Source organism: Amphritea sp. HPY (assembly GCF_050870985.1).
Classification (GTDB): domain Bacteria; phylum Pseudomonadota; class Gammaproteobacteria; order Pseudomonadales; family Balneatricaceae; genus Amphritea.
On sequence record NZ_CP194015.1, the window covers coordinates 1 to 57,671 of the forward strand.

Genomic DNA, 57,671 nt, shown 5'->3' on the forward strand with positions numbered 1-57,671 from the left:
CACTGAAGTCTTATTTATTGTTACTGGTTGTTTTTATAAGTCTTTGATATTAATGGGTAAGTAATTATTTTTTTGATGTAGATCAAAGCTGGCATAGCCATTGCTCTTACCAACTGTAGGGAATTAATCCCTGTATCTAACAGTTTGGTGACATACGCGATGAGAGCAATAAATAAAAATAGACTCATCGAAGCCAGTCAACAGCGCGGATCGCATACCCGCCTGGCTTCCTGGGAAACAAAGACAAAAGGTCTGCTGGCAGCCCTGACAATGCCGTTACTGCTGGCCGGTTGTGAAGCCCCTCTGAATCTTGAAGGTGTGGAGAATGAACTGACTAAACCGGTTCGTCGCACCGACCAGCTTATGGCGGTAACTGTCACAGGCGACAAGGTTGTTATCGCCGGATCCGATGGCCTGATTCTGAGCAGTGATCGTGCGCAGCTGAACTGGCAGCGGCAGGAGCTGGAACAACGACCGAACTTTGTCGCGATTGATACCTGCCCTGATAACTCGATGATCGCCTTGAGCATGGAACATCAGGTCTGGATCAGCAGCGATCAGGGTGTTAGCTGGCGCATGAGCGAGCTGCCGACCTATGAAAGCCTGATCTCATTGACCTGCGGCCCCGATAACAGTTATTGGGCGTCCGGCAGTTTCAGTACATTTATGAGCAGTCATGATCAGGGGGCCAGCTGGCAGGAGTTGAGTCTCAACGAAGATGCCACTATCACTTCGGTACAGTTCCTGGATGACAAGCGTGTGATCGCCACCGGAGAGTTTGGCCTGGTTGCCCGTTCCGAGGACGCGGGGCAGAACTGGGCAGTGCAGGAGCCTATCCCTAACGAGTTTTTCCCCCAGGGTAGCTATTTTAAAAATTCAGATACCGGATGGGTCGCAGGGCTCGGCGGTACTATTTTACACACCAGTGATGGTGGCCTGAGCTGGAACCCGCAACAAACCCCTACCGAATCACCTCTCTATGGTTTTTACGCCAACGATACCAGGCTGTTTGCTTTTGGTGATCACGGCACAGTGCTGGAACTGAAGGGCCAGCAATGGACCCGGCTTGATTCGCCAAAGATCCCGGTATATCTACGCGACGGCAAGCAGATCAGCGCGGATACCTTGCTGGTGGCTGGTGGCTGGGGCTCGCTGTTTACCGTCGATATAAAACAATAATAATTTGCTGTGGAAGAACCGGATATGTCTGATAAAGCATCTGCACAATCCCATAAAATTACCCATATGATGCACAACCTGGATGAACGTATATTTCATCATCCAAAAGTTGTGTTGGGGCTGATCCTGGCGATCACACTGTTTTTTGCCAGTCAGATCCCTGGGGTAAAAATGTACTCCGATTTTGCTGACCTGTTACCGCAGGAACACACCTATATTGAACTGCATAACGAGATAAAAGAGTCGTTTGGTGGCGCCAATGTCGTAATCGTCGGAGTGGAAGTCGAACAGGGAGATATCTTCAGTAATGAAGCATTAGCCCGCATTCACCGGGTGACTCAGGCAGTAGACAGCCTGCCGGGAATCAACCATAACCTGGTAGCCAGTGTAACCCACCGAAACTCCCGTAAGGTGTGGATGACGCCGGAGGGTAATGTTAATTCCGAGTCCTATTATGATCCTCAGGGTGGCGAGATCAGTGAACTGGATCTGGAACTGCTACGTCAGGATATTGTGGCCAATCCGCGGGTTTATGGCCCACTGGTCAGCCCGGATATGAAAATGGCGCTGGTTAAGGCACAGCTAAACGAAGGTCAGCTGGATTATGTAAAAACCTTCGAGGCGATTCAGGCGCTACGTGCCGATGAGGCGGCCGCAGGCTATAAGATCCATGTCACCGGTCAGCCAATGCTGGTGGGTTGGGCCTATCAGTATCTGGGCCAGATCATCGAGATCTTTATGTTCACCGCATTGATCATGTTAGCCCTGCTTATGTTTTACTTCCGCAAGGCTTACGGTGTTTTGATTCCGCTGGCGGCGGTGATTGTGTCCACCATCTGGGGTATCGGTATTATCTCCCTGTTCGGCTATAACCTGGACCCGCTGGGTCTGGTTATACCGTTCCTGATTTCGGCCCGCGCAATGTCTCACGGTATTCAGATCGTGGAGCGTTACTATCTTGAGCTGAACGAACATGCGGATCATAAAAAAGCCGCCCAGCTGACGTTTGAAAACCTGTTTCGTCCGGGTAGTTTAGGGGTGGTATCCGATGCTATCGGTTTGCTGCTGATCGCGATCGGCTCTATTCCGCTGAATACCAAACTGGCTCACTACGCTTCTCTCTGGGCGCTGTCGATCATTATCACCGTACTGCTTGCCGTTCCAATGCTGCTGTCGGTTCTGCCTAAGCCGAAAAACTATGCAGTTAAGCATAACCTGTTCCGTAATGTCGGCTATATCTGTGCCGACCTGGTAAGTACTGAAAAGGCAGCCCGAAATGCGCTGATGATCGGTGCTTTGTTGCTGGTTGGTGGCTGGTTCTTCTCATCTAAGGTGGTGATTGGTGAGTCGGAACCGGGCTCGCCTATCCTCTATCAGGATCATGACTACAACGTATCTTCCGGGGCTATTAACGACAGTTTTCCCGGCTCTGAAGAACTCTATATCGTTGCTCAGACCGATGAAAAAGGTGGCATTAAACGTCCCGAGGTATTAAAGGCGCTGGCCGACCTGGAACGTCACATGCTGGCTGACCCGGAGGTGGGCGGCGCTAAAGGTGTGCCTGACCTGGTGAAACAGGTAAACCGCCTGCTACACAATGATGATCCGCGCTGGATGCAGATCCCCGGTGATGCGCAGTATGTCGGCGGCCTGATGTTTACCTACATGATGTCCAGCCCCATCCCCGGTGCTTTGAATGAGTTTGTCGATACCGATGAGCGGATCGCTAACCTGGTGTTCTTCTATAAGGACCATCAGGGCGAGACTATTCGCCGGGCGATACATACCGCGAAACAGTGGATCGAAGCAAATGACGGCAAGGTTGAAGGGCTGAAGATCCGCCTTGCGGGCGGCACCATCGGTGTTACAGCTGCAATGAACGAAGCTGCCTATGAGACCAATCTCTGGGTGTTGCCGCTGGTATTTATATTGATCTTCGCCATGGTGATGTTTTTCTACACCTCTCTGCAGGCTGGCATGATGATGTTTATGGCGATGATGTTCGCGACCACGCTGACATATGCCTACATGGGTATCACGCAGATGGGTATCAACATCAACACGGTGCCTATTATTGCGGTGGGGGTTGGTGTCGGTATCGATTACTCGATCTATATGATGGACCGTATACGTGCGGAGATGGTGTTGCAGAAAGACCTTGCTGCCGCAGTGAGAACCTCTATCCGCACGACAGGTCTGGCGATCAGCTTTACCGCGATTACCCTGATTGCAGGCATTGTTATGTGGGTCATTCTTTCGGATCTGCGTTTCCAGTCTGATGCCGCGTTACTGCTCAGTGTGATGGTTGTTCTTAACGGTGCAGCTGCCATGTTGCTGGTGCCATCCTGGGTGCTGGTATTCAAACCCAAATTTATATGTGAAGCCTATGAAGATGAAGATGGCGTGATCCACGGCTGATTCATCTGTATTCGCATGCTTATTTCTCATGTTTGTTACTTATCTTGTAAAACCAAAAACCTGAAGGGGTTATAACTGATGTCGAAAACAATAATAACGACAATGAATAAACTTGCTGCCGGGGTGGCCGTGGGTGTTACTTCTATGGCGCTGGGTTATTCTGCGACGGCAACTGCGGCAGAAACAGAGTGGTCTGGCTTTGTTGAAAACGCTACCTATTACCGTGATGAGGTGGGGATCTCAAAGTTCCGTAACACTGCGCAGGGTGAGTTTTCTAAGTCCGTTGAGTCCGATAGCTGGAGTAACGTCAGTATCAACGGCACCTTGCGTGCTACTTATGATGGCGTGTATGACCTGAATGATGACGAGTTCGGAAAGAATGCAACAGAAGCATATCTGGGCGAAAACTGGCATCCCCGGGGAGGCTCCACAACAACGATTCCCGGGCCGAATACAACACTGCTTTCTGCCGGTGTCCCTTTTCCTTGTGATAATGATCCGACGCTGTGTAATAACCTCGATGGTTATATGGATCAGGACGAGAGTGAGGCGAAATTCCCGGAATTCAATGATGAGCTGGATTTTATCCGCGAGCTTTATATTTCTGCAGATAAACAGCTGAGTAACGGTGATCTGCTGAATATTACCTTAGGTAAGCAGCAGGTTGTCTGGGGTAAGACTGACCTGTTTCGGGTGCTGGATGTAATCAATCCTGTGGATTACTCCCGCCATAATATCTATGACGAGCTGGAAGATATCCGTATTCCACAGTGGATGCTGACCGCTGAATGGCGTATGGGACCGAATGAGGTATTTGACGATTCCAACCTGTCCATGATGTGGAACTTTGACAAATTCAGGCCGAGCAACCTGGGTACCTGTGGTCAGTCGTATCGGATTCTGGATGCGGGGTGTTTCTTTAGTTCGTATATCAATGTTGCCGATTTAGGTATTCCTCTTTATAGCGCGAACGTGCCAATTATTCATGATGTTGAAGAGTATAAATGGTCACTGAAAAATACTCAGCTGGGCGCGAAATGGGAAGGTGTCTACGGCGATACCACATTCTCTCTGAATGCCCTGCATTACCGTCAACAACTGCCATCACTGCATTTCCGACCACATGCTTTAGATCCGACTTTACCTGCGGTTGATGGTGTCTTTGATATCAAGTTCCCACGAGTCAATCTGGTGGGCGGTTCGATAGATTATTACTCCATGGCGATGGATGCGGTATGGCGTTTGGAAATGGCTTATACCCAGGGTGAAGAGCTGCCAAGGGATACCGATGGCCATAAAGAGACCGATATGCTGCGTTACGTGGTCGGCTTCGATAAGAACATTGTTATACCTGCGCTGGGTACCGGCAGCGCCTTCCTGTTGTCGACGCAGCTGTTCGGCGAACATATTCAGGATCACGAAGCGGATATGCCAAATGCGCAGGACAACTGGATAGCGACCATGTTGTTTAAAGGCTGGTATATCAATAACCGTCTGAGCCCACAGGTCATCATTGCTCATGATTTCGGTGCGGACGCAACCGTTGTAGCGCCGAGCATTGATTATCTGATTGATGATTCCTGGAAAGTAAATCTTGCACTGAATGTTAAACGGGGCGGTGATGAGCAGTTTGGCTGGTCTGTTGCCGGAACAGAAACTTATGAGCCGTTAGCACGCTTCACTAATGGTCCGATCGGTGTTGCGAACGCCGAAGATGAGATTCAGCTGACTGTTCGATACAGCTTCTGATCAATATAAATATAATAAGGTAATAAGCTATGTTTAAAAAATCATTGATCTCACTGGCAGCAACTATTGTGGTCTCGTCTGCTGCTATGGCGGCAACCGAGCAAGATGTTGAAAATTCGTTTTATCCTTATAAGAGCGGTGTGCCGTCTTATTCAGGGCTGAGTGTTGGTACGACCATTAATCAGGCCAACGTTGAGCAGTTCAAAGAGGTGCTGGATCCGGCAATGTATCTGTTTATCAAAAACGGTGATACTGAGATACATGTCGGCGAAACTACGTCATTCGATCTGCATTCCAGCTACGTAGCCGCGACTAAGGCTAATCTGACCAGCGTAAAACTGGGTGATAAACCAGGCGAATTAACCGGTTCTCCAGCGGGTCGTCCATTCCCTGAAGAGCCATCATTGGATGATCCCCGGGCCGGTGAGAAACTGGCGTGGAATTATAAATACGGTTATAACTGGGGTGATTCGGCGTCTATCATGCCGTTCTACTGGAAGTTCCGGGATATGAACACTGCAAAGCTGGAACGTACTTTGAAATTTAACTTCCACTTTCTGAACTTTACCCATCGTACCCAGCAGGAGCCGACACCTGCGATAACACCAAATCCATCCAATCTGTTCCGTGGTATTTACGTACAGGTACTGGAACCATTTGATGTGAAGAACACTCAGTTGTTGATTCAGCGCTTTGAGGATGATCTGAAGCGCGATAACGCATACCTGTATCTCGGCTTCCAGCGCCGTGTACGCCGCCTGTCGACCGGTCAGGTTACGGATTCCTTCCTTGGCTCTGACGTCATGATCGAAGATTTTGAGGGTTACAACGGCCGTATTTCAGACATGAAGTGGACCTTTAAAGGTACCCGTAACATGTTGATGCCGATGTATAACCATAATGATATGCAGCTTGATACTGAAACCCATGTTGATGAAGAGGGGTATCAGGTCGTAGCATTCGGTGGTAAAGGTAATTGCTTCCCTAACGTGACCTATCAGTTGCGTAAGGTGTATGAGGTTGAGTCGGAGTCAGTTGATCAGAACCATCCGATCAGCAAGCGTCAGCACTTCATCGATGCTCAGACTTTTACTATTCCGCGTAACATTACCTACGATCGTAAAGGTGATATGTGGAAGAGCTGGTCTATCGGTCAGGCGCATCCTGATCACCACCTGCCACAGAATAAAGGTACCGGCGTTGCGATCGATGATGCATTCACTATGATCGATACCCAGGCTCAGCATTGTACAACAGGCCAGTTCAAGGGGATCGTCGATCCTACGCTGACACCGCCAAGCAAGATGACTGTGCAGAACCTGCGGGCATCTGGAAAGTAAATCTTTAGTGACAGATCTTCATCGAGGGCTGCAGTAATGTAGTTCGTTAACCCGGGCCTGGCCCGGGTTTTTTTATTGTTCCATGGATTCGAAAATCGGGACCCATGACAGTCGTAAGCGGTGGTATGATGGCGCTTCTTCTTTAGGCTTTAGCTGCTTACCAACATTAACTGCAGGCACATTGTGAAACCCGATCTGTTAAATGGGGAGATTCGTCCCACTCTGGTCAAGATGACCATCCCTATGATGCTCGGCATTGTCAGCCTGATGCTGTTCAATGTTGCCGACAGTTACTTTGTCAGCCAGCTGGGCACTGAGCAGTTGGCTGCGCTGGGTTTTACGTTTCCTGTGTCGTTCACTGTTATCAGCCTGTCAATCGGCCTGAGTATCGGCACGTCTGCGACGATCGCCCGCTTAATTGGCTTAGGTGACCACGATGAAGCTCGCCAGCTGACAACCGATAACCTGCTGCTGACGACTCTTTTGATGGTCGTTATCAGTGTTATTGCGATATTAATGATTGAACCGCTGTTTCGTCTGTTGGGGGCAGGGGATAACCTGCTGCCATATATTGATAGCTATATGTCGGTGTGGTTTTCCGGGGCGATTTTTTACGTACTGATCATGGTTTCTAACAGCTCTCTGCGGGCCAGCGGAGATACCAAGACTCCGGCGCTTATTATGGCTTTTTCATCGCTTATCAATCTGGCTCTGGATCCGCTGCTGATTTTTGGCTGGGGGCCCTTTCCTGCGCTTGGGATACAGGGTGCTGCGATTGCCAGTGTTATCGCCTGGAGTTTTACTGCATTTCTTGCGTTGCTGAATTTGTATGCAAGAAAAGGCTTACTAGTGCTGCGGATCGAGTCGGTTGGTGTTGCGGTGCAGCACTGGCTGATGGTGATGAAAATCGGCTTTCCTGCTGCGTTATCAAATATGATGACGCCGATAGCGGCGGCTATTATGACTGCGGTGGTGGCCACCCACGGCCCGGAAGCGGTTGCTGCTTTTGGTGTCGGAAACAGGCTGGAATCGCTGTCCTTGCTTGTTAATCTAGCTTTGTCTATGACCCTGCCGCCGTTTCTGAGTCAGAATTTCGGCCGGGGAAATATCGCCAGAGTACGTACAGCTTATATAGGCGCTGTGAAGTTTGCACTGTTGTGGCAGGTCGTTATCTATTTGTTATTACTAGTGTTTGCTGGTGGGATTGGCGCGCTGTTCAGTGACAAAGTACAGGTTGTTGAGCTTATAGGGATGTGGATTTTAATCGTGCCCCTGGGCTTCGGTTTTCAGGCGGTGACCTTCCTTAGTGCTTCCAGTTTTAATGCCTTGCATCAGCCGATGCGGGCGATGCGAATCAGTATCTTCCGCCTGTTTATTCTCTATGTACCTTTAGGGTTTACCGGTAATTATCTGGCAGGACTACAGGGTATGTTTATCGGTTTTGTGTTGGCAAATATGTGCACTGCAGCAATGGCGTTCTGGTGGATGCGTCGTCATCTAAACCGTCTCGAGTGTGCTGCATGATCTCAAAATAAGGGCTTTAATCCGCTTTTGATTAGTTGTATGTTGTCTTTAAGCTGTAACAGGGAAACGTTAGTCTGGTTCACTTATCTACAGGCTAAAACCAAAGTCATATTACAGGATGTTGTTGTACGTAATATGATCAGTTGGGTTACGCAATTCTAAAGAGCTCATATATTAAGAATTTATAAGAAGCTTAAATAAAAATAATTAACAACAACATATAACTCAAGAAGCAAAGGGGACGTGAGCATGACACAGAGAATTGCTCTGGTAACAGGTGGTACAGGCGGTATCGGTACTGCAATTTGTCGCGCATTGGCTGATGCCGGTTTAAAGGTAGTAGCAGGTTACAACTCCGGTGGTAACCATGATAAAGCTAAAGCATGGCAGGAAGAGCAGCGTAAGGATGGCTATGAAATATTGGTAGCCTATGGTGATGTAACTGACGAAGAGTCCTGCCTGGAGTGTATCAATACCGTGCAGGAAGTGGCCGGTGGTACGGTCGATATTCTGGTAAACAATGCGGGTATCACCCGTGACGGTACTTTCCGTAAGATGAGCTGGGAGCAGTGGAATCAGGTTCTTTCCGCTAACCTTGACTCGATGTTCCATATGACTCGCTTAGTTATTAATCCAATGCTGGAAAATAACTGGGGCAGGGTTATCAACATATCTTCAGTAAACGCTCAGAAAGGTCAGTTTGGTCAGTGTAACTACTCTGCTGCTAAAGCGGGTATTCACGGCTTTACTAAGGCATTGGCACAGGAAGTTGCAGCCAAGGGTGTAACGGTAAACACTGTTTCTCCGGGCTATGTACTGACGCCGATGGTTGCTAAGATACCTGAAGAGGTTCTGGCTAAGATCGTTAAGCAGATCCCTGTTGGCCGCCTGGGTGCGCCGGAAGAGATCGGTAAAGCGGTAACTTATCTGGCCAGTGAAGACTGCGGCTATGTAACAGGTTCTGACTTCTCCATTAACGGCGGTCAGCACATGTCATAAGTATTTATGACTGAATTAAAAAACCCCGCTGCTGCGGGGTTTTTTATTGTCTTGAAAAGACCAGGGTGAAGCTGAAAGTTGTAACTGTTTCTAGTAACTACTTGGATTACAGCTGATCGTTTTCAAATGGCAGGCTGCTACTGAAACGCAGATTCAATTCTTCCAGAAGCTGGGTAAACGGAATACAGTTCCATTCCATTTTAAGCTGCTTAAGATCACATAAGGTTGGATCGCTGTCCCGTTGCTGCAGTGCTTGCTGCAGGCGGTGCATCTGATACTCCATTCGCAGCGCCTGATCCTGCTCAGGCGAAGGCTGCCCCTGCATGATCTCAAGCCGGATACATAATTGACGCATCGATTGCTCGGATTGACTCAAGAGGCTGTCTATCGGCTCCTGACCAGAAATTACCATCAGTGTAGCGTTGAAGCGTTGCTCGATCAGTTCGGCAAAAGGTTCAGCCGGCTGATCACCCTGATCCCAGGCTGAGATGATGCTATCGACCTTATCCTGTTCCAGCCCATCAGCAAGAATCATACGTTCGAGATGTTCGCAGAGACTTACCCTGCGCTGCAAGGCAAGGTACAGATCACTCTTGATCAGGTTGTTCAGCTCAGCTAACTGCTGTTGCTGCAGTTCATCAACCTGTTGTTGATGTTTATTGTGCTGTTCAGATTGTTTTTGCTTGTTGCGGTTTTCAAATACCGCCTTGCAGTACTGGCGGAACTCTGGCCATAGTTTGCGTTCTGCGCTATGGAAAGTAGAGCCTATGGTTTTCCATTCCTGTTGCAGCTGTTTGATCTGCTGGGATGCATCGGGCAGTGTTTCGTTCTCGGCAATCTCCCGGGCCTGATCAACCAGCGCTTGTTTTAAGCCTGCATTCCGCTCACGATAGCTTTTTATCTGGCTATCAAGCTGTTTTAGCAAAGCATTAAATCGACTTTGAACTTCTTTGCCCGGCGTTCTGTCAACCGGTGCATACTGTTTCCATTCTTGTTTTGCTGTTCTGCAGATGAGTTCAACTTGCTGCCAGTCCGGAGCATCCCAATCGGTCATACTGATAAACTGTTGCAGCTGCTCTGCCAGCTGGTGGCGTTGCTCCAGGTTCTTCTGGCGCTGCAGTTTCTGGTCAGCAAAGTGTTGCTCGCAAGGCAGGTAGGCGTGGTCGGATGCCGATTTGAAACGTTGCCACAGCGTGCGCGAGTGGAATGGGTCGCTGGCATCCAGCTCTTTCCAGGATAGCTGTAGCTGATTAATTTTTTTCGCCAGTTCAGCGACCGGTAAGACACAACCGATCAGGCTTTCCATCTCGACGCAGACTTGCTCTTTCTTGGGGGTTACAGCGTAGCCTTGCCAGTCTTTGAGTTCAGTGAGCCTGGCATGCAAGGTCTTATGCTGCTGGCGCAGCTGTTTCGGAGTACTGCCGTTAAGGTTACCCAGGATCGTGGCGATCTTTTGCTCAAGCCTGATCGCCGCTTTAGTTTCCCCAAGGTCAACCTTTTGTGCCAGCGTGTTCAGTAGTTCTGATAGCTCCAGGTTGTGGTGCTGGGTTATCTGAGTTAACTGTTGTAGCTGCTGCTTAATTTTCAGTTTGTGCTGTTGCAGCTGCTGCATTAGGGCTGGATAAGCCAGATGTTTCGGCCAGTTAATCTGGTCGCAGGTCTGTGTTATCTGCTCGATCTGTTGGGATAACTGTTTGGCACTCGGTTCGCTACTGGCTTCGCTTGTGATTTCTGTAATCAGTCCATTGAAGTGAGCCCATTGTGCGAGATAACTATTGCCTGCTTTATGGTAAGTCGAGGCGGTCTTTTGTTCTGCTTTATAGTGCTTTAACAGCGCATCAGGCAGGTTGTCAGTGACCGCTTCATGCTGCTGTAACAGCTGTTGCCATGCGACATGCTGCTGCTCCAGGTCTTGTAGGGAAAAGTCGGCAGATAACAGGGTGCTTTCCAGGCTTTTATTCAACACGGCCATCTGTTCCAGTAGCTGCTGTTGCTGGAGCAAACGGTCCTGCTGTTGCTGGTGTAGTCTTTCTATTGCTGCGGTTGCGCGCTGTTGCTCTTCGATCAGCTGCTGACACTGTTGTGTCAGGGTTTTAAATTCAAGTTCCAGCGCTTCAGTTTCGCTGACTTCATTTTTTAACCATTCAGTATGCAGAGCATCAAGTTTGGCCGGGTATTGTGGGAAGTATTCGGTCGCACTGAGGTGACGCAGGCTTGCCAATAGCTCTGCTCGACGTTGCCTGAGCTTTGCTTCCTGCTGCTGTTCCTGCTGAATTTTCTGTTGTTTGTTGCGGATGATCCGGAATACTGTTTTGTCTTTGTTACGGATCGCTTTGGCGACCTGTTCAAGTAGTTCCGGAAGTTGCAGTTGTTCAGCGGCAGCCTGGCGAACGGGGCTGGTAGCAGCATTGATGCTGATAGTGCATAGACAGTGCTGATCAATGATTTTTGTCAGTGCTGCGAGTTGTATCTTGTGCAGAGAACTGTGCAGGACGATATGCGTCAGGATGTTATCATCATCCAGCTGCTGCAGGCTAATCAGGCGTTGTTCGGTCGAACTGTCAGGACAATCGAGAATAATCTTACAGATGCGGTCTGCCGCGCTACGGCGAATTTGCAGGTCATTATCTTCGTTGTGTACTTTATACAGCAGCTCCGGCTGGGCGATCTTCTCAACCGCAGCTTTACGAACAGATGGGTTCTGGTCGCGCAGGACCAGTTGGGAGAGTATCTGCTGATGATCCTCACTGTTACTGTTCATGCGGTGAATTGCACGAATCCGAACATCAGCATTGGTGTGTTGCCACTTAGGTTTGAAAAACTTTGCAAACATTAACAATCGATCCTGCAAGGGTCACTATTAACAACGGTACCTGTGACCAGGGACCGGTATTCTACCGGCGTTTTGTAGCGCAGGGAAAGTCTTGACAGCGATGAAATCGTAAATAATCTACTGCGCGGACCTACAGATCAATTAATCAAGCTTTAATTAGTGAATCAGGGCTTAAACCGGGCACTCCTTATCAGCTGATTATTTCAATTTATTATTTCAATCTGGCCGTCGACGTAATACCAGCGATCATTCTCTTTGCGAAAGTTGGAACGCTCGTGTAGCTCACCATTTTGATCTTCGGCTTCAAAGCGCGCACTGAATTCGACAATGCCGGTATTGTCGCTCGCTGTGCCCGCGACGCTATCGAGAATTCTTAAGCCGACCCAGGTGGTTGCCTGTACCTGTTCGGCAATAATTTCAGCATCTTCAGGATTTCTGTTTTCTTCGGCTGTGGTGTTGATAATATAGTCGACCGCGCCAAGGGCAAAAGCGGTATAGCGGGAGCGCATAAGCGCTTCTGCTGTTTTGGCTGGTTTATGGCCTTCAATGGCTGGTTCACAACAGAATGAAAATGGTTTATTTGAACCACAGGGGCAGGTCATCGTGGTATCGTTGTGATCATGTAACATGAAGGTCCCTCAGTTTGATGACAATTCTAGATCACCCATTATAGGGTGTTAAATAGTGAAGCATATTGATCAAAAGCAGTAGGCACAAATGATGGCGGCAACTAAGATAGCGGCAAATACGCAAGCAACTTTTTTCTGGCACGACTACGAAACCTCAGGGGCTGATCCTAAAAGGGACCGGCCATTACAGTTTGCCGGTATTCGTACCGATCAGGATCTGAATATCATTGAAGAGCCTGTGATGTTTTACTGCAAGCCGGCAGAGGACCTGTTACCCCATCCGGAGGCCTGCCTGATTACCGGCATTACTCCGCAACGAGCGATGCAGGATGGTCTCTGCGAAGCTGAGTTTATGGGGCTGGTTCATAAAGAACTGTCTCGTCCGGGAACCTGCGGTGTGGGTTATAACAGTATCCGTTTTGATGATGAGATCACCCGCTATAGCTTGTATCGCAATTTCTACGATCCCTACGCCCGTGAGTGGCAGAATGATTGCTCGCGCTGGGATATTATCGATATGCTGCGCCTGACGCGGGCTTTACGGCCGGAAGGGATTGAGTGGCCGATAAACGCTGAGGGTAAGCCAAGCCTGCGTCTTGAGGATCTGACCAAGGCCAACGGCATCGATCATGGTCATGCCCATGATGCATTGTCCGATGTTTATGCCACGATCGGTATGGCAAAGCTTGTTAAAGAACGTCAGCCGAAACTGTATCAGTATGCGCTGAATAATCGCTCAAAAAAGGCGATTCAGGGGCTGCTAGATGTGATATCGATGAAGCCGGTATTGCATATATCTTCGATGTATCCTGTGGAGTGGGGCAATGCGGCGATTGTCGCACCTGTGGCGCAGCATCCGGTTAACCGCAACGCGGTGCTGGCATTTGATCTTCGTTTTGATCCTACGCAGTTACTGGAGTTACCAGTAGAGGAAATTCGCAGGCTTATCTATACCCGGAACGAAGATCTGGCTGAGGGCGAACAGCGTATTCCGTTAAAACAGATCCATATTAATAAGTCACCGATTATTGCGCCGGCGGGTATGCTGACTGCTGTTGAAGCCCAGCGCTTACAGATATCCGGTGATGATTGTCGTACGCATCTGGCGATGTTGCGAGGCAGTGTTGAGTTGAAGCAGAAGCTGGCGCAGGTGTTCATGGAATCAGACTTTGAAGAAGACATGGATCCGGATCATATGCTCTATAGTGGCGGATTCTTTTCCGATGCCGATAAACAGAGTATGGAGCTGATTCGGGAGACCCCGGCGGAGCAGTTAGGTGCGCTTGAACTGGCGTTTCAGGATAACCGCCTGGAAGAGATGTTCTTACGTTACCGTGCCCGAAATTACCCGTTTAGTCTGAGCGATGACGAACGTAGTCGCTGGGAAGAATACCGTAAGCATAAATTACTGGCGCCAGACAACGGCGGTTACCTGACCATGAATGAGTTATTTAGTATCTTGAATGAACGGTATCAGCAACCGAATCTGAGTCAGCGTGACCGGGAGATCCTGGAAGAACTTGCTTTGTACGCTGAAGCGATCTATCCCATGGATGAAATGTATTGATGATGAACCAGTCCTTTTTTAGTCTATTTGTGCTGAGCTGCGGTGTTATCACTGCACTGCCTGCGCTGGCTGAGCGTAAAGAGGATCTGGTTAATCCGATAACCTACGTGGTGACTGAACCGGGCGGTTATATCGATAGCCCGGTTAATCCAAATACAGTGTATGACAACAAGCAACGGGGCTTTGTTGATTCAGAGCCTATGTTGGAAATTAAGCCTCACTTGATTCCGGAGCGACAACTGCCCCCGCCAACGGTAATTCCTCACAGCGGTTTAGAACCGGTTGAACGAATTATCAGCGCGCAACAGAAAAAAATAGTTCTCAGAGGGGAAGATAAGGTATTTCAACAGATTGCTGATGATGATTTAAAGATCAGGTGCTTAATGGATGATGCGCTGGATCAGTGTGAAGGGGTTGAGATTGAGATTCCTGAACCGAAACCCCGCTCGCGGCGGGTTATTGATCGTCAGATTCAGGCTCAACCCGCGAGCCCGAATCAGGTCTTAGACCTGAACCGGGTTGTCGAATAGCATCAGGCTTCGGGGACGAATTTGTTTTGTTGTTTTAATTGTGCGATCTCCAGTTCACTACGCTGAGCCAGCTCCTCGCTGGAAGCCATCTGGCGGTGTTTTTCACCGAACGAACGGACCGTAAGACGGCGTTGTGGCATTTGCTTGTAGCATTTCAGAAGATCACTCAGCGACAGGGAGGCCACAGCATCGCTCAGTTGCTTACGGCTATCAAAACTAAGTTCATCGCGATCGATCTCTTTCCAGAACCGATTACTCAGATCAGATAATTTATTCTCTTTACGATTGATACGTGACAGAACACTGCGCTTATACTGCTCCAGTTTCTCTTCGGTCATCTGGCTGAGAGTACTTTGCATCCCCCCGATGAACTCGTCAATATGCTGTTCCAGTGCGATTGGGTCAGTATTTGGTGACTGGACCACAAATGCCAGACCAGGGGCTTTGTTCAAAGGTAGTGCCGTCTCGAATACCACATACCCCAACTGCTGTTCGGTTCGCAGGCGGCTATAAAAAGGGGCAGCCATTATCTCACTGAGCAGCGCGAACTCGGCGCGGGTCTGCAGGCCACTGTTCTCGCCTTGAAAGTAGACGCTGATAGCCGAGTCGTTATGATCAACCGGCAGGGTCTGGGTCAGATTTTTTTCTTTATCCAGCAACACAACCGGGATAGGAGCGTTATAACTGATCATCGGTTGCTGATTCAGTTTAGATATGACGGTTTGTGCCAGGCCAGTTGCTTCATCGCTGGTCAGGTTACCATGGGCGAGCATCCTTGTTTGCACTTTGCCCAGCAGCTGCGGTACAAAATCGCTGAGCTGTTCAAGGCTGATATTTTCAATGGCCGCCAGTTTCTTTTCTGTACTCCAGCTTTGCATCAGCAGGGTGTATACCTCACCAATGGTCTGGTTGAACGGTTTATCTTTACGCTTGTTTTCCAAGTGCTGGGTATACCGCGCTTTGATACGATCGAAACTGCTCTGTTCAAAGCGCACGTCAGTCAAACGGTCGACCACCTGCGTCAACAGCCGTTGCTGTTTATCGTTGTAGCCGGAAATACGGATGCTGAAACCTCGCATATGAGGATAAATCCGGGTGTTTATGCCACCCAGTAGTGCATCATAAAGCGTTTCATTCAGCTGGTCTTTGACCAGTTCGGTGTATAGCCCGGTCATCACTTCATTTTCGGGGCTCAGGTTCGCCTGGTCAGACATCACCGAAACAAAGAAATCAGCCTTAGGCAGGCGGAAAGTATCGTCCTGTCTGTACCAGAGTGAATGGCCATCTTGCTGGATTATAAGATTGGGCGTATCACTAACCTCAGCAACATCTTTAACACTAAGATCTTCGGCGATAAAAGGGTTCAGCTTGCGAGTAGCAAGGCCCGGTTCAATTTGTGCTTGCTGCCACAGCTGTATGCGTTCATCGCTAATCGGACTCAAGCTGAATTCGGTATTGAACCACTGTTCCTGGTTGTTGGTTGCAACGTTTTGTCCCTGCAGGGTTATCAGTACGTTAGCCGGGGTCAGGCGATCAAGAAAACGGTTAATCAGTTCTGCAGAAAACTCTTCCAGCAGATAATCTGCGCTGATCACATCCTGTTCCGGATAGAGCTGCAGGTTCCGGGCCAGCTGACCAACATAATGTACCGGCTGGCTTTTCTCTTTAAAGTTGAAGCGTAACAGGTTGAGTTGTTGTTCTTCAGCATAGAGTTCCGGGTTGACGCCTTCGGCCTGTAACAGGCGAATAGCTGCAAACGTGGTGCGGATAACTTCATTGTAGTGCTCATAACCCTGGTCGGTCAGGGACATGGATATTCTGAAATTAGATTGAGTCTGTAGTTCTATACCCGGTGACGCGCTCAGGGAGTTAACCCAACCTTTCGCCTTAAGCAGCGAGAACAGGCTGCCTTTTCCTTCGTAGCCGAGCATAGTGGCTATATAAAAAGCGGGTTTCTGGTTGTACAGGTCCCGGGTGGCGGGAACTGGAAAGGTCAAACTCAGCTGTTGCAAGTCTTTCAGGGTTTTGATGTTAATCTGTGCGGGTAGCTGCTTATAAAGCGGTTGCGGGTCAACGAAGGCTGTCGCCTTGCGATTGGCGACAGCAGAAAAGCGCTCTTCGACCATCTGTTTCAGTTGCCCGGTCGATTCCTTACCCAGTACAACTAAAGACATCAGGTTGGCGGAATAGTACTGGTTATAAAAGCTGATCAGATCCTGGCGCAGTTCACCGCTGTTATTCGACAGGGTATCAACACTGCCGACTGCAAACTGACTGTAGCTATGCTGCGGATTCATCGCTTGTTTGCCAGCAGCATAGCCGCGACGACCATCATCGCGCAGTTTTGACTGGTATTCTGAGTGTACCGCATGGCGCTCACGTTCTACGTACTCTTCAGTAAACAGCGGTGAGATGAAAAACTGGGAGAAGCGATCCAGTGCGGGTTCTAACTGTTGAGCCTGAATATCAAAGAAGTAGTTAGTGTTTTCATAGGCGGTGTAAGCGTTGTGGTTGCCACCGTTGTTGCTGATAAAAGCCTGATAGGAGCCTGCATCCGGAAACTTTTCTGTGCCGAGAAATAACATATGCTCAAGGAAATGAGCCAGTCCCTGACGCTGGGCAGGGTTCGCATTGGAACCGACATTGACGTCAAGGGATGCCGCCGCTTTGTCAGTCTCAGGGTCGGAGATGACCAATACTTTCATCTGGTTGGGCAGGGTGAAACTGAGATACTCACGGCTATCGTTGGGACTTTTGTGAACGCCTGCATGGGCCACTTTAGTGACAAGGAATACCAGCATATAAAACATAAAGCTTGTCGTTCGGGATCGTATTTTAAAGCGCATTCACAGGCCTCTTTTACTGCTGGACTCTTATTGTTGATCAGTATTGTACTGGTACTGATTTATTCAGGCGTAAGCAGTCAATCCTAATATTGATTGACTGAATTGTCTAATTTTTAATCAGCTGTTTTTGCTTGAAAGCAGGTCGCCAGCGACTATTTATAGCATCATGGCGATCAGATTAGGACCACCTTTGATCAGCTTAGTTCTTCTCCTGTAAGCATTTTTCCAAGCTTAGCTGGCGACGGGGCTTTCGTGTTTGTCGCTCAGTAGTTACAATTTCATCAAACTCAAGGTCTGCTTGTCAGGCTTGTTATCTTATTGATTCTTAGCAGGAAGGATTCTATGAATCGCGAAAAAGTGATATTTGCCTTTTTTATTGTACTGGCGCTGACCCTGAACTTTGGTTTTTTCCTTGGTGATATTGATAATCCTGAGCATCATAATGTGTTCGAGCTGTTTGCAGCGACGATTGTCAGTATGATCTGTACCGTACTGAAGTTTGGTGACCGTACTCACATCGGCGCGTTGATGCTGGCAACCAGCCTGGTGGCCGACCTGCAGTTAGTTGTTGCAGCCGTTATCTGGGGCTATGCCGTACAGATATCTGGTACCGGTATGACTCCGGATATGATTAGCAGCGTAGTATCGCTGTCCGGCGGTGCTGTACTGGCAAACGTTGTTTCAGTTGTATTGCTGATGGTTGAAACTATCGTTGTTCGTCGCTGAGAGCGTTGTCTGAATGAACGATATTTTCTACCTGTTACTGCGGCGGCTGCGGCTGCCGCTGATTACCGTTATCGTGGTGTATTCTGTTGCGATAGTTGGATTTGTGCTGATTCCTGGTCAGGATGATCAAGGCAATGTCTGGCATATGGATTTCTTTCATGCCATCTATTTTGTCAGTTTTATGGGCTCAACTATCGGTTTCGGTGAGATACCCTACGCATTTACCTCAGCGCAGCGAGCCTGGACGCTGGTTGCGATCTACGGCACTGTGATCGCCTGGTTATACGGTATTGGCTCGATGTTAGCGCTGATACAGGAGCCTGTATTTGGCCGGATGCGCCGCCGCCGCGCTTTTGCCGGTGAGGTGAAAAACTTCAATGAACCTTTTTATCTGATCTGTGGCTACGGAATTACCGGCAGTGCCATCGTTGAAAAACTGTGCAAACGGGGTATGCGCAGTGTCGTAATTGATATTGAGCAGGAGCGGATCGACCGGCTGGAGATGGATGATCTGTCTATCCGCGTGCCTGGTCTTTGTGCTGATGCCGCGTTGCCTGAGGCGCTGGATGACGCCGGGTTACAGCATTCTACCTGCGTTGGTGTTCTGGCACTGACCAATAACGACAATGTTAATCTGTCGATCTCTATCGCCAGTAAATTGTTGGCGCCCGAGCGTCTTGTTATCAGTCGCACCGAAACCGAAGTCAACGCCCGTAACCTGGGATCTTTTGGTACCGATCATATTATTGATCCATTTCGCTCTTATGCTGAATATCTATCCCTTGCAGCGCATTCTCCCTATATGCATCTGGTCTATGACTGGTTGGTTAATCCTTATCACCGGCCACTATCCAGCGCTTATAAGAAAACCAGCGGCCGCTGGATAATCTGTGGCTTCGGGCGTTTTGGTAAGGCGCTTTACCAGGAGTTTCTGGAACAGGACGTTGAGTTAGTGCTGCTGGATGATGATGCCAGCCAACTACAAGGTTACAGCAATCATTTTGTTGGCCTTGGTACTGAAGCCTCAACTCTGGAGAAGGCTGGAGTTAAGGATGCGGTCGCGATCGTTGCCGGTACTGATAACGATGCTGATAATCTGTCGATAATTATGACTGCCCGAGAGTTAAACCCTAATCTGGTGACGGTAGTCCGACAGAATCTTAGCAGCAATAAACTGGTCTATAAGAACTCCAAAGCTGATTTCATCATGGAGCCGGGCCGGATCATTGCCAATCGGATTCTGGCGAAAATTAAAACGCCTCTGCTGCCGGTGTTTATAGAGCAGATGCAGCAGTTTGATGATGTCTGGGCGCATACTTTATTAAACCGTATGAGCAGCGTTGTGAAAGATCGGGAGCTGGATAGCTGGTCTTTTGCTATCGGTAAACAACAAGCGCCGGCGGTAACCACTATGCTGGAAGAAGGCCGTCAGATTAAGCTCAGTAAATTAATGAAGCATGCCCGGGAGCGGCAGCAGGAGTTGCCCTGTTTTCCTTTGATGTTACGCCGTAACGGTGAACTCAAACTTTTACCAGGTGAACTGACAGAGTTGCAACTGGGTGACGAGGTTCTTTTTTGTGGTTTGACAGAGGCGCATCAGCAGATGGATTGGAACGTTAATAATTATAATATCCTGTATTACTTGCTGACCGGCGAAGATCCCAGCTACAACCTGCTGGCAAAATTACTGAAAAAATTCTGATGGCTTATTTACTGCTTATTGTTACCACTTTGTTCTGGGCGGGCAACTTCGTCACTGCCCGTGGTATTCATAGTGACTTTCCGCCGCTGACGATGTCATTTATGCGTTGGGGGCTGGCGTTCTTGATCATACTGCCGTTGTTTTTACCCCGGCTGCGCCGTAACTGGCCCCTGATCCGTCAAAATCTTCCTGTACTATGCCTGCTTGCGGTGCTGGGTGTCGCATGTTTTAACTCGTTTATTTATCTTGGCCTGCAAACAACCATGGCGACCAATGCAACATTGCTGCAATCGGCAGTGCCGATTACGATTCTGGTAATCTGCTCCCTGTTTTTAAAAGAAAGCATTAGTATGAAGCAATGGCTGGGGGTCTTTATCTCTTTTTCCGGGGTGCTGATTCTGATCTCCCGGGGGCAGTTACAAGTATTACAGTCGCTGGCCTTTAATAAGGGGGATCTGTGGGTCTTTGCTGCAGTGGTAGCCTGGTCGACATACTCCGTGTTGTTGCGCTGGAAACCCAAAGAGCTCGATGGTTTCACCTTTCTTGGTTTTACCATCATGGTCGGGGGTATCGCAGTTTTCCCGTTTGCGCTATGGGAATTCAGTGATGGCCTGGTACCTATCTGGAGTGAACAAACTGTCGCCGCTATTGTCTACATGGCGATCTGCCCATCGATTCTTTCCTATACCTTTTGGAACAGAGGGGTGGCAGAGCTGGGAGCGGCAAAGGCAGGGTTATTTATTCATCTTATGCCGCTATTCGGTCTGATTCTGTCAGTAATCTTTCTCGGTGAAAAAGTACAAACTTTCCATTTTATCGGGATGGGGCTAATATTCACCGGCATTTATCTGGCGATCATTTCCCGTCAGGTAGAACAAATAAAATAACTTAGGAGCTTCTATGCGCACGTTGTTGATCTCAATTTTTACTCTGGTACTCGGCTTTGGGCTGGTGGTGCCGGATGCAGAGGCAAAACGGATGGGCGGCGGTTTTAGTTTGGGTAAATCCTACTCGACTCCAAAGCGGGTTCAGCCAGCACCAAGCAAACAGCAAGCCGCTACGAATAACACAACACAGCAGGGCGTTGCTCCAAAGAAAAGAGGCTTTGGTGGCCTGATGGGCGGACTGTTGGCCGGTGGCTTACTGGGGGCGTTGTTCTTCGGTGGAGCCTTTGAAGGCATCCAGTTTATGGATATTTTGTTGTTCGGATTACTGGCATTTGTTGCCATTAAGATATTCTCTGGTATGAAGCGAACTCAGAGTGCTCAGCAATATGCCGGGGCGCAGCAGCATTACCGGCAGCCTGAACCTGTACAATCAGCACCACAGGAAAAAAATAGCAGCCAAGATTTTCAACAATACTCTCCTGCACCAGAAGCAGGTTTTGGGGCGGCTGGTGCGACCCTGCAGTTGCCGCAATGGTTTAATGAAAAGGCATTCCTTGATGGTGCGCAACAGCATTTCGGCCACCTGCAAAAGGCCTGGGATGACGCGGACTGGAATGAGATTGAAAGCTATACCAGCCCTGAATTGTTAGCCTTGCTACGCGAAGAGCGTAGTAAACAGGCACAAAAGCAGAATACCGAAGTCGTGTCGGTGATGGCTGAGCTGGCAAACTTCATCGATAACGGTGATCATGTCGTTGCGACTATTAATTTTTACGGCTGGATGAAAGAAGATAGTAATGAAACCACCGAATTCAGTGAGCTTTGGCACCTGCATCGGGATATGACACAGCCGGATTCAGACTGGAAGATAGTGGGTATTCAGCAGCCTTAAATGATATATCGATGAAGCTTTTACCAGAACACACCTCCGGGTGTGTTTTTTTATGCTTATCCAGCCGAACTTATCTGTAGCCATTGCTTCTTATTAAGATATTATTTTTTGCTTTGAATCAGATAGTTAGAAAAGTTCGAAACGGGTGTTGACTGCATCGCTAGATGGGTATAATATCCCGTTCAGGTTGAAAATTAACCGTATATTTATGCTCGCATGTTCGATGATTCTGTATGATGTTTCGTCCTGTAATTCATAAGTTATAGTAAAAATTCCAGCCAAAAAATGTCTTGTAATGAGACACCAATAATTTTTTGAATATAGGATAGATATTATGTCTACTACTACTGGCACAGTAAAATGGTTTAACGACGAGAAAGGTTTCGGTTTCATCGAGCAAGAGTCTGGTCCAGACGTTTTCGCTCACTTCAGCGCTATCGTTGGTGACGGATTCAAGAGCCTGGCTGAAGGCCAGCGCGTTGAGTTCACTGTAACTCAAGGCCAGAAAGGTCCTCAAGCTGAAAACATCAAAGCGATCTAATTCGCTTTCATCTGAGTTGTCTTAGTACAGCCTGGATGAAGATGGCACCCTAAGATCTTGGATCCGGGTGTTCAGTTTAAAGAAAGCATGACTTAACGGTCATGCTTTTTTTTGTCCTGAGTTTGCCAAAAAGAGTTTTAAAAGCGCCCGTTGGCGCTTTTTTTTGCCTTGACGAACGCTTGTTAAGCGAGAGCTTGCTTCCCGGTACTACTCAGACCGTTTCTTTGCGGGTAAATACCCAGCTGTCGCCCTGCGATAGCATTTCATCATACTGGTAGCCTGCCAGATCGAACTGTTTAAGCTGTTCGGCATCTGTGATCTGGTTTTTGATAGCGTAACGGCACATCAGGCCGCGAGCTTTTTTGGCATAAAAGCTGATAATTTTATATTGGCCGTTCTTCCAGTCTTTGAATACCGGGGTGATGATTCGTCCCTGCAGATTTTTCGGTTTTACCGATTTGAAGTATTCATTGGAAGCCAGGTTAACAAGTACCGCTTCAGCCTTGTCGGCCAGGGTTTGGTTCAGGTCATCGGTCACTATGTCACCCCAGAAGGTGTAAAGGTCCTTACCCCGGCTATTTGCCAGTTTAGTACCCATCTCCAGTCGATAGGGTTGCATCAGATCGAGCGGTTTTAAAACCCCGTATAAGCCAGACAATATACGCAGGTGCTGTTGCGTGAACTGCAGTTCGGCCGCGCTGAAATCATTCGCATTTAAGCCACTGTAGACATCACCATTAAAGGCCAATACCGCCTGTTTGGCATTGCTTGTATCAAATGGCTGTTGCCAGCTTTCATAGCGTGCGACGTTTAGCGCGGAAAGCTTATCGCTAAGTTTCATCAGTTTGGCGATATCCTGTACCGCCAGCTGGCGTAGTTGTTGAATCAGCTCCTGAGAATGTTGCAGGTGTTCGGGTTGACTGTACTGATCGGTCGTTGGAGCGGTATCGTAGTCGAGATTTTTAGCCGGTGATATTACAAGTAGCATAGTTCTGGGATCCAGCATCAGTTGGAATAATGCCTGCCATGTTAAACAAAAAGGCCGACCCGAGGAAGGGGCGGCCTGATTAGTAAATGCTATCGGGTTTATTGCCTGGCTGAGGTTTCAGGAATGGAGTCGGATATTCAGTTCATCCACTATTTCGGCCCAGTCTGAATCTGAATCAAGACACTCTTTAATAAAACCGGCCTGGCTGGGTGTCCAGAAGGTGGCTTCATCGATCTTAATCGTCTGGCTGAACAGGGTGTGGGTGCGGATAAACTGGTCGATGGATGAATTATCGCTGGCCAGTCCGAGCTGCTCAAACAGGGTATTCATCGTATGCGCAGATCTGTCCATCATGACCTCCTCTAGAGAATGTTAGTTCCGGTTAGAAAAGTGTTGGTCACGATGGCGTCTTTGTCAAAGGTGGTGAGTTACTCGGCGTTATTCAGTTTCTGCTTATTATCCAGCTTGATATAGATTACCAGAGATCCCAGGGTACCGATCAAAACCAGAATAGCTATGATCAGTGGGTTGGAGCTTTCATTACCGACTGCGCGGGTGTACATAGCGGATAGCAGCAGACCACCGATAAAACACAGAGCGGCCATCAAAACACAGCTGACAATTGTTCCTGCTTTGCGATCAGGTGCGCGTTTTATCAAAATGAACAGGGTGATCAGCAGCGAGCCGAGTACCATAAAAGAGGGAAGTAGTTCAGGCATAGTGGTTCCTTATAAGTGATGGCTATTTGTACCACTCTTTATAGGTGGAAAAAACCCTGCTTTAGCTGTGTCTGAAAAATACCTCAGCGAATTCCCGAGTCAGAGTCTTGTTTTTGAACTTTGGAGGCTAATAAAGAATCCTTGAGCGAGGACAGTCGAGAAAACAGGGGCAAATTGAGGTTTTTCGCAGTAGATTGGTGTTAAGTCAGACGGGCTCCTAGTATCATAACCGGCAATTTTTATAGATTTCAGCAAGAAGATAATCAGATGACAAAGCAAACTGTACTGACCGGTATTACAACTACAGGTACTCCGCATATTGGCAACTACCTTGGCGCGATCAAGCCAGCAATTGAGGCGAGCGAGAACAGTAACCTGAGTAGCTACTTCTTTCTGGCTGATTTTCATGCCCTGATTAAGTGTCACGATCCGGAGCGGGTCGCCCGCTCTACCCGTGAGATTGCTGCTACCTGGCTGGCGTTGGGACTGGATACCGATAAAGCGACGTTTTACCGGCAGACGGATATCCCTGAGATTACCGAGCTGACCTGGATTCTGACCTGCATGACTTCTAAAGGTCTGATGAACCGTTCTCATGCTTATAAAGCTTCAGTAGATGCCAATCGTGAGTCCGGTAAGCAGGATGATGACGACGTCACTATGGGGTTGTTCAGTTATCCGATTCTGATGGCTGCGGATATTCTGATGTTTAACGCCGGTATCATCCCGGTTGGTAAAGATCAGATTCAGCACATTGAGATGGCCCGTGATATCGCCGGTCGTTTTAACCATACCTACGGTACTCTGTTTCATCTGCCAGAGGCGCAGGTGGATGAACAGACCCAGCTGATTCCCGGTCTGGATGGTCGTAAGATGTCTAAGAGTTACGATAACACTATCCCGTTGTTTGCCTCTTCCGACGAGTTGTACAAGCTGATCAAGCAGATCAAGACCGATACCAAAGAGCCGGGCGAGCCGAAGGATGCCGATAACAGTACTATCTTCCAGCTGTTTGCTAACTTTGCTTCCGCAGCAGAACAGTCCGCCATGCGTCGTCAGTTTGAGAACGGTATCGGCTGGGGTGATGCTAAGAAAGAGCTGTTTGAGTATTTGGATGATTATCTGGCAGCCCCTCGCGAAGAGTACAACAGGCTAATGACCGATATGGCCTATGTCGAACAGCAGCTGCATAAAGGTGCAGAGAAAGCGCGCAGTTATGCAACGCCTTTCCTCGATCAGATCCGTATTGCTACCGGTATCCGGCCTCTGACCTATCAGGGTGCAGCACCTGTTCAGCAGGAGCAGAAGAAAGAGAAAGAGCAGTCTGCAGAGCAGATTGCAAAGGCTGAAGAGGGGCGCCGACGTGCCATCCTGATGCAGTTGAAACCGATGCTGGATCGGGTTGAAGCTGCTGATGATAAAGCCGCTGAAGCTAAACTGCTGATTACTGAAAAAGAAGAGTTGGTAGCCACGTTGAAGAAGAAGGCGAAGCAGAAGGCTCAGAATGAGCTGGACCTGTTGCGCGACGAATTAGCGGAGCTGCTGGTTTAAGCTTGATATTAGTTACCTGAATTGAGATTGAAGAGGAAAGTTTTATGTACACCACCCTGATCAGTGCTGAGCAACTCTCCTCTCTTATCGATTCGGCAGCGGAAAATCTGTTGGTGCTGGATTGCCGCTTTAACCTGATGGATACCGCTCTGGGTGCTCGCTTATATGGAAATGGTCATATTCCAGGAGCCCGTTATATTGATCTGGATAATGATCTGTCCTCACCGATCACCCCGTTAACGGGTCGTCATCCTCTGCCTGATTTTACGGCATTAGCCAATACGTTGGCGCGATCTGGCGTCAACCCTGGTTCACAGGTTGTGGTCTACGACGATTGTGGTGGGGCGATGGCGGGTCGGGCCTGGTGGTTGCTACGGGTCATGGGGCATGAAGCTGTTGCAGTGCTCGATGGTGGTTTTCCTGCATGGAGCGGTGCTGGTCTGAGTGCTACGACGCTAGTGCCAGAACCGCAAGCTGGTAACTTCAGCGCTAAGCGTGATCAGGAAATGATAGTCACGCTTGAGCAATTAACAGAAGTTGCTTCTGAGAATACCTTGGTGGACGCCCGTACACCTGAGCGTTTCAGGGGGGAGCAAGAACCGATCGACCCAGTTGCCGGACATATCCCGGGAGCAATCAATCGGCCACTGCAACTGAACCTGAATGTCGACGGCTGTTTTAAGTCTGCGGCACAACTTAAGCAGGAGTGGTCTGAGCTACTTTCCAATACTTCTGCGGATCAGGTTATCCATTATTGTGGATCCGGTGTGACAGCCTGCCATAATTATCTGGCAATGGAAATTGCCGGCCTGTCCGGTTCCCGTATCTACGCAGGCTCATGGAGCGAATGGATTCGTAATTCACAGCGCCCGGTTGCTACCGGTAACTGAACAGTTATAGTACAGCTGGCTGCGTCCGGTCTTCCCCCATTTTTCCCCGATCTGATAAACCTCTTCTTTTATGGCCCCCTGAGATCGACGTTACACCGACTCGCGGCTATGCTTTAGTGTGAAATTACTGTTGTTGTGAACCGGCTTCAGAGCACAGTTGTCCTACTTTCATACGTCTGAGCAAATACCGCTTAACGGAGTAATACGATGAGAGCACTCAGTCTGCTCCTCGCGATACTCTTGCTTCAGGGATGTATAGCAACAAAGAGTCTACAGCGCGAAAATATTCAGCTGACAGAATTGGCCATTGATCAGTGTGAACAACTTCAGCCACAGCTTGATAACCTGATTTCTGTACAGGAGAAAACGACCAAGCTGATTAAGCGTGAATCAGATGCGCGTAAAGCGATGGTCAGTACCGCTCGTGCAGATCAATCCTGCCCAGAACTGCGTAAGTCCTTAAGCAATAAAACCGTAGTGGGTGCCGTCGAGTGGGCCTGGGTCGATTTCGGCAGTTATCAAAGAGCTGCAAAAGTACGCATGGATACCGGCGCATCAACTTCATCAATCAGTGCCCGAAATATCACTGAATTCGAACGTAATGGTAAGCAGTGGGTCAGGTTTAGCCTGGAGGATGACCGGGAGGTATCTTTGCTGGTTGAGCGTTTTGCTAACGTTCGGCAGGCGTCAGAGGATAATGATAAACGCTGGGTTGTTAAGCTGGGTATCCGGTTGGGCACAATATCTCAGGTTGCGGAGTTTACCCTCAAAGACCGTTCCCATCTTAGGTATGAAGTGCTGGTTGGTCGTAACTTGTTGCGCGATCTGATGGTGGTTGATGTTGCGCGTCGTTATGTCTTAGGCAAACAGCCTACCGGCCCGGATCCGCATAAAAGGTAGGTTCATATGCTGGAAAAGATACCTTTCTACCTGCTGATTTTACTGTTGACCGGTTTAGGTTTAGGCAGTGCTATATATCGTCATATTAATCTGGAAGTGCCCTGGTTACCGGGTGAAACCCGTGAAGTCTGGAGCGTTGAAGCTCGGCTGGAGTTTGTCGCACAGGGTAATGGCGTGGTTGCACAGTTGGCTATTCCCCGGTCGCAACCGGGCTTTACTTTACTGGAGCAGGGTACCGCTTCGCCAGGATACGGGTTGAGCTATCTTACTGAAGAGGATGTACCTGCAGTACGTTGGTCGACTCAGCAGGCTGCCGGGAAGCAGGTGTTATATTACCGGGCCCGCTTTTTGTTAGATAAGGGACAGGGGGGGCTGAGCTGGTCGGCACCGCCGCCGGTTGCTCCAGCGCCTATTTTACCGGAAGCCACCAGTCTGGCGGCTGAGCGAATCATCCGTCAGGCCAGACAGCAGTCGGCGAGTCAGATCACATTGGCTGCGCAACTGATCAATTCGTTGCTATCTGAAGACCAGCAGGTGCAACTGCTGGAGCAGGACCGTGGGCTGTCCGCTGCGGCTTTGTTATTGATGCGTTTAGCGGGAATATCGGCACGCCAGGTCACAGCGCTCAGGTTGCGTCATGGCCGCCGCAATCAGGAAACCCTACCCTATCTGATGGTCTATGAGGAAGATGAAGTTGCCTTCTTTAACCTGAATACAGGCAAAGAAGGACGACCTTCGCGGCTTTTGATTTGGGAGATGGGGGATCAGCCTCTGATTGACCTGGAGGGTGGCCGAAGTACCCGGGTCAGTTTCTCAATGCAGCGGGAAGTTGTACCGGTGCAAAGCGGTTTAGATCAGAAGTATCAGGATGTCAGCGCGGTTCAGGTTTCACTGCACAGTCTACCCTTGCAGGAGCAGCAGCTATTTCGGGGATTATTACTGATTCCGGTGGGAGTGATGGTCGTGATCTTAATGCGGGTATTGGTTGGGTTACGTACCTCGGGTACTTTTATGCCGGTATTGATCGCTCTGGCGCTGATGCAAACCGCTTTAGGGGCGGGGCTGGCCGGATTTGTCCTGGTAGTGGCTTCAGGTCTGGTGGTCAGGAGCTATCTTTCTCGTCTCAATCTACTGCTGGTCGCCCGGATCAGCGCGGTGATCATTGTTGTAATTTTGCTGACTGCGACCTTTTCGGTGATCGCTTACAACCTGCGTATCGTCGAGGGTCTGAATATTATTTTCTTCCCGATGATTATCATCGCCTGGACCATTGAACGTATGTCGCTGTTGTGGGAAGAGGAAGGCGGTACCGAAGTGATGAAACAGGGTGGGGGGTCGCTGTTGGTTGCCTTGTTAGCTTATATGGTGATGTCGAATCACTATGTGCAGCACCTGACATTTAATTTTCCGGGGCTGCAGTTAGTGTTGCTGGCGTTTATTCTGATCTTAGGCAGCTATACCGGATATCGTTTGATTGAGTTGATACGGTTTAGTCCATTATCTAAGCAAGGTCAGACCAGAGCTGGTGGTTCTGATGGTAAACAGGATTCAGAGCGATGAACTGGTTTATCTCGCCACGTCAGCTCTCCAGTCTGGGGGTGCTGGGAATGAACCAGCGCAATATCGAGTATATCTCCCGGCATAACGAGCGCCGCTTGTTTCCATTGGTTGATGATAAGTTACAGACTAAAGAGCTGGCCGAGGCGGCAGGGTTGCAGGTGCCGCGGCTACTTGGAGTAATCCGTTATCAGCATCAGGTGCGAGAGATAGCTGAAGTGCTGCACAGCCAGGAGGCGTTTTGTATTAAGCCATCCAAAGGCAGTGGCGGCAAAGGGATTCTGGTGATCCACGATCATGATGATAATCAGTATTTCAAGCCTAATAATCAGGCCCTGAGTCTGGTAGATATTAAGCGGCATACTTCGAATATTCTGGCCGGGCTCTACTCTTTGGGAGGGCAGCCTGACAAGGCGATTATTGAAGACCTGATCCATTTTGACGAGCAGTTTATTCGCTACAGTTATGAAGGGGTGCCCGATATCCGCATTATTGTATTTCGGGGATTCCCGGTGATGGCGATGATGCGACTGTCGACAGCAGCTTCGGATGGTAAGGCTAATTTGCATCAGGGGGCGGTGGGTGTCGGTATTGATATTGCTACAGGCGAGGCTTCACATGCAGTGCAGTTTGATCGCCCGGTAACAGAACATCCGGATACCGATATGCCGCTGGCAGATATCAGGATCCTGGACTGGCACCGTTTACTGTATATGGCGGCCCGCTGTTATGAGATGTCGGGATTGGGGTATCTGGGGGTGGATATTGTACTGGATGCCCGCCACGGCCCGATGTTGCTGGAGCTAAACGCCCGTCCGGGTCTGGCGATTCAGATAGCGAATAGCCAGGGTTTAAAGGGCCGGTTGCAGACTATAATCGCAATCGACGACCTTTCAATGACCGTTGCGGACAGGGTCTCATTTGTAGAAACCCGATTTGCATAGCAGAATGGCTTAGGAAGTTATTCACACCTTCCAGACCACGCTTTATGCAGAGGAATGCAAAATGCAGTATGAGACGGCCCGTTACTATCTTCTCAGTCGCCCCGAAGCCTGGGAGGATTTCCCCTTTTACCCCCATGTCGCGGTATTTAAAGTGCGAAACAAAATGTTCGCCACACTGACCCATGAGCGAGATACGCAAGATAATCATATTGCCCATATGAATCTGAAATGTGACCCTGATGAAGCGGTCATGCTGCGGGATATTTTTGAGTCGGTATTGCCGGGTTATCACATGAATAAACGCCACTGGAATACGGTTGTGCTGAATGGCGCTTTGCCGGTTGGTGAGATAGAGCGGATGATCGACCGTTCCTATGGTCTGGTAGTGAAAGGAATGCCTCGTAAGGAGCGCTTACCACTGGAACTGAAATACGGTTCAGAACAACTCTATCGCTAATCGTTTTATTCAATTCTCCTGTAAACCGGGGTTATGTAAATTACTGTAAAGTTTGTCGGCGTAACAATCAGTTACGATATACTGCTGACAATGATTTCTTCATATTCCAGGCCTGGATTCCATACATGAAAGCACTTTTTCAAAAACCACCGATCTTTTTTGTTGTCGTCGCACTGGCTATTCTTGTTGTTGTAATGATGGTCCGTAACAAAGCGCCGGTAGAACATCAGAGCACCGGACTGGAACCGAAGCAGGTGGATGTGATTGAAGTTGTATCGCAAAAAATACACCCGACTACTACTGCTTATGGCAGTGTCGAGCATGCTGTGGCATTGCAAAACCGGGCCGAGGTGAGTGGCAAAATCAGTTATATGCACCCGGGTCTTAAGCAGGGGGGCAGTATCTCTGCAGGCACACTGGTGTTGCGGATTGATCCGGAAGATGTGCAAGTCTCATTGAAGCAGAGCGAGGCAGATCTGAAGTCTAACCTGTCTTCACTGCAGCAGTTGGATGAAGAAGAAAAAACCAGTCGCCGTTCGCTGCGTCTGGCCCGGGATAACCTGAACGTTGGACGAAATGAGCTGCAAAGGATCGAAGATCTGTGGAATAAGCGTCTTGTTGCTCGTTCGGTGCTGGATGCCGAGAAGCAGAACCTGCTGCAGTTAGAGCAGAACGTATCTGATCTGCAGGGGCAGCTGAATACCTTCGTAAGTCGCAGAGCATCGGCTCAGGCACAGATTGAGCGGGCTTCACAACAGGTACGCAGTCAGCAAACCAGTCTCGGCCGTACCGAGCTCTATATGCCGTTTGATGCTCGAATCGGCACTGTGCCGGTGGAGAGGGGGGAGTATGTTTCTGTTGGCACTGCTCTGTTTGAAGCGCTGACGACCGATAGGGTTGAAATTACGGCCCAGCTACCGATACAACAGATGGCCAAGCTGGTCAGTGGTGCGCAACTGTCAACGGCGAAAATCGGTGAGGTAATGCAGCAACTGGGTCTGAAGGCCAGGGTCAGTCTGGTTGGCGGGCAGGAACAGGCTGCGTGGCAGGCTGAGGTGGTCCGTTTCTCTGAAGCGATCGATCCGGTACGCCGTACTTTGGGTATTGTAGTAGCGGTGGATAACCCGTATGAAAAAATTATACCGGGTAAGCGACCGCCGTTGATTAAGGGCATGTATACCGCGGTGGATCTGTATGCACCGGCTATTGATGCCTTGGTAATTCCACGTAAAGCGATCCATGAAGGGCGGGTCTATCTGGTGGGCGCAGATCAGAAGCTTGAAATCCGCGCGGTAGAGGTGTTGTTCACCCAGGGGGATTTTGCGCTTATCTCAGAGGGGCTATCAGAGGGCGACAAGGTGATCGTCAATGATCTGATTCCGGTAATACAAGGGATGCCATTGGCACCGGTAACGGATCAGGGCTATCAGGAAGAACTAAAATCGGCTTCCGCTGATGCTGATCTGGCGTTTAGCGGGAGTGCTGAATAATGATCCGCTTCTTTGCCGGCCACCCGACCGCCGGAAATATCCTGATGGTGGCGATTATACTGTTGGGCCTGGTGGCACTGCCGACCCTGAAAAAAGAGACCTTTCCCGAAGTGGACCTGAACCGGGTCAGTGTCACAGTAGCCTATCCGGGGGCCAGCCCGTCGGATGTGGAAGATGGCATCTGTAACCGACTGGAAGATGCCACCGATGGCATCAGTTTTATGGACGAGCAGCAGTGCGAAGCCCGGGATAATCGGGGTACGCTGACGCTGGATATGCAGGAATCGGGAGATATAAAGCAGTTTGTCGATGATGTTACCGCGGCCGTAGATGCCATTACAGACTTTCCCGCTGATGCCGAAGACCCTGTTATTAAGGAGCTGGGCCGAACCGAGCCGGTGGTCAGCGTGGCGATCTCCTCCGATGCAACAATGGTGGAGCTGAAGGCGCTGGCAGAATATTACCGCAACAAGCTTCTGGCCCTGCCGGGTGTTCCCATAGCGACAGTGACTGGCTTTTCAGAGCATGAACTGAGCGTCAGTGTAAAACCTTATGCGTTGCGGCAATATCAACTCAGTATCGATGATATCGCCACGCTGATTCGGGCACAGGCGTTGGATCTGCCGGCAGGCGATATCGACACCCGGCATGGTTCCTATCAGGTGAGGGTGGAAAATGCCCGGCGCAGCGTCTCCGAGCTGGAGGACCTGGTAATTCTCACTACAGAGCAGGGTGGCCAGTTACGGCTGGGAGACATTGCCACCGTAGAAGACCTGTTTGAAGTACCGGAACAGCGCATTGAGCTGAACGGGCTGCCGGCCGCGCTGATTGAAATCAGTAAGAATAGCAGTGATGATTCGCTTACCGTGTTTGATGCAGTGAAAGAGTTTACCGATCTGGAAAACAGTCGTTTACCGGAAGGTACCTCTCTGGTGATTACCCAGGATTCGGCCTCTATTGTAAAAGACCGTTTATCCCTGTTGTTACGCAATGGCTGGCAGGGTCTGATACTGGCGACCCTGGCGCTCTTTCTGTTCTTTGGCTGGCGCTATACCTTCTGGGTAGCACTAGGGTTGCCGATCTCCTTTCTGGGCGGGTTAGTGGTTATGTCGGCGGTTGGGATCAGCATCAATATGATCTCAATGGTAGCGCTGCTGATGGCGATCGGTATTCTGATGGATGATGCGATTGTATTGTCTGAGAGTATTGAAACCGAGTTCCGTAAAGGGAAAAAACCTTTTCAGGCTGCGGTAGATGGAATTCAGAAAGTCGCGCGGGGAATCGCATCTTCGTTTATCACCTCGGCTATTCTGTTTGGCAGCCTGCTGTTTCTGAAAGGCGATATGGGGCAAATCCTTGGCGTATTGCCGGTGGTGTTGTTGGCGGTGCTTAGCGTCAGTCTGATCGAAGCTTTTCTTATTCTGCCGCACCATCTGCATCACTCGCTTAATGGTCAGCCTGAATCCGGTGACGCGGGTTGGCGTAATCGTTTTGAAACTGGTTTTGCAAAGCTCAGAGACCGGGTTGGTAAGATGGCGGACTGGTCGATCCGCTACCGCTATTTCAGCGTTGGATTAGCGATCTTTATGTTGATTATTTCGATCGGCATGATGGCCGCCGGCGTGGTGAAATTCAAAGGTTTTCCTGATATTGAAGGTAACCAGCTGCAGGCTCGTATTCTGTTGCCTCAGGGCACGCCGTTTCAACGTACCGAAGAGGTCGTAAGCCAGTTGCTGGTCAGTCTTGACCGATCGCTGGCCAGCCTGCCACCAGAGCCGGATGGTAAGCTGGTGCGTAATACTATGGTGACATTTAGCAGTAATGCGGATGCCCATGAAGAGGGCGAGCATCTGGCAACCATCAGTCTGGACCTGCTGGATGCTGAAAAGCGTCATACCTCGCTGGTGGAGCTGAAAAGGTTATGGCTGGAAAACTCACCGCAATTCAGAGATGCGATTGCCGTGCAGTTTAAAGAACCAACGCTGGGGCCTGCCGGGCAGGCAATTTCGATCCGTTTGCAGGGTGATGATCTTGATCAGCTATACCAGGCGTCCTGGCAGCTGCAGGGCTGGATAACGGGATACCCCGGTGTCAGTAACGTAATGTCGGATCTGCGGCCGGGCAAACCTCAGTTTCGGGTTGAGTTGCAGGCCGGGGCACTGAATTCAGGGCTGAATGCGCAACAGCTGGCATCTCAGCTCAGAGCCGCTTATCAGGGCGTTAAAGTCAGCGATGTGTATCGGGGTGATGAGGCCTATGAGATCAGTGTCAAACTGGATAACGATGCAGCGCAGGCGCTGCATGAGTTTGACAACCTGACTATCTTTAATTCGGCCGGTGAGGATATCCCACTAACCGCGATTGCCAATGTAACATCGCAGCGGGAGTACTCCAGAATTGTCCGGATCAATCACCAGCGTACGGTAACGGTTACCGGTGACGTTGATTCTGAGCTGGCGAACACTTCCGCTGTGATCAACGACATAAAGCAGAATTATCTGGAGAAACTGACCGAGCGATATCCCGGTATAAGCTTTAGCCTGGAAGGGGAAGTGAAGAGTGATCAGGAAACCAGTGGTTCGGTTGTCAGTGGTTTTTTACTGGGGCTTGCCGGGGTCTATCTGCTGCTGAGTTTCCAGTTTGCTAATTACAAAGAGCCAATCATTGTGCTGCTTAACATCCCTTTGGCATTTATCGGTGTGGTATGGGGTCATATGCTGATGGGGCTGGACCTGAGCTTACCGAGTATGATCGGTTTTGTGGCGCTGGCCGGCGTGGTCGTCAATGATTCGATTCTGCTGGTGGAGTTCGTTAAAAGCCGCAGCCTGGAAGGAATGAGCCTGCATGATGCCGCGGGGCAGGCGGTACGGGACCGGTTTCGGGCGATCTTTCTGACCTCGGTTACAACCGTTGCCGGAATGTTGCCGCTGTTATCGGAAACCAGCTTACAGGCACAAGTGTTAGTGCCGCTGGTATGTAGTCTGGTATTTGGCATGGTTACTGCGACGGTACTGTTATTGATGGTACTGCCTGCGGCGTACAGTATTCTGGAAGATTTCGGTTTTACCGAACTGGAGACATTGTCTGATGAGGAGTCTGATGATGCATCTGATACCGCTATACCGCGGGCTGAGGTGCCGGGCTAGAACTGGCAGGTAGCAGGGGGGGGGGGGGGGGAAGGTACCGGTGGAAAGTGTGGTAATACATTCTGTAAATAAAGGGTATAGCGAGAGTTAAACATATCTTCAGGTCTGGACGTTTTATACTGCCAGCAATGAATTATCTTTGATCGAACAGGAGAAGGGTTATGTCTCAGGGCCATCAGTCCGGTATTACAGCCGCTGCGAATAGCGATGCGATCTTTATTACACTGGATCTTGCGCGCACAGAAGATGCCGTAATGCAGGTCCGTAATGTTTTGGCTCAGTGCCCGTCACTCGAAGCCGGTTTTCGCAATCAATACCCCCAGGCCGATCTGCATTTGACGGTCGCAGTGGGTAGTCATTACTGGGATATCTACAGCCCTGAACTACGTCCGGTTGAGTTGGCCTCATTTCCGATAATGGCAAATGCTGAACAGTCAGCGCCGGAGACGCCCGCTGACCTGTTGTTGCATATTCGTTCCGAACGGCATGATCTTAACTATGAACTGGCAGGACGTGTCGTCGCTATGCTGGGCAATAATACGCAGCTGGTGGAAGAGGTTCATGGCTTTCGTTATCTCGACAATCGTGACCTGACTGGCTTTGTCGATGGTACAGAAAACCCAGAAGGTGAGCATCGGGCAGAGGTGGCAGTGGTTGGTGAAGAAGATGCACCTTTTACCGGTGGCAGTTACATTCACCTGCAGCGTTACGAGCACGACCTGGAGGCCTGGAACCGGATTCAGGTTAAACAGCAGGAAGATATTATCGGACGCACCAAAGAGGATAATGTTGAATATGCCAGTGTCGACAAACCTCTGTATTCGCATACCAAACGCACCTCTCTAAAGGACAGTGAAGGACACTCTGTTGAGATACTGCGGCATAGCATGCCGTACGGTGACCTGACTCGCAAAGGCTTGCTGTTTGCTTCATTTGCCCGTTCACCGGAGCCTTTTAAACAGATGCTGGAAAGTATGATCGGGGGGGATAAAGAGGGGCATACTGATCATCTTCTGAAATATACCAGGGCGGTCACCGGTCAGGCTTTTTTTGCACCTTCCGTGGGCTTTCTGAAAGCCTTGGGGTAATCTGCGAATGTGTCACTAGCCTTATTTATCAAAATCTTATGGCGACTCAATATGTAAATTAAGCATTTAGATCGCATAAATAGACGAGTTCAGGGTTCTGGTCACCTCTTCTATTTTACCTCCCAACATATATCTGACGGGCCCTACACAGCCGATATTTTCGGACTTATAATCTCGCAGCAGTCATCACAGTTATGAACCAGTAATCCTACAGAAAGGGAGGGGGGGGGAAATCAATCGGATTCTCTACCCGGATAACTGCCATTAAAAGTGCCGGTGATTTTTAGGGAAATGCGTATTTCGGAGCCCCTTACTGAAGCTTTCTGCTTGTAGTTTTTCGGGAGGGGCAGATCTGAATTCAGCCGGCCTCTTGTTATTGGCACATAGCAGCCATGTTGAGCTAGATCCATTGAATTTACACTACAGAGGTGACATTTGGGGTGACTTTCTAGGTATGGCGCTCCGCCGCCTAACTCCTCTAAGGCGGACATTCATTGGACGTCACGGTTAGACTCTTTATCGATCCTAAAGCGATATTTTCGTTAAATCCCCCGGAGTTTCCCCCTTTAAAAACTGACATAAACTGATACGAGCGCAACAACTGCGCTATTTGCTTAAGTTTAAAGGTGCTTTCCATCATCTCATTGAAGTTTCGCTTATACTTCATTAAGTTAGATTGTTATAGTCTGAGCTGTTACCGACTACGGAACCTGGGATGAACAAACTTAACCTTGCTGATAACCTACGCTTACTCTGTAGCTATAAGAAGTCTATCTCTGAAGTGTGTCGTGAGCTGCAGATTAATCGCCAGCAGTTCAATAAATATCTAAGCGGTAAGACGACGCCTTCAGGTAACAATCTGCGCAAAATCTGTGACTATTTTGGTATCGAAGAGCATGAGATGGTTTTGCCGCAGGATGAGTTTGAGTCCATTATTCGCGTTCGTCCCATCGCCGAGTTGACCGGCAGCCAGCAGCATCGGCCGGAATATCGTTGCCTGGACAAGTTAATCGAAGAAGCCGGCACTGATCTGGGTAAGTATGAAGGTAGTTACTACATCTATTACTACTCAACCTCGTTCCCGAATCATATTCTTAAAGGTTACGGCACTATTTTTAAGGAAGGTGATCGGCATTTTATTAAGTGGATTGAGCGTCTGTCGCAAAAGAAAACATCAAGCCATAACGATTTTATCTACAAGATAAAAGGTATGGTGACAGGGCTGGGTAACCGGATTTTTATCAGTGGTTATGAAGAGGTGCTGCAGAATGAAATGGTGCACGTGACCCTGTTTCCGACTTATAAAAATAAAGTATCACTGCTTTCCGGACTGATGCTGGGTGTATCGGGAACAGATTCCCGGGAACCGGTCTGTCAGCGGGTCGTGCTCTCTTATCTGGGTAAGAATTATAATCACCGGAAGGCCCTGAAGGGCTGCGGCATCTTTGCTGCCGATTCACCGGAAATCGAGGAACAGATACGTAACCATATCCGTAATGATCTTGGTCCTGATGAACATGTTCTCTATGGACGCCCGCTATAAAACAGGGATTGAATAAAAAACAGGAAGCCGCGCGGCTTCCTGTTTTTGTATTGAGTTTGGTTATTTCTTTTTTGAGTGCCTCACTGGCAGAACATCATAATCATCCAGTGTATCCCGACGGTACGGAATCTCCTGGCGGACGCGGTCCAGCACCTCCCGATCTATATCAACCACCCGGAACTCTTCATCCTGCCCAAAGATATGTGGTTGTACCGTATTATCGACCCATGGAGGACAGATAATCGACTGGCCGAAATGTTCGCCGCTCTGGTTAACGCTCATAAAATACACCTGATTTTCCAACGCTCGACTAACCACAAATTGTTTCCAGGTGTGGAAGGAAAGATCCCGGGCAAAAGCTACCGGATGCAGGATCAGGTCTGCTGAGAACTCGCCGCATAAGCGGCGGATTAATTCCGGGAAACGCATGTCATAACAGATAATAATACCTGCTTTAATACCATCCACTTCGAATACCGAGAGATGATTACCGCGCTTGAAGTATTTTAGTTCAGCTGCATCACCATACTCAGCAGTATGGATCTTGTCGTAGTGGGTGAGGTATTTACCATCACGTCCGAGGGCGACCTGACTGATATAAGCGTCATCACCCTCACGCCGGGGCATACCGTAACACACAGCTACATTATGCTGGCGACAGAATGCAGCGAACCGTTCATAGGTTTCACCGTAAAGCTCTTCACTGAACTCATGAATATTCTGAAAGTTTTCAGCTGAATATTCCATGGTGGACAGTTCAGGTAAGACCACCAGATCGACCTGAGTGTCCTGAACCTGCTGCTCCAGTTTGTTAATTAGCGCATCAATATGAGCGAGCTGTTTTCCGCGGTTATCGATCGCGGGAATCTGTATCTGACAGGCAAGTATACGCATACCAGAGTTACTCCAAATTTTTCGTAGAATAAAATCATTAATCACTGCAGGGATTGTTATCCCAGTAACAGTTCCGGTAAGAAAAGTGCTAATTCCGGAATAAACGTGGTCAGTACCAACGTTGGTAACCAGGCAAATACAATCAGAATTAATGTTGGCTTCAGCATCTTGTTTACTGGGGTTTGGGTAACCTTGGATCCCAGATAAAGCAGCGGTGCTGTAGGTGGTGTAATATTTGCCATGCCCAGGTTGACTCCCAGAACTGCAGCAAAGTGGATCGGATCCATACCGACACTCTGAACTATCGGTAACAGCAGGGGTGTCGATAGTAGCAGGCCGCTGATATCGTCCATCAGCATACCAATCAGGATCATCGTCAGGTTCACCATCAGCAGAATCACAATCGGGTTATCCGAAACTGAATAGACCAGCTCCTGAGCAATACTCGGAATATCTTCAAACACCAGGAACTTACTGACGATCAACACCATAAAGATCATCACCATTACTACGCCCACGGTGACACCTGCGCCACGCATGGTCTGCAGGAAGGTTTTCCAGGTCAGGCCCTTATAGACGTATATACCGATCGGAATCGCATAGATCACTGCCACACCAGCCGCTTCAACCGGCGTCATAATACCGCCGTAGATACCCCCAAGGATGATTGCCGGCATCAGGAAAGCCGGGAATGCTTTGATCGAGCGGGAACGAAACGCCAGGCCGAAGTGATCCGCTTTCTGGCCCAGTTCCAGTTGCAGGCCTTTCTGTCTACGTAGATACACGTAGCTAACAAGGCAAAGCAGAGTAATCAGGATAATGCCCGGAATAATCGTGGAGAGAAAAGCCTTCAGTACTGATTGCTGTGCCGCCCAGGCATACAAAATATGAGAGGAGCTTGGTGGAATCAGCAGTCCCAGCGGACTGGCGCTGACAATCAGTGCGGCGGACAGACCCTCGGGGTATTTTGCCTTGCGCAGGTGCGGCATCATAATGCCGCCGATGCAGGTCAGGGTTGCGTTAGCGCTACCGGAAATAGAGCCAAAGATACCGCTGGCAATCACCGCAGCTGCCGTCAGACCGCCCCTCAGATGTCCGACAAACAGTTCTGCCAGACTGACCAGAGGTGCGGCTATTTTCCCTTTTTCCATTATTGACCCGGCAATAATGAACAGGGGAATCGCCAGCAGAACCAGAGAGTTCATCTTCCAGTGACCTGTCGGCAGATAGCCAGACACTTCATGGCCACCCATCAGGGCCAGAAACATAAGCACACCGCCGAATGCCAAAGGCACGCTAACACCGATCAGCAACAGCATGCACAGAATTAAAAGGGTACCAAGAATAATCATTTTGTTACGTCCTGTGATTCCGGCTGTTGTGGTGCGGTAAATTCAGGACCATTTCGAAACAGCAGACAGAGGTGAAGTACGGTATAAACAGTCATCATCAGGAAACCCAGGAAGATACCAACACGAGGTACCAGAAAAGGAATCTTCAGTGCGATTGTTGACTGCCAGTTAGGGTAGGTATTGAACTCTTCCTGACACATCAGGAATCCCCAGTAAGTCACGACGGCGACAATGATCAGTTCAATACCTTCGACCAGCAGTGCCCTGTACCAGATGACTTTCGGATCGCTGATAAGGAAACCAACAATATCTGCATTGACGTGGACCCGGTCATGAGTAGCAACAGCACTTGCCATAAAGAACATCCAGAAGGCGATGGTCATCAGCCACTCTTCATAGGCAAACAGATCTGCACCGAAGCCATACCTGAAGATCACCACGAAAAAGAAGGTGAGCGCCATGATGATTCCTGAGGAAATAATGACGAAGTTCATAAACTTCATGATTATGGCCATTGGAATTCTTATGGCAGGGGAAAACTCATTTGTATAATCAGCCATGGTGGAAGCCTTACTTAGTAGAATCGGGAACCTCTGATTTCAGAGCATGGAAGGTCGAGCCTTCCATGCTCTGACAGGCCTGATCAGCTAGCATCCGCCTTGATTCGATCCAGTACATTCTTACCTACGGTTGGTTCGATCTGAGGCCAGATCTCAGCCTGCACCCGCTCTTTCAGCGCCAGCTTTTGCGCGTCAGTTGGTACCAGTACTTCATAACCTTTTTCAACCAGTTTGCCACGATAGACTTCGTCGTTTGCTTTGTTCATGGCGAACAGTTGATCCGCAGCTTTGGCGAACGCCTGTTTCACTACAGCTCGTTGCTCATCATTCATCTTGTTCCAGGTTTTCTGTGAAATGTAATAAGAAGAGATATCGATGATGGCATCGTTAGCAACGAAATACTTACCTACATCGCTGACAGCAAAAATAGTGTAAGCCGCCTGGCTGGTACAGCAGATAGCACCATCAACAATTCCGGATTGCAGTGCCGGGAAAATGTCCCCCCAGGCCATAGTGGTGGCATTGTAGCCCATCATCTCGACAAGATTTTTAACAACGTTAGACGACCAGACCCGGATATTCATCCCTTTCTCACCGACACCTTCCCAGGTACCTGGCTTTTTATTGGCAACGATACCGGTAAAGCCTTCAGGAATATTTTCCATCAGATGTATACCCAGCTTATCCAGGCTTTCGCGCATAATCTGGTTATAAGCTGAATCCTTATTGCGCACGACACTATCCATCTCCGCCCAGGAACTGGCCAGGTATGGCAGGGAGTTAATTTCCAGCACCGGATCTTTATGGGAGTAAATAAAGCCGGCAACCATATCGATATTGCCCCGAATACTGTCTTCGAATAGTTCTTCACCGGAACCTAGTTGGTTAGCCGGGAACACCGACACTTTAAGACCTACATCAGCAGCTTCAATGTCCGTTTCGATCTGCTTCATCATCTGAGTCCCTGGGTGATCCAACGGCAGAGTGCCGGCAAATTTCAGACGCAGGTCACTGGCAGTCGCCGACATAGCAGTAGAAAGGGCTAGTACCGCTGCCCCAGTGCAGGCGATTTTATTAAGTGACTTCAGGTTAATCATGGTTAGATTCTCCGAGGGTTTGTTGTTATTAGTTTGGCGTAATCTAGTCATATCACCACTACTACCGGTAGAGGCCGCAGCGCTGTTAAACCCTGCGCTAACCGGAAAGAGATACCTGCGGGAAAACAACAATCTGAAACCGGAGCTTCAGGTACTAACGGCCAGTAGTCTGACTGTCATGTGGCTGAGGTTATAAGGTCTCAAAGCCAGCGTCATTATTGTTATTCATCGCCAGGGACCTTTGCACAACACTGCCATTAAGGTTCAGCTTTTAGTTGTACATCTGGTGAAGTCTTATATCTGTTTTATTATTAACTTCAATAAGTTAGAGCATTAGTGGGAAGAAAATCTGCCCTCTTGGCTCTGTCATTCCACTATGACCCGCAGCAAGCGACGATTCAATTTCGCCCTCTTGATCAAGCTGAAGCTAGTTTATGCTCTTTATGCGTCGACTGACGCATACCCTAAGCGGTTAAACATCCGCTGAAAGCGATAAAATCCGATGTTTTTACGGTTGTCATGAGCTGTTCAAGATAGAAGTTGAAAACAACCTGCGGAATGTCCCGTTTCAACACCAGAGATCAAATAGCTAATTAAGCCAGTAGAAGCTCCCCCTGCTTCATACTGCTTCAGCTTTTATCATGGAGCGAAATTGCCGCCCTGTTTGCCCGCCCCGTATAGTTTCACTATCACGCAAATAACAATAACGCTGCGGGTAAAAATCAATATGAACAGTTCTCAGTTAACGAACCTGTCACAGTGTCCCTCTGATACTTGCCGGACAAACTGCGTATCTGCCAGCAAGCAGATGGCCTGGCTGATCACACCAAACCTGTTTGCGACCCTACAAGCAGGTCATATTTCCGTAATTCTGTTTTCAACCTATCAACTGATGCCTCCACTTCTTCTACGTCCTGGTCACTGGCAGCGCCGTGGTAATTCCGATTAGTCCTAACCGGCTCTGACCCCCGGGCGATTGCCCACAACTTACTTTTTAAATATTTGGATACCGCATCAGCGCCATCCGAGGGGAACGTTTGTTGCCCGAAAAACTGAGGTTAAACCTATGAGCTTTGAAACTCTTATCTACAACAAAAAACAGAATTACGCGGAGATCCGCTTTAACCGTCCACATCGGCTTAATGCGGTAATTGAGCAGTTCTATAACGAACTGCTGGATGCCCTGGCACAGGCTGAAGCAGATAACGATGTTCGCGCTATTTTACTGACCGGTGAAGGCCGCGCTTTCTGTGTAGGCGCCGATATGAAAGAGCATGGTGCGGGTGAACGTACCCAGTACCAGCGTCGTCAATACCTGCAGCTGGGTAATGATGTCTGTGAAGCGATCTTCCGTTCAACCAAGCCTGTTGTTGCCACAATTAATGGCTATGCCCTGGGAGCGGGTGCCGAGATGGCCTGTTCTTGTGATTTCGTAATAATGGCCGAAAGCGCAAAAATTGGTTTTCCAGAAGTTAGTATTGGCACCTGTGTCGGTGGTGGTGTGACTCAGTTCCTGCCGCGTCTGGTGGGTCTGGCAAAAGCCCGCGAGCTTATTTTCCTGGGTACTAAGATCGATGGTACTGAAGCCCTTGCTATCGGCCTGGCTACCCGTTCAGTCGCTGATGAGTGTTTACAGAATGAAGCAGAGGCATTTATTGCCGAACTTGCCACTAAAGCGCCTATCTCAATGCAACTGGTTAAGAAACTGCTGAATAACGCTTCCTATGCTGATCTGGATGCCCAGCTGCAGCACGAACTGGATGGCGTATTTACGTGCACCACCACCAAAGACTGGCAGGAAGGTGTTGATGCTTTCGCCGAAAAACGTTCGCCAGAGTTTAAGGGGCACTAAGATGAAAAGTTCATTACATGATTTTTTAGCGCCAGACTCAATTGCTATCGTCGGTGCGTCTGCTGATCCAACGAAACGTGGTTATAAGGCGATGATCGGCCTGCTGAATGATGGTTATCAGGGCACTATCTATCCGATCAATCCGAAAGCCGATGAGATTCTGGGAGCTAAGGCTTACTCTTCAGTGACAGCGTTACCTGTAGCGGCGGACATGGCGCTGATCTGTACGCCGGCGAAAACGATCCCGGCTTTGTTGCAGCAGTGCGGAGAGAATGGCATTAAAGGCGCCATAATTTTAGCTAGTGGCTTTGGTGAGGTTGATGAAGCCGGCGCGCAACTTGAACAGCAGGTACTTGATGCTGCGCAGCAAGCTGGTGTACGCATTGTTGGTCCAAATACCTCGGGTATTTTCAATCTGCATAAAAAAGTTAACCTGCTGGCTTTGGATAATGTAAACCCCGGCGATATTGGCATCATTTCCCAGTCAGGCAATATGTTGTTGTCGCTGGCTCTTGAAGCACAGCATAACGGACATATCGGATTCAGTACCTATGCAGGACCGGGTAACCAGACCGATGTCGATTTTGCTGATTACCTCCAGTATTTGGGAGAAGAAGAAAATACTAAGGTGGCTACATTTTATGTAGAAGGTTTTAAAGACGGACGTGCCTTTTTGGATGTCGCGCAAGAAACGTCGAAAGAAAAGCCGGTTGTTGTATATAAATCAGGTAGTACCGAAGCGGGTCAGAAAGCCGCAAGTTCCCACACCGGAGCCCTTGCTGGTAGCTACCAGATGACTGTCGATCTGCTGCGTCAGGTTGGTGTCAATGTGGTCGAGCATTCTGACGAGATTCTGCCGGTAGCTGAAGGCTTAGGCTTGCTACAAAAAGCCTCGGGTAAGCGGGTTGCAGTGCTTGCCGACGGTGGCGGTCAGGCAACTATCGCTTCAGATCGGCTTTCAGAAGCAGGACTTGAGCTGGCAGAGCTGAGCGAGGGCACCCACAGTGCTCTGCGCGATATCCTATTCCCGCAGGCATCTTTGGTGAACCCCATTGATGTCGCGGGTAGTACCGATGCGAATCCAGGTCTGTTATCTGATTGTATGGAAATTCTGGCCGCCGATAACAACGTTGATATGGTTTTTTTAGTCGGTATGTTCGGCGGCTACGGTATCCGTTTCGCCGAAGAGCTGAAGCAAGAAGAGCTGGATTGCGCTGATGCAATTATCGAACTGTCTAAGCGTACCAGCAAGCCTTTAATTATTGATAGTTTATACGCACATATTAAGCCGGAACCGTTGCAGCGACTGCGTGAGGCGGGTTTGCCGGTCTATGCTTCTATTGAACATGCGGTAAAAATTATGGCCGCGCTGGGCGAACGGGGCGCTTACATTCAGAGTAGTCAGCAGGCTGAGAATAACGCGCCATTGGTTATCAATGAACGTTGTTCGGCCAGTTTTAGCAAAGCCCGCGCTGAAGGACGTGATCTGTTTGAGTTTGAAGCTAAATCTTTGCTGCGTAGCTACGGCGTGGACGTTCCCCTGGAACTGATTGTACGTGATGAAAGTGAATTGAGTGGCGTTATAAATGAGTTCGGTGACACCCCCCTTGCGATGAAAGTCGTGTCCAAAGATATTCTGCATAAATCCGATGCCGGTGGCGTTAAATTAAATGTCACGGGTGAGGCGGCACTTAAAGTTGCTCGCGATGACATTCTGGCCTCCTGTATACAGTATAAGGAAGATGCTGATATTGAAGGTGTTCTGGTGACCCCGATGGCCCGCAAAGGCACAGAAGTGATTATCGGTATGAGCCAGGATCCAATTTTTGGCCCGGTACTGATGTTTGGTCTGGGGGGCATCTTTGTAGAAATTCTCAAGGATGTAGCGTTCCGGGCGATCCCGTTGAGCCGTCATGATGCACGTTTGATGATTGATCAGATTAAGGCCCGTAAAATTCTTGAGGGCGCCCGTGGTGAAGCTGCGGTTGATAAAGAAGCATTGGTTGAATTGCTGATGAAGGTATCAGAGATAGTTGATGCTCATCCCGAGATTGCCGAGCTCGACCTTAATCCCGTCATAGCTTACGACGATGGCTACGCGGTGGTTGATGCCCGGGTTATAGTCGATCAGGAGGAGAAGTAATGACTACTCTGCCACAGCTTGAAGATGCCACATTATTGGTAGAAGACCGTATTGCGTTGTTGACGTTGAATCGCCATGACCTGCGTAACGCTTTAACGGGTTCAAACCTTATCGACGACATTGTCACAACAACCGAGTGGGTGAACCGGGCTGCCGATGTCTCAGTGCTGGTGATAACCGGCGCTGGTTCGGCATTCAGTGCGGGCGGAAATATCCGAGATATGGCTGAGCGTGGCGGTGATTTTGCCGGCGATGTCGCTGAATGTGAAGAACGCTATCGGCGGGGTATTCAGCGCATTCCTCTGGCACTGGAACAGGTTGAAGTGCCAATTATTGCCGCGGTGAATGGTCCGGCTATCGGCGCCGGCTTCGATCTGGCTAATATGGCTGATATCCGTATTGCTTCCGAGAAAGCCAGGTTTGGCGAAACCTTCCTTAACCTGGGCATCATCCCCGGTGACGGTGGGGCCTGGCTGATGCAGCGACTAATCGGCTATCAGCGAGCCTTTGAACTTACCCTGACCGGCCGCATTATCGATGCCAATGAAGCGAAGGAACTGGGTATCGTACTTGATGTAACACCGCCTGATAAGCTTCTTCCAGCAGCCATGAAGTTGGCTAAGCGTGTTGCCATTCAGCCGCCAAAGGCGACCCGTCTGACTAAACGTCTGATGAAAATGGCGCAGCGGATGGAGCTGAAAGACTTCCTCGATCTATGCGCTTGTTTCCAGGGTATGTGTCATAACGAACCGGAGCATCTCGATGCGGTTAACCGGATGCTGGAAACAATGAGTAAACGATAGAGCGTTCCAACCGTGGCGAGTTACCTTTGCAAATCTCCAGCGCCATGGTTTTTTGGTGCATAGCGTTACCGCGCTATGCACCTTTTTTATCCCTTGATTAGGAAAGTACAATGAATATAGAACAGGTCGGAGTAGTCGGGGCGGGTCAGATGGGCTCTGGTATAGCTCAGGTGTGTGCCGCGGCCGGTTTACAGGTCATTCTGTTTGACTTGAACCTGCAAGCTCTGGAGCGGGGTGTTGCGGCAATCAGCGCCAGCCTGCAGCGGTTGGTCAGTAAGGATAAATTGAGTCAGGCTGAGTTAGATGAAACTTTAGCTAAGGTTAGTCTTTCTACTGATTTGTCCGACCTTGGTCAGGCGGACATTGTGATCGAAGCGGCCAGCGAAAATGAGCAGATTAAGCAGAGTATCTTTCGTCAACTTGATGAAGTATGTAAGCCTGTTGCGATCCTGGCAACCAATACCTCCTCTATCTCAATTACCCGACTGGCTGCGGTAACCAACCGTCCGGGACAGGTCATCGGTATGCATTTTATGAATCCGGTACCGATGATGAAGTTAGTTGAAGTGATACGTGCTTTGCAAACTGATGATGAGGTATTCCGTGCGGTCAGCACATTAGCAGAAAGGGCAGGAAAAACGCCGGTCGACATAAAAGATGCGCCGGGGTTTGTCGCTAACCGGATTCTGCTGCCGATGATCAATGAAGGGATCTTCTGCCTGCATGAAGGGCTTGCCTCTTCAGAAGAGATCGATACTGTGATGAAGCTAGGCATGAGTCATCCGATGGGGCCGCTGGCTCTGGCTGACCTGATAGGACTAGATACCTGTCTGAGTATCATGGAAGTGTTGTACGACAGCTTTAAAGATCCGAAATATCGTCCTTGTCCGCTGTTGGTGCAGATGGTGGATGCGGGTTATCTGGGGCGCAAGTCTGGCCGTGGTTTCTATCATTACGAGTGAGAGGTAGTGATGAGTTTTAAAAACATTCAGCTTGAACCGCGGGAAGCAGGCATTTTCTGCCTGACAATTAACCGCCCGAAGGTACTGAACGCTCTGAATAATGAAGTTCTTGAGGAAATTGGCCTGGCTCTTGATCTGTTGGGCGCAAGCAATGACGCCCGAGTACTGTTAATTACCGGGGCCGGTGACAAAGCTTTTGTGGCCGGTGCTGATATTGAGCATATGAGTCGCCTTTCACCGCTGGAAGGAAAGGCCTTTGCTGAATATGGCATGACTATTTTCCGTCGTCTGGAAAACTTGAACATTCCAGCGATAGCATTGGTCAACGGCTTTGCTCTGGGCGGAGGCTGTGAGCTGGCGATGAGCTGCGATTTTATTCTGGCAGCGGATAAAGCCAAATTTGGCCAGCCGGAAGTCAACTTAGGCATTACACCGGGCTTCGGTGGCAGTCAGCGACTGGCCCGGTTGATTGGTCGGCCAATGGCACTGGAATTACTATTCAGTGGTCGCATGATGGCTGCTGAAGAAGCCCTGCAGCGGGGATTAGTTAATCATGTTTACTCGCAACAGGAACTGATGGAACAGGGGTTTAAGCTGGCGGCTAAGATCGCTACTAAAAGCGGTACCGCTCAGCAGCTGAGTAAACAACTGGTACAGCGGGGTCAGGATCTTGATCTGGATAATGCCTGCATCATGGAAAGCGATCTGTTTGGCTTGAGTTTCTCAACTGATGACCGCCGAGAGGGAATGTCTGCCTTCCTGGAAAAAAGAACACCGTCGTTCGCCTAGTTTTATCGAAGGTTACCCCGCTATATGTGAGGGTAGCCTTATCTCGAATAAATTTAGGTAGTCATTAACTTGTGATGTCTTTTATAAACTGGCGAATATTTTATTTCCGTAATTGGCTGTGAATTCAGTGGATCGCGGGTATCGGAGTTAGCGCCGCTAGCACTGGACGAAGCTTGGGTAGGTCCAGCCCAAGAAGTGGGCGTACGTGGCTAGCTTGGTCTCTTACAGTGGGAGAGTTTTGTTGGGACATAAACCTTTCTAAGCCTGACCCGCTTCGAATTCAACGGCCTGACCATCATTATTCATATGTTTCAGGATAGTCAGACAGGGTTTAACAATTTGTTAAAACAGCCAGATAAGCTAGGCTTTACTGATAAGGATTATTTATTCGGCATAGATGCAGGAGCGAAAAAAAGTAAAAAGTGGAGTCAGGCTATGCGAACAGCTGAAATTAAGCGAACTATTGCTGTACTAGGTGTTGATGGCGAAAACTTTGAAGTGGATGGCCATTTTAATGGCGAAGAGCGCAAAGCGCGTTGGTACACCGTGAAAAAGCTGAGTGATGGTCGAACTTTTGTCGATCACCTGGCGACTTTCCCTAGTCATGAAGAGATCCGTAAGATGCTTTCCTGAGCGCTTCGCTGCTAAGCTCTTCACAGTCATTTATCAGGCATATTTTACAGACAAAAAAACCGGGCATGCCCGGTTTTTTTAGATTTGTAAATCAGTGTTGTTACTGAACCATCTCGTTATCGCTGAACATGCCGTCGAACAGGATAGTGGATAGATAGCGCTCACCGGAATCCGGCAGAATAACGACGATCATTTTGTCCTTGTTTTCGGGCTGGTCGGCCAGACGAACTGCGGCAGCAACTGCTGCACCACTGGAGATCCCAGCCAGTACGCCTTCTTTCTGCATCAGCTGGCGAGCCATATCGATCGCCTCTTCATTACTGACCTGCTCGACCTGATCAACCAGGCTCATATCCAGATTCTTTGGTACGAAACCTGCCCCGATACCCTGGATCTTATGTGGCGACGGTTTAACTTCTTCACCGTTCAGTGTCTGAGTAATTACCGGTGAATCGGTCGGTTCAACTGCCACCGAAGTGATCGCCTTGCCCTGAGTGTTTTTGATATAGCGGGAGATACCGGAAATCGTACCGCCGGTGCCGACCCCTGAAACCAGCATGTCGATCTGACCTTCGCTGTCTTTCCAGACCTCAGGTCCGGTAGTCTTTTCATGAATTGCCGGGTTAGCCGGGTTTTCAAATTGTTGCAGCATCAGGTACTGCTTCGGATTGCTGGCTACCATTTCGGCGGCTTTAGTAATAGCGCCGTTCATGCCTTTAGCCGGATCGGTGAGGATGATATCAGCGCCCAGTGCCTTTATCAGCTTACGACGTTCCAGGCTCATTGAGGATGGCATCGTCAGCGCCAGTTTGTAACCCCGGGATGCAGCCACAAATGCCAGCGCGATTCCAGTATTGCCGGAGGTTGGTTCAACCAGTGTCATGCCTGGTTGCAGGCTACCGTCTTGTTCCGCCGCCCAGATCATGTTGGCACCGATACGGCACTTTACGGAACCGGCCGGGTTGCGGCTCTCAATCTTGGCGTAGATTTTTGCGCCGGGCGCTATTTTGCTGAGGTGTACAAGGGGCGTGTTGCCGATGGACTGGGAGTTATCTTCGAACGTCTTCATGAGGCTACCTTTGCCGAATTCTTATTACGTGTAGTGACAGATATGTAGCTCAGGAAACTACTAAGCATATTCCTGAAGGCTATAAAAAACTACTTACTATTCAAAATGCAAGAGTACCGATTTAAGCTTATTGGGGTTGTTATGGCAAGCGTCAAAGGCTTTTGCTGGCAGTCAGATGGTTATAATACACGCTGGCCGCTTTTATAATATTAGTGTTCTCTGATATATTGTCGTCTTTACCTCATTCCGGCGTTCAATTGTATGCGACTACTTATGAAGATACTGGCCCCTGTTGTTGGTTGGCTGGCATTCCGGATGTTTCGTTCCCCTGTGTTTAAACGATCAGAAGTTAAGCACCGTATGGTGATGAAATGGTTTCGCTTTGCTGCAGACAATGGCAGTACCCGTGCGCTTTCGGTATATGGTCATCTGCTGCACTTTCGGGGGGAAGGGGCAGATAATCGAATACAGGGAGCGATCTACCTGGAGCGGGCTGCGCAGCAAGGAGATCAGAAGGCTGCCTATCAAATGGCAAAGCTCTATGAAGCCGGCTATCAGAATTTTCCCCAGAGTGATGCTAAAGCGCTGAAGTATTATCAACAGGCGGCAAAATCGGCTCATCTGCTGGCGTTGAAGCGTTTGCTTGAAATCTACCGGGAGGGAGGTCTGGGTCAGGCCGCTTCACCTGAACAGGCCGCCTATTGGCAGGCGATAGCCGACCATAAATAATCAGGGGGCTTGCTCGCACCCTCCTGAGTTTTACGATCCTGGGCTTTATGACCTTAGGCTTTACGGTCTTTATAGCGTAGATACTGGTCTAAAAACTGATCCAGGATCAGCGACAGGCTCTGGGCTGTATCTTGCTGTTCGTTGCCAGCTTGTTTGTTGAACGATTGCTGGCTGGCGAGTAGCTCTATGGCGATCTCAGCAGTGCACAGGTGGCTGGCGTCCGGATTGCGCCTCAGGCTATAGCGGGAGAGGTTCTGCGGCGTAAGTGATAGTAGTGGCAGCGGATCAAGATAGGGACTCTTACGCACGATTTTTCGCGCCTCTTTCCAGGTGCCATCCAGAATCAGAAACAGCGGTCGCTTATTACCTTTACTGACAGTTGAGACCGCTCTGTGACTGAGCTCCGGACGATCTGCCGGAAAGATCAGATAAGGATCAAAGTCAGGGTTTTGCAACAGGGCGATCAGTTCAGGGTCAGGTTGATTGCGTTGCCAGGTAAATAGTCGGGTTTGCGGTAACAGAGCCTTGATCAGGTGGCCGGTATTCGTTTCCCGCTGCCACTCCTTTTCATGTAGCAGTAAGCAGAATAAAGCCTCGCTGGTCGTAGGGGTGATCTGAAAGCAGATGCAGTGGGATTTGGGCAGGCCACAGCGGGGGCAATGTTCCCCGCTACTTATAGTTTGAGTATTCAAGGCTTATTCAGTTTTACCCGGAAGCTGAGTTTAATTTCACCTTTAGCGGGCACCTCAATGTTCCAGCGCGCCCGACTGGCGTTGACCCTATCAAACGGATGGTTGCTGTCCTGAATGTCCCACTTCTGGCTGAAATCACTGTTAACGATGATAGTTGCAGCCTGGGATTTGCTATTACTCAGGATCAGCTCCTGGGCAATGATATGGCTATCGTAGTTTTTGTTAAATCCGGTCTGGCGCCGCTTGATGTTGAGGTCGAAGGCTTTGCCCAGGGCCATACTGATTTCCTGGCCTGCCGCGCTATGATTGATTCTGGCGCTGCCGATGAAGTGTTTAATGCCCTCTGCGTCCGGACTGAATACCCGGGCATTACCCGCCGGTAAAGGGAAGCCCAGAGAATTTTGTTGCTGGTTGAGAAATTTCAGTTTGATAGCGGGTCTGTTTTCGTGTTTGTTCCGGTCTGGTCGTGGATAGACTGAAAAGTTGTAGTGATATTCTTTGTCAGCCTTCACCTTATCGGCGGCGATCAGGCTGACCTGTTTGGTCTGGCCGTTGAGCAGGCTGGTGGTGCGGGGCAGGCTATATAACTGATAATCCTGAAACTCCCGGGGCTGGCCGCTCTGCGCAGAATCGGCCATCGCCATCATGACTTCCCGCTGTTTTCGCATCGGCGCAGCAGTAACCTGATTGACCTGGCCGGCCATCAACATGATTTTACTGTCGTTGTAATCGACGCCGGTTCGGTTATTCAGGGTGGCCAGACCGTCTAGTGCCAGCTTGTTGCCCTCTGCATTCAGGGTGATAGCGTAATCCATCTGCCAGTTAAGACCCCGGCTGAGATAGGTAAGCACTGCATCAGATGCTGTACTGGTGCCCTGGCTCCGAACCTCAAGGCTGGGGCGGGATTGCATTCCTTGTGGGATCGAAGGGAACACAAAGCGCCAGTCGCGACTATTGAGCGGGATCGTTTCGATCAGTCCTGCGCTCTGAATAACCGCATCTGCCCCGGCTACGCTGAGCAGGGTGATATCGTACAGTGATTCTTGTCCGGTCGCCGGATTGATACGGGCCAGTTGCAGTGTTTTTCCGGTATAGGCCTGTAACAAGGCGTGGGCGCTGATCAGGTTAGTGTTAAGATTCTGCTCGATTATCTGACCGGCCTGTTCGATACGCAGGGTTTCGCTCATCATCTGGTGGCTGACATCTTTAATGTATAAGGTCTGGCCTGGATTGATCCTTGGTATCGAACGCTCATCACGGATCAGTCCAAGGTCCTGATTATACAGAGTCAGGGTGACCGATTTCTGTTTGTCGGCATCGATTGTCAGCGGCGCTGCATGTGGCCCGCCGGCAAGACTTAGGGTCAGTAGCGCGGAGCATAATGTCAGTAATGGGTGTTTCATCAACTATTCCTCAGTTGTCTTATCGGGCAGGTCCAGTGCTATCCGAAATCCCCAGCTGTTCTTTTTCGCATCCGATGAATGGCGATAACGGCTTGATGAACGAACCAACCGGCCAATATCAAACCAGGATCCGCCACGCATCACCCGGAATTGGCAGTCACCCTCGATCATAGCAGAACCATCGGCTGGAGCGCCGAAGTAGGATGACTGATAGCAGTCTTCAACCCACTCGTCGACATTACCGTTCATATCATGAATGCTCCATGAATTTGCCGGAAATGATGCCACTGGTGCGGTTTTTTTACCGTCCCATTCGGTGCCGCACTCATCACATACTGCGCGTTCCTGTTCCAGGCTGTCACCCCACCAGTAGTTGGTCTTAGTGCCTGCCCTTGCTATATATTCCCATTCGGCCTCGGTGGGCAGGCGGTAAGGTTGGCCGGTCAGCAGTGCCAGCCATTGGGTATAGGCTTTAGCCTCTTTCCAGCTGACGTTGATGACAGGGCGATTGCCACGGCCCCAGCCATTATCTTTCGGCAGGGGGCGTCCCATCGAAGTGGCATAATAATCATAGTCTTTGAAGGTGACTTCATTGCGGGCGATAGCGAAACGATGATTGATAGTCACTTCATGGCTGGGCAACTCATTGTCATCGCCGATCAGTTGTTGATCTCCCATAGTAAATACGCCACGGGGTACTATCACCATTTGCGGCCCTTTGAAGCCATCTTCCAGTTGATCGGTAAAAACGGTGAGTTTGTCGGGATCATCGTATTTGATTGCCAGCAGAGAATCTTTCAGCTCACTGACTTCTCCGATCCGTTCATCAAGGGCTTGCTGCAGTTGTGCTGTTTCAAGGCTGCGCTCTTCACGCTCAAGTACCAGAGTCTGTTGCAGCTCGGCAATATCAAGCTGTACCTGTTCCAGCTGTTCACGGGTCTGGGTCAGTGCCTGCTGAACATCATTGGTATTGTTGAGGCCGATAAAAAAGGCGATCGTGAAGCCCAGCAGAAAACCAAAGCTGAAAATCAGCAAGGTAATGACCCAGCGGGGGATGTTAAATACGCCAACCTTCTTTTTTTCAGAAAGATCGTCCAGGGCTGCGTCTTGTTCTGTTGCGGCATCTGCAGTATCGCTCGCCGCGGCATTAATCTGTTTCAGCAGGTCAGCTGCCTTGGCCGGTCGTTCCTCTGGATCGGTGGCAAAGGCCTGTTCCATCAGTTGCCACTGTTGCGAATTCATATCCGCAGGTCGCTTCAATTCTTTACGCACTCTGCTTGCTTCATCTTCACCTGTTTTGAAAGGTGCCTTGCCGGTATACAACTGATAGATAATGCAGGCGAAGGAGTAAATATCGGCCCGGGTTGATAGTTGATCCGGGTGAAATGCTTCGGGAGCCTGATAGGCAATCAGTTCAGCCGTTTGTTGTTGAATGCTGCCTGCTATTTTAAGGCCGTCGTCGAGGCCGAATCCGGTTAACTTTACCCCGCCCTGCTTGTTGATAAAAATCACTTCAGGGGTGATCGCCTTGTGGGGGCTGGCTATGCTGGTATGGGCCGAATCGATGGCAAGTGCCAGCTGCAGCAGTAAGCCCTGCTTTTGCTTAGCCGATAACTTCTTATGCATCCCGTTATTGAATAACTGGGCCAGGGTCAGTCCGTCCAGTATCTCGGTGGCATAAAACAGCATGACATTCTTATGCTTGAAAATACCGTAAAATTCAGCCAGATGTGGGTGCTTAATTTTTTTACTCAGGCTGACATGTTTTTGGATCGTGTCGATGAAGCCTTTATGCTTCAGCAGAGTTGGATCAAATATTTGCAGGGTAACCGGAACCAGAGTGCTGGTGGACTGATCTTCCGCATTCCATAGTTGTCCAAGGGCGGTATCTTTCAGCTGACTGGTGAGCTTGAACTGATGGTGGTCAGGACCAATGATCTGTCCCGCTTGTAAGCCTTTGTACAGAGGTTCCTTTGAATTTCCCATGGCGTTCAGTCCCGATTTCAATCCGCTGATATGCCAACAGATAATAGAGCAAGGCTGCCTGATAGTTAAGAGAGTTGCCTGTCAAAACGACAGGTTTGAGCATTGCTTATCAAACGCTTAGATCTAAATAGGAGGTTCCGACTAAGAAGGTCTGACTAAGAGATGGTAAGTGGATGGTTATATAGGAAGGGGACAGTCTGCCAGACTCAATAAAAAAGCCCTGCGATGCAGGGCCTGGTGTTGATTTGCTGATCTTAGTCTTAGTCGGTGATCAGTGGCTCAAAGCTCTTAACCAGTTCGTCTACCGCTTTCATCTGTGCCAGGTAGGGCTCCAGTTTATCAAGCGGTAATGCACATGGCCCATCGCACATGGCTTCAGCGGGATTAGGGTGAGCTTCGAGGAACAGACCGGCAATACCTTGCGCTAAGCCCGCCCGGGATAACTGGGCGACAAGTGCGCGGCGCCCACCGGCTGAATCGCTGCGCCCGCCTGGCATCTGCAGGGCATGGGTAGCATCGAACATCACCGGGTAACCCATATCTTTCATGATCGAGAAGCCCAGCATATCAACCACCAGGTTGTTGTAGCCAAAGCTGCTGCCCCGCTCGCACAAGATAAGGTTGCTGTTACCGGCCTGTTCGCACTTGTTAAGGATGTGCTTCATTTCCTGAGGGGCGAGAAATTGGGCCTTCTTGATATTGATAACGGCACCGGTTTTCGCCATCGCTTCTACCAGGTCGGTCTGGCGGGAGAGGAATGCCGGCAGTTGAATAATATCGCAGACCTCGGCGACCGGGGCTGCCTGGTAAGGTTCATGGAGATCGGTGATCAGCGGTACGTTGAATGTATCTTTGATCTCCTGCAGGATTTTCAGACCCTCGTCCAGGCCTGGCCCGCGAAAGGAGGTGAGGGATGAACGGTTAGCCTTGTCGAAAGAGGCCTTAAACACATAGGGAATATCCAGGCGGCTGGTAACATCGACGTAGTGTTCGGCGATGCGCATCGCCATATCCCTTGATTCCAGTACGTTCATTCCGCCGAAAAGTACCATCGGCAGGTCATTGGCGATGTTGATATCGCCAGCCTTGACAACTTTCTGCTGCATTTAACTGATATCCTGTAAGTTCATTCAATGGCACTTATTATACGTTATCGACGAGCAATAGGGATAATCGGCAGGAGAACTTTATGACAGAATCTGTACCAGCTGCTGATGCAGTGTCAGGGCTGTATCGGTCATTGCTTGAAAATACCAGGTCACTGCAGTTAAGCAGTCTGAAAGGCGATCAGCCAGAGGCTAGTTATGCGCCTTTTATCCGAGAGGGTCGGGACTTATATATCTTTGTCAGTGAGTTGGCTTGCCATACCTCAAACCTGATATCTCATGCAAAGGCCGGGGTGATGTTGATAGAAGATGAGGGGCAAGCGAAAAACCTGTTTGCCCGTAAGCGGATCACCTTTAATTGCCAGGTCGAACAGGTACCAACGGATAGCGCTGAATACCCATTGTTGCTGGATCAGATGGAGCTGCGGCTGGGGAATACTGTATCACTGTTACGTAGCTTGCCTGATTTCAAGTTGTTACGTTTAGTTCCGGTTGAGGGGCGCTTTATTACGGGGTTTGGTAAGGCTTACGATATTGATCCACTGACCGATCAGCTGTTGCATATTGATGCTCAGCGTATTGCCGGAGACAAGGCCTAGCAGGGGGAGGGTAACCGGGATAGAGTGCGACTGATTTGGTTAATAGCCGTTCCGGGACGTCGCACTCTGTATAGTTGTTTTATACGGGTTTAGATTGATAGCAGTGACAGTATTTTTATAAAACGACAGTCACTATTCTGTATAGCTACACGCCGCCTTCTATAAAGTGCACAGCGACGCTTTTTACCAGAAATGCCGCCAGACCAAGGCCGAGAGCAAAGAACAGTACGGCGGTACCGAACTTTCCGGCATTAGATTTTTTAGCCAGATCGTAAATAATGAAGAAGATATAGCCTGCAAATACTGCGATGCAGACGGTCATTGCGATACTTTCCATTTCTGCCAGACGCATTGTGCTTAGCTCCAGTGAGTTGATCATATAGGCGTAAAATTGGCTAAGGATTGTACAGGTATGAGCGGCCGGGAAAAAGTGGCGGAGGGGGCTAAATTCTCCGCTTTAGTAACAAAAAGCTATATCAGTCTGTTGATCGAGTTATAAGTCGAGATTAACTGAAGCTATAAAAACCTACTCAAGGGCCTGTCAGGTTGCCGTAGCTGATTGCCACTGCAAAAGTTTTCGACTCAGTTTGCGGTAGCTGATTGCCACTGCAAAATGTTTTCGACTCAGGTTGCCGTAGCTGATTGCCACTGCAAAAGTTTTCGACTCAGGTTGCCGTAGCTGAGTGCCATTGCAGAATGTTTTCGACTCAGGTTGCCGTAGCTGATTGCCACTGCAAAAGTTTTCGACTCAGGTTGCCGTAGCTGAGTGCCATTGCAGAATGTTTTCGACTTGTTGGCGTAGATTCAGACCGCTGAGTTGTTCGCTGCTGAATACTGCGAGTGCATTTTGATCGGCGATAAACAACGACAGGTTATCGCCCTCATCTGAATTAAGTGTCAGGCTCTGCAGGTTACTCAATGAATCAGACCTGGCCAGTAGGGGGGTGATTACAGTGGTGAATCGGATCAGTTGGTCTAGTTGCCGGGAGCACAGTTTCATGGTGGTGAGCTGCCCCTGGCTGTCTATCAATGTGGTGCCGGTAACGCCTTGAAGGCCCTGAATCTTACTGACTACAGAAGGTGATAACCGGATCGGATCGGGGCAATGTTGCAATACCTGGTCGAGAGAAAACTCTTCATCTGAGACAGGTATCAAAGTTGTTGGAGTTACCTGGGGAGCTGCGGTCTTCGGATGTGGTGGGGCAATAAACGCTTTATTATTGAAGATTTCGTTGATAGGGCTGTAAGTAGGGGGGATAAGAGCTTCGTTGATTAGAAAAAGAATATCGTCAGGGTTGCGGGCATCAACAAAATACAGTGGCGCTTTGATGTCCAGCTCGGTTAACCAGCCCTGGTAGTCACTCTGA

Annotated in this window: 48 protein-coding genes (1 of these 48 running past the window's edge); 31 read left to right on the plus strand and 17 right to left on the minus strand. The window is 49.3% G+C overall.

Annotation, left to right across the window (positions count from 1 at the left end; translation table 11 throughout):
- Nucleotides 1-159 precede the first annotated feature (159 nt).
- The 6 genes from ACQUQM_RS00005 to phbB all read left to right on the plus strand — a co-directional run bounded on the left by ACQUQM_RS00005 (nucleotide 160) and on the right by phbB (nucleotide 9,209).
- Nucleotides 160-1,179, plus strand: coding sequence for a WD40/YVTN/BNR-like repeat-containing protein (locus ACQUQM_RS00005; RefSeq protein WP_432472410.1), 1,020 nt, complete (start codon nucleotides 160-162; stop codon nucleotides 1,177-1,179).
- Nucleotides 1,180-1,203: 24 nt separating this feature from the next.
- Nucleotides 1,204-3,597 carry an efflux RND transporter permease subunit gene (locus ACQUQM_RS00010; RefSeq protein WP_432472411.1) on the plus strand — a complete coding sequence of 798 codons (2,394 nt, stop codon included), beginning with the start codon at nucleotides 1,204-1,206 and terminating at the stop codon, nucleotides 3,595-3,597.
- 78 nt (nucleotides 3,598-3,675) lie between these two features.
- The gene (locus ACQUQM_RS00015) at nucleotides 3,676-5,346 is read left to right on the plus strand and encodes a DUF1302 family protein (RefSeq protein ID WP_432472412.1); all 1,671 of its coding nucleotides are present in this window, start codon (nucleotides 3,676-3,678) and stop codon (nucleotides 5,344-5,346) included.
- 29 nt (nucleotides 5,347-5,375) lie between these two features.
- Complete coding sequence (locus tag ACQUQM_RS00020) at nucleotides 5,376-6,686, plus strand: DUF1329 domain-containing protein (protein WP_432472413.1); 1,311 nt, start codon at nucleotides 5,376-5,378, stop codon at nucleotides 6,684-6,686.
- Between the two features lie 183 nt (nucleotides 6,687-6,869).
- Entirely contained in the window at nucleotides 6,870-8,210 is a 1,341-nt protein-coding gene (locus tag ACQUQM_RS00025; protein WP_432472414.1) for an MATE family efflux transporter, read from the plus strand.
- Between the two features lie 249 nt (nucleotides 8,211-8,459).
- On the plus strand, nucleotides 8,460-9,209 hold the full coding sequence (phbB, locus tag ACQUQM_RS00030; RefSeq protein ID WP_432472415.1) for an acetoacetyl-CoA reductase: 750 nt from the start codon (nucleotides 8,460-8,462) through the stop codon (nucleotides 9,207-9,209).
- Nucleotides 9,210-9,315: 106 nt separating this feature from the next.
- Here the strand turns inward: phbB and ACQUQM_RS00035 are convergent, their stop codons facing one another.
- Together ACQUQM_RS00035 and ACQUQM_RS00040 are read right to left on the minus strand one after the other, a co-directional pair.
- Entirely contained in the window at nucleotides 9,316-12,042 is a 2,727-nt protein-coding gene (locus ACQUQM_RS00035) for a DUF349 domain-containing protein (RefSeq protein WP_432472416.1), read from the minus strand.
- A gap of 203 nt (nucleotides 12,043-12,245) precedes the next feature.
- Entirely contained in the window at nucleotides 12,246-12,671 is a 426-nt protein-coding gene (locus ACQUQM_RS00040; protein WP_432472417.1) for a YchJ family protein, read from the minus strand.
- 88 nt (nucleotides 12,672-12,759) lie between these two features.
- Between ACQUQM_RS00040 and sbcB the strand changes: the two genes are divergently transcribed.
- Nucleotides 12,760-14,238, plus strand: coding sequence for an exodeoxyribonuclease I (sbcB, locus tag ACQUQM_RS00045; RefSeq protein WP_432472418.1), 1,479 nt, complete (start codon nucleotides 12,760-12,762; stop codon nucleotides 14,236-14,238).
- Nucleotides 14,238-14,768, plus strand: coding sequence for a hypothetical protein (locus ACQUQM_RS00050; RefSeq protein ID WP_432472419.1), 531 nt, complete (start codon nucleotides 14,238-14,240; stop codon nucleotides 14,766-14,768). The genes sbcB and ACQUQM_RS00050 overlap by 1 nt, the downstream gene beginning before the upstream one ends.
- Nucleotides 14,769-14,770: 2 nt before the next feature.
- Here the strand turns inward: ACQUQM_RS00050 and ACQUQM_RS00055 are convergent, their stop codons facing one another.
- Nucleotides 14,771-17,614 (minus strand): insulinase family protein, encoded by a 2,844-nt coding sequence (locus tag ACQUQM_RS00055; protein WP_432472420.1) that lies wholly within the window; start codon nucleotides 17,612-17,614, stop codon nucleotides 14,771-14,773.
- A gap of 342 nt (nucleotides 17,615-17,956) precedes the next feature.
- Here ACQUQM_RS00055 and ACQUQM_RS00060 point away from each other — a divergent pair, with 342 nt between their 5' ends.
- The 5 genes from ACQUQM_RS00060 (at nucleotide 17,957) to ACQUQM_RS00080 (ending at nucleotide 22,362) form a co-directional block, all read left to right on the plus strand.
- Entirely contained in the window at nucleotides 17,957-18,340 is a 384-nt protein-coding gene (locus ACQUQM_RS00060) for a DUF6394 family protein (RefSeq protein ID WP_432472421.1), read from the plus strand.
- 13 nt (nucleotides 18,341-18,353) lie between these two features.
- Nucleotides 18,354-20,042 (plus strand): potassium channel family protein, encoded by a 1,689-nt coding sequence (locus tag ACQUQM_RS00065; protein WP_432472422.1) that lies wholly within the window; start codon nucleotides 18,354-18,356, stop codon nucleotides 20,040-20,042.
- On the plus strand, nucleotides 20,042-20,929 hold the full coding sequence (locus ACQUQM_RS00070) for a DMT family transporter (protein WP_432472423.1): 888 nt from the start codon (nucleotides 20,042-20,044) through the stop codon (nucleotides 20,927-20,929). Before ACQUQM_RS00065 ends, ACQUQM_RS00070 begins: the two co-directional genes overlap by 1 nt.
- A gap of 13 nt (nucleotides 20,930-20,942) precedes the next feature.
- Nucleotides 20,943-21,821: a Tim44 domain-containing protein gene (locus ACQUQM_RS00075; RefSeq protein ID WP_432472424.1), complete on the plus strand. Its 879-nt coding sequence runs from the start codon at nucleotides 20,943-20,945 to the stop codon at nucleotides 21,819-21,821.
- A gap of 334 nt (nucleotides 21,822-22,155) precedes the next feature.
- Entirely contained in the window at nucleotides 22,156-22,362 is a 207-nt protein-coding gene (locus ACQUQM_RS00080; RefSeq protein WP_432472425.1) for a cold-shock protein, read from the plus strand.
- Between the two features lie 211 nt (nucleotides 22,363-22,573).
- Here ACQUQM_RS00080 and yaaA read toward each other — a convergent pair whose 3' ends face one another.
- From yaaA to ACQUQM_RS00095, 3 genes are all read right to left on the minus strand, one after another.
- The gene (yaaA, locus tag ACQUQM_RS00085) at nucleotides 22,574-23,350 is read right to left on the minus strand and encodes a peroxide stress protein YaaA (protein ID WP_432472426.1); all 777 of its coding nucleotides are present in this window, start codon (nucleotides 23,348-23,350) and stop codon (nucleotides 22,574-22,576) included.
- Nucleotides 23,351-23,467: 117 nt separating this feature from the next.
- Entirely contained in the window at nucleotides 23,468-23,701 is a 234-nt protein-coding gene (locus ACQUQM_RS00090) for a DUF2789 domain-containing protein (RefSeq protein ID WP_432472427.1), read from the minus strand.
- A gap of 77 nt (nucleotides 23,702-23,778) precedes the next feature.
- Nucleotides 23,779-24,069 (minus strand): hypothetical protein, encoded by a 291-nt coding sequence (locus ACQUQM_RS00095; RefSeq protein ID WP_432472428.1) that lies wholly within the window; start codon nucleotides 24,067-24,069, stop codon nucleotides 23,779-23,781.
- Between the two features lie 267 nt (nucleotides 24,070-24,336).
- On the opposite strand from ACQUQM_RS00095, the gene ACQUQM_RS00100 reads away from it, so the two are divergent.
- The 10 genes from ACQUQM_RS00100 (at nucleotide 24,337) to ACQUQM_RS00145 (ending at nucleotide 37,635) form a co-directional block, all read left to right on the plus strand.
- Complete coding sequence (locus tag ACQUQM_RS00100; RefSeq protein ID WP_432472429.1) at nucleotides 24,337-25,620, plus strand: tryptophan--tRNA ligase; 1,284 nt, start codon at nucleotides 24,337-24,339, stop codon at nucleotides 25,618-25,620.
- Between the two features lie 44 nt (nucleotides 25,621-25,664).
- The gene (locus ACQUQM_RS00105; RefSeq protein WP_432472430.1) at nucleotides 25,665-26,510 is read left to right on the plus strand and encodes a sulfurtransferase; all 846 of its coding nucleotides are present in this window, start codon (nucleotides 25,665-25,667) and stop codon (nucleotides 26,508-26,510) included.
- Nucleotides 26,511-26,717: 207 nt separating this feature from the next.
- On the plus strand, nucleotides 26,718-27,410 hold the full coding sequence (locus ACQUQM_RS00110) for an ATP-dependent zinc protease family protein (protein WP_432472431.1): 693 nt from the start codon (nucleotides 26,718-26,720) through the stop codon (nucleotides 27,408-27,410).
- 6 nt (nucleotides 27,411-27,416) lie between these two features.
- Nucleotides 27,417-28,970: an inactive transglutaminase family protein gene (locus ACQUQM_RS00115; RefSeq protein ID WP_432472432.1), complete on the plus strand. Its 1,554-nt coding sequence runs from the start codon at nucleotides 27,417-27,419 to the stop codon at nucleotides 28,968-28,970.
- Complete coding sequence (locus ACQUQM_RS00120) at nucleotides 28,967-29,911, plus strand: alpha-L-glutamate ligase-like protein (protein ID WP_432472433.1); 945 nt, start codon at nucleotides 28,967-28,969, stop codon at nucleotides 29,909-29,911. Before ACQUQM_RS00115 ends, ACQUQM_RS00120 begins: the two co-directional genes overlap by 4 nt.
- Before the next feature lie 61 nt (nucleotides 29,912-29,972).
- Nucleotides 29,973-30,368 carry an MmcQ/YjbR family DNA-binding protein gene (locus ACQUQM_RS00125; protein ID WP_432472434.1) on the plus strand — a complete coding sequence of 132 codons (396 nt, stop codon included), beginning with the start codon at nucleotides 29,973-29,975 and terminating at the stop codon, nucleotides 30,366-30,368.
- A gap of 125 nt (nucleotides 30,369-30,493) precedes the next feature.
- Nucleotides 30,494-31,858 (plus strand): efflux RND transporter periplasmic adaptor subunit, encoded by a 1,365-nt coding sequence (locus ACQUQM_RS00130; protein ID WP_432472435.1) that lies wholly within the window; start codon nucleotides 30,494-30,496, stop codon nucleotides 31,856-31,858.
- Entirely contained in the window at nucleotides 31,858-35,004 is a 3,147-nt protein-coding gene (locus ACQUQM_RS00135; RefSeq protein WP_432472436.1) for an efflux RND transporter permease subunit, read from the plus strand. The genes ACQUQM_RS00130 and ACQUQM_RS00135 overlap by 1 nt, the downstream gene beginning before the upstream one ends.
- Nucleotides 35,005-35,165: 161 nt before the next feature.
- The gene (locus ACQUQM_RS00140; protein ID WP_432472437.1) at nucleotides 35,166-36,092 is read left to right on the plus strand and encodes a Dyp-type peroxidase; all 927 of its coding nucleotides are present in this window, start codon (nucleotides 35,166-35,168) and stop codon (nucleotides 36,090-36,092) included.
- A 715-nt stretch (nucleotides 36,093-36,807) separates the two neighbouring features.
- Nucleotides 36,808-37,635, plus strand: coding sequence for a helix-turn-helix domain-containing protein (locus tag ACQUQM_RS00145; RefSeq protein ID WP_432472438.1), 828 nt, complete (start codon nucleotides 36,808-36,810; stop codon nucleotides 37,633-37,635).
- 60 nt (nucleotides 37,636-37,695) lie between these two features.
- On the opposite strand, the gene ACQUQM_RS00150 is transcribed toward ACQUQM_RS00145, so the two are convergent.
- From ACQUQM_RS00150 to dctP, 4 genes are all read right to left on the minus strand, one after another.
- Nucleotides 37,696-38,529, minus strand: coding sequence for a carbon-nitrogen hydrolase family protein (locus ACQUQM_RS00150; protein WP_432472439.1), 834 nt, complete (start codon nucleotides 38,527-38,529; stop codon nucleotides 37,696-37,698).
- 56 nt (nucleotides 38,530-38,585) lie between these two features.
- Nucleotides 38,586-39,881: a TRAP transporter large permease gene (locus ACQUQM_RS00155; RefSeq protein ID WP_432472440.1), complete on the minus strand. Its 1,296-nt coding sequence runs from the start codon at nucleotides 39,879-39,881 to the stop codon at nucleotides 38,586-38,588.
- The gene (locus ACQUQM_RS00160; protein WP_432472441.1) at nucleotides 39,878-40,441 is read right to left on the minus strand and encodes a TRAP transporter small permease; all 564 of its coding nucleotides are present in this window, start codon (nucleotides 40,439-40,441) and stop codon (nucleotides 39,878-39,880) included. Before ACQUQM_RS00160 ends, ACQUQM_RS00155 begins: the two co-directional genes overlap by 4 nt.
- 83 nt (nucleotides 40,442-40,524) lie before the next feature.
- Complete coding sequence (gene dctP / locus ACQUQM_RS00165; protein WP_432472442.1) at nucleotides 40,525-41,538, minus strand: TRAP transporter substrate-binding protein DctP; 1,014 nt, start codon at nucleotides 41,536-41,538, stop codon at nucleotides 40,525-40,527.
- Between the two features lie 1,066 nt (nucleotides 41,539-42,604).
- On the opposite strand from dctP, the gene ACQUQM_RS00170 reads away from it, so the two are divergent.
- The 6 genes from ACQUQM_RS00170 to ACQUQM_RS00195 all read left to right on the plus strand — a co-directional run bounded on the left by ACQUQM_RS00170 (nucleotide 42,605) and on the right by ACQUQM_RS00195 (nucleotide 48,720).
- On the plus strand, nucleotides 42,605-43,390 hold the full coding sequence (locus tag ACQUQM_RS00170) for an enoyl-CoA hydratase/isomerase family protein (protein ID WP_432472443.1): 786 nt from the start codon (nucleotides 42,605-42,607) through the stop codon (nucleotides 43,388-43,390).
- Nucleotide 43,391: 1 nt separating this feature from the next.
- On the plus strand, nucleotides 43,392-45,533 hold the full coding sequence (locus ACQUQM_RS00175) for an acetate--CoA ligase family protein (protein WP_432472444.1): 2,142 nt from the start codon (nucleotides 43,392-43,394) through the stop codon (nucleotides 45,531-45,533).
- Nucleotides 45,533-46,336: an enoyl-CoA hydratase-related protein gene (locus tag ACQUQM_RS00180; RefSeq protein ID WP_432472445.1), complete on the plus strand. Its 804-nt coding sequence runs from the start codon at nucleotides 45,533-45,535 to the stop codon at nucleotides 46,334-46,336. The genes ACQUQM_RS00175 and ACQUQM_RS00180 overlap by 1 nt, the downstream gene beginning before the upstream one ends.
- A gap of 110 nt (nucleotides 46,337-46,446) precedes the next feature.
- Nucleotides 46,447-47,298, plus strand: coding sequence for a 3-hydroxybutyryl-CoA dehydrogenase (locus ACQUQM_RS00185; RefSeq protein ID WP_432472446.1), 852 nt, complete (start codon nucleotides 46,447-46,449; stop codon nucleotides 47,296-47,298).
- Between the two features lie 9 nt (nucleotides 47,299-47,307).
- Complete coding sequence (locus ACQUQM_RS00190; protein WP_432472447.1) at nucleotides 47,308-48,087, plus strand: enoyl-CoA hydratase-related protein; 780 nt, start codon at nucleotides 47,308-47,310, stop codon at nucleotides 48,085-48,087.
- Nucleotides 48,088-48,522: 435 nt separating this feature from the next.
- Nucleotides 48,523-48,720: a hypothetical protein gene (locus ACQUQM_RS00195; RefSeq protein ID WP_432472448.1), complete on the plus strand. Its 198-nt coding sequence runs from the start codon at nucleotides 48,523-48,525 to the stop codon at nucleotides 48,718-48,720.
- A gap of 100 nt (nucleotides 48,721-48,820) precedes the next feature.
- Here the strand turns inward: ACQUQM_RS00195 and cysK are convergent, their stop codons facing one another.
- The gene (gene cysK / locus ACQUQM_RS00200; protein ID WP_432472449.1) at nucleotides 48,821-49,789 is read right to left on the minus strand and encodes a cysteine synthase A; all 969 of its coding nucleotides are present in this window, start codon (nucleotides 49,787-49,789) and stop codon (nucleotides 48,821-48,823) included.
- 261 nt (nucleotides 49,790-50,050) lie between these two features.
- On the opposite strand from cysK, the gene ACQUQM_RS00205 reads away from it, so the two are divergent.
- Nucleotides 50,051-50,518 carry a tetratricopeptide repeat protein gene (locus tag ACQUQM_RS00205; protein ID WP_432472450.1) on the plus strand — a complete coding sequence of 156 codons (468 nt, stop codon included), beginning with the start codon at nucleotides 50,051-50,053 and terminating at the stop codon, nucleotides 50,516-50,518.
- 53 nt (nucleotides 50,519-50,571) lie between these two features.
- Here ACQUQM_RS00205 and ACQUQM_RS00210 read toward each other — a convergent pair whose 3' ends face one another.
- The 4 genes from ACQUQM_RS00210 to kdsA form a co-directional block, all read right to left on the minus strand.
- Nucleotides 50,572-51,210, minus strand: a complete 639-nt coding sequence (locus ACQUQM_RS00210) for a tRNA-uridine aminocarboxypropyltransferase (RefSeq protein WP_432472451.1) — start codon at nucleotides 51,208-51,210, stop codon at nucleotides 50,572-50,574.
- Entirely contained in the window at nucleotides 51,207-52,613 is a 1,407-nt protein-coding gene (locus ACQUQM_RS00215) for a DUF4139 domain-containing protein (protein ID WP_432472452.1), read from the minus strand. Before ACQUQM_RS00215 ends, ACQUQM_RS00210 begins: the two co-directional genes overlap by 4 nt.
- A 3-nt stretch (nucleotides 52,614-52,616) precedes the next feature.
- Nucleotides 52,617-54,599 carry an SUMF1/EgtB/PvdO family nonheme iron enzyme gene (locus ACQUQM_RS00220; RefSeq protein WP_432472453.1) on the minus strand — a complete coding sequence of 661 codons (1,983 nt, stop codon included), beginning with the start codon at nucleotides 54,597-54,599 and terminating at the stop codon, nucleotides 52,617-52,619.
- 260 nt (nucleotides 54,600-54,859) lie between these two features.
- Nucleotides 54,860-55,705 carry a 3-deoxy-8-phosphooctulonate synthase gene (gene kdsA, locus ACQUQM_RS00225; protein WP_432472454.1) on the minus strand — a complete coding sequence of 282 codons (846 nt, stop codon included), beginning with the start codon at nucleotides 55,703-55,705 and terminating at the stop codon, nucleotides 54,860-54,862.
- An 83-nt stretch (nucleotides 55,706-55,788) separates the two neighbouring features.
- Between kdsA and ACQUQM_RS00230 the strand changes: the two genes are divergently transcribed.
- Nucleotides 55,789-56,304: a HugZ family protein gene (locus ACQUQM_RS00230; RefSeq protein WP_432472455.1), complete on the plus strand. Its 516-nt coding sequence runs from the start codon at nucleotides 55,789-55,791 to the stop codon at nucleotides 56,302-56,304.
- A 145-nt stretch (nucleotides 56,305-56,449) separates the two neighbouring features.
- On the opposite strand, the gene ACQUQM_RS00235 is transcribed toward ACQUQM_RS00230, so the two are convergent.
- Together ACQUQM_RS00235 and ACQUQM_RS00240 are read right to left on the minus strand one after the other, a co-directional pair.
- Nucleotides 56,450-56,656 carry a DUF2788 domain-containing protein gene (locus ACQUQM_RS00235; protein WP_432472456.1) on the minus strand — a complete coding sequence of 69 codons (207 nt, stop codon included), beginning with the start codon at nucleotides 56,654-56,656 and terminating at the stop codon, nucleotides 56,450-56,452.
- Between the two features lie 396 nt (nucleotides 56,657-57,052).
- On the minus strand, nucleotides 57,053-57,671 hold the 3' portion of the coding sequence (locus ACQUQM_RS00240) for a GTP-binding protein (RefSeq protein WP_432472457.1). 410 nt of this gene lie beyond the right edge of the window; only the last 619 of its 1,029 coding nucleotides appear in the window; its start codon lies off the right edge, out of view — the gene reads right to left on this strand; its stop codon occupies nucleotides 57,053-57,055.

Coding starts and splice junctions, on each gene's coding strand:
- ACQUQM_RS00090 (WP_432472427.1), bottom strand. CDS start 23,701: ATGGACAGATCTGCGCATACGATGAATACCCTGTTTGAGCAGCTCGGA.
- ACQUQM_RS00170 (WP_432472443.1), top strand. CDS start 42,605: ATGAGCTTTGAAACTCTTATCTACAACAAAAAACAGAATTACGCGGAG.
- ACQUQM_RS00155 (WP_432472440.1), bottom strand. CDS start 39,881: ATGATTATTCTTGGTACCCTTTTAATTCTGTGCATGCTGTTGCTGATC.
- ACQUQM_RS00135 (WP_432472436.1), top strand. CDS start 31,858: ATGATCCGCTTCTTTGCCGGCCACCCGACCGCCGGAAATATCCTGATG.
- ACQUQM_RS00215 (WP_432472452.1), bottom strand. CDS start 52,613: ATGAAACACCCATTACTGACATTATGCTCCGCGCTACTGACCCTAAGT.
- ACQUQM_RS00040 (WP_432472417.1), bottom strand. CDS start 12,671: ATGTTACATGATCACAACGATACCACGATGACCTGCCCCTGTGGTTCA.
- ACQUQM_RS00150 (WP_432472439.1), bottom strand. CDS start 38,529: ATGCGTATACTTGCCTGTCAGATACAGATTCCCGCGATCGATAACCGC.
- ACQUQM_RS00175 (WP_432472444.1), top strand. CDS start 43,392: ATGAAAAGTTCATTACATGATTTTTTAGCGCCAGACTCAATTGCTATC.
- ACQUQM_RS00185 (WP_432472446.1), top strand. CDS start 46,447: ATGAATATAGAACAGGTCGGAGTAGTCGGGGCGGGTCAGATGGGCTCT.
- ACQUQM_RS00060 (WP_432472421.1), top strand. CDS start 17,957: ATGAATCGCGAAAAAGTGATATTTGCCTTTTTTATTGTACTGGCGCTG.
- ACQUQM_RS00105 (WP_432472430.1), top strand. CDS start 25,665: ATGTACACCACCCTGATCAGTGCTGAGCAACTCTCCTCTCTTATCGAT.
- ACQUQM_RS00010 (WP_432472411.1), top strand. CDS start 1,204: ATGTCTGATAAAGCATCTGCACAATCCCATAAAATTACCCATATGATG.
- sbcB (WP_432472418.1), top strand. CDS start 12,760: ATGATGGCGGCAACTAAGATAGCGGCAAATACGCAAGCAACTTTTTTC.
- ACQUQM_RS00100 (WP_432472429.1), top strand. CDS start 24,337: ATGACAAAGCAAACTGTACTGACCGGTATTACAACTACAGGTACTCCG.
- ACQUQM_RS00005 (WP_432472410.1), top strand. CDS start 160: ATGAGAGCAATAAATAAAAATAGACTCATCGAAGCCAGTCAACAGCGC.
- ACQUQM_RS00055 (WP_432472420.1), bottom strand. CDS start 17,614: ATGCGCTTTAAAATACGATCCCGAACGACAAGCTTTATGTTTTATATG.
- ACQUQM_RS00050 (WP_432472419.1), top strand. CDS start 14,238: ATGATGAACCAGTCCTTTTTTAGTCTATTTGTGCTGAGCTGCGGTGTT.
- ACQUQM_RS00120 (WP_432472433.1), top strand. CDS start 28,967: ATGAACTGGTTTATCTCGCCACGTCAGCTCTCCAGTCTGGGGGTGCTG.
- ACQUQM_RS00070 (WP_432472423.1), top strand. CDS start 20,042: ATGGCTTATTTACTGCTTATTGTTACCACTTTGTTCTGGGCGGGCAAC.
- kdsA (WP_432472454.1), bottom strand. CDS start 55,705: ATGCAGCAGAAAGTTGTCAAGGCTGGCGATATCAACATCGCCAATGAC.
- ACQUQM_RS00125 (WP_432472434.1), top strand. CDS start 29,973: ATGCAGTATGAGACGGCCCGTTACTATCTTCTCAGTCGCCCCGAAGCC.
- ACQUQM_RS00095 (WP_432472428.1), bottom strand. CDS start 24,069: ATGCCTGAACTACTTCCCTCTTTTATGGTACTCGGCTCGCTGCTGATC.
- ACQUQM_RS00180 (WP_432472445.1), top strand. CDS start 45,533: ATGACTACTCTGCCACAGCTTGAAGATGCCACATTATTGGTAGAAGAC.
- ACQUQM_RS00110 (WP_432472431.1), top strand. CDS start 26,718: ATGAGAGCACTCAGTCTGCTCCTCGCGATACTCTTGCTTCAGGGATGT.
- ACQUQM_RS00230 (WP_432472455.1), top strand. CDS start 55,789: ATGACAGAATCTGTACCAGCTGCTGATGCAGTGTCAGGGCTGTATCGG.
- cysK (WP_432472449.1), bottom strand. CDS start 49,789: ATGAAGACGTTCGAAGATAACTCCCAGTCCATCGGCAACACGCCCCTT.
- yaaA (WP_432472426.1), bottom strand. CDS start 23,350: ATGCTACTTGTAATATCACCGGCTAAAAATCTCGACTACGATACCGCT.
- ACQUQM_RS00140 (WP_432472437.1), top strand. CDS start 35,166: ATGTCTCAGGGCCATCAGTCCGGTATTACAGCCGCTGCGAATAGCGAT.
- ACQUQM_RS00035 (WP_432472416.1), bottom strand. CDS start 12,042: ATGTTTGCAAAGTTTTTCAAACCTAAGTGGCAACACACCAATGCTGAT.
- ACQUQM_RS00015 (WP_432472412.1), top strand. CDS start 3,676: ATGTCGAAAACAATAATAACGACAATGAATAAACTTGCTGCCGGGGTG.
- ACQUQM_RS00160 (WP_432472441.1), bottom strand. CDS start 40,441: ATGGCTGATTATACAAATGAGTTTTCCCCTGCCATAAGAATTCCAATG.
- ACQUQM_RS00130 (WP_432472435.1), top strand. CDS start 30,494: ATGAAAGCACTTTTTCAAAAACCACCGATCTTTTTTGTTGTCGTCGCA.
- phbB (WP_432472415.1), top strand. CDS start 8,460: ATGACACAGAGAATTGCTCTGGTAACAGGTGGTACAGGCGGTATCGGT.
- ACQUQM_RS00075 (WP_432472424.1), top strand. CDS start 20,943: ATGCGCACGTTGTTGATCTCAATTTTTACTCTGGTACTCGGCTTTGGG.
- ACQUQM_RS00205 (WP_432472450.1), top strand. CDS start 50,051: ATGCGACTACTTATGAAGATACTGGCCCCTGTTGTTGGTTGGCTGGCA.
- ACQUQM_RS00020 (WP_432472413.1), top strand. CDS start 5,376: ATGTTTAAAAAATCATTGATCTCACTGGCAGCAACTATTGTGGTCTCG.
- dctP (WP_432472442.1), bottom strand. CDS start 41,538: ATGATTAACCTGAAGTCACTTAATAAAATCGCCTGCACTGGGGCAGCG.
- ACQUQM_RS00065 (WP_432472422.1), top strand. CDS start 18,354: ATGAACGATATTTTCTACCTGTTACTGCGGCGGCTGCGGCTGCCGCTG.
- ACQUQM_RS00235 (WP_432472456.1), bottom strand. CDS start 56,656: ATGCGTCTGGCAGAAATGGAAAGTATCGCAATGACCGTCTGCATCGCA.
- ACQUQM_RS00220 (WP_432472453.1), bottom strand. CDS start 54,599: ATGGGAAATTCAAAGGAACCTCTGTACAAAGGCTTACAAGCGGGACAG.
- ACQUQM_RS00145 (WP_432472438.1), top strand. CDS start 36,808: ATGAACAAACTTAACCTTGCTGATAACCTACGCTTACTCTGTAGCTAT.
- ACQUQM_RS00080 (WP_432472425.1), top strand. CDS start 22,156: ATGTCTACTACTACTGGCACAGTAAAATGGTTTAACGACGAGAAAGGT.
- ACQUQM_RS00190 (WP_432472447.1), top strand. CDS start 47,308: ATGAGTTTTAAAAACATTCAGCTTGAACCGCGGGAAGCAGGCATTTTC.
- ACQUQM_RS00195 (WP_432472448.1), top strand. CDS start 48,523: ATGCGAACAGCTGAAATTAAGCGAACTATTGCTGTACTAGGTGTTGAT.
- ACQUQM_RS00115 (WP_432472432.1), top strand. CDS start 27,417: ATGCTGGAAAAGATACCTTTCTACCTGCTGATTTTACTGTTGACCGGT.